Here is a 54,839-nt window from a genome sequence, read left to right on the forward strand (position 1 = left end):
GGCGCTCAAGCAGAAGGGCTCGGGCGAGCTGGTCGTCCAGCTGGTCATCTACGATCTGCCGGGACGTGACTGCGCGGCTCTCGCCTCCAACGGAGAACTGGGCCCCACGGACATCGGCAGGTACAAGACCGAGTACATCGACCCGATCGCGGCGATCCTGGCCGACCCGGCCTACGCCGGTCTGCGGATCAGCACCGTCATCGAGCCCGACTCCCTGCCCAACCTGATCACCAACGCGGGCGGCACCAACACCACCACCGACGCCTGCGTCACCATGAAGAGCAACGGCAACTACGAGAAGGGTGTGAGCTACGCCCTGGACAAACTGGGCGCCATCCCGAACGTCTACAACTACATCGACGCCGCGCACCACGGCTGGCTGGGCTGGGACACCAACCTCGCTCCCTCCGTCCAGCAGTTCTACCGGGTCGCCACGACCAACGGCGCGAGCGTGAGCGACGTGGCCGGCTTCATCGTCAACACCGCCAACTACAGCCCGACCACGGAGCCGAACTACAAGGTCACCGACAGCGTCAACGGGCAGACGGTACGTCAGTCGAAGTGGGTGGACTGGAACCAGTACGTGGACGAGCAGTCCTACGCCCAGGCACTGCGTGACAAGCTCGTCGCGGCCGGTTTCAATTCCGGTATCGGCATGCTGGTCGACACCTCCCGCAACGGCTGGGGCGGCTCCGCCCGGCCCACCGGCGCCGGTCCGCTGACCTCGGTGGACGCCTACGTGAACGGTGGTCGCGTCGACCGCCGCATCCACGCCGGCAACTGGTGCAACCAGAGCGGTGCGGGCCTCGGCGCCCGGCCGACCGCGGCCCCGGCCGCCGGTATCGACGCCTACGTGTGGGTGAAGCCTCCGGGTGAGTCGGACGGCGCCAGCTCCGTCGTCGACAACGACGAGGGCAAGGGCTTCGACCGGATGTGCGACCCGACGTACACCGGCAACGCCCGCAACGGGAACAGCATGTCGGGGGCGCTGGCCAACGCGCCGCTGGCCGGACACTGGTTCTCGGCACAGTTCCAGGAGCTCCTGAAGAACGCGTACCCGGCGCTGTGACGACCGGATGAGCGAGCCCGTCGGGGGCCGGCGGCGCCGGGCGCGCCGCCGGTCCCCGGCGGCGCGCCCGTCCCGGCCCCCTACGGACCTGCCTCCTCGACGCCGACACGTTTTGCCGTTCGCGCAACACGACTGGCTGTTTCCGGGAGTGGCGGAGCACGCTGTCCGCATCCCGAACGAGAGGTCCGGAACCATGGCACACGCTCACGACCACGTCGGCCACGCCCACACGGGCCCCGCCCACGCGGGCCACGACCACACCCACATGGACTTCGCCGAGATGCTCCCCCTGCTGGAGCAGGAGGCCGAGCTGTTCACGCCCCTCTACACGAGCGCGGCGGCCTGGCTGCGGGAGCTGCGGCCCGAACCCGGTCTGATCGTGGACGCGGGCAGCGGCCCCGGCGTCATCTCCTGTCTGCTCGCCGACACCTTCCCGCAGGCGCGTGTCGTGGCCGTCGACGGTGCGGAGCCGCTCCTGGAGCGGGCCCGCGCCCGCGCCGGGAGCCGCGGCGTCGCCGACCGCTTCAGCACCCTGTGCGCCGAACTCGGCGACGGGCTCGACGAGCTGGAGTACCCGGCCGACCTGCTGTGGGCCAGCAGGTCCCTGCACCACGTCGGCGACCAGCGGGCCGCGCTCGCCGGTTTCGCACGGAGCCTCGCGCCCGGCGGTACGCTCGCGCTACTGGAGGGCGGCCTGTCCCCGCGCTTCCTGCCGCGCGACACCGGCATCGGCCGCCCCGGCCTGGAGTCCCGGATCGACGCGGTCCACGAGCACTGGTTCACCGAGATGCGCGCGGGGCTGCCCGGCGCGGTGGCCGAGACGGAGGACTGGCCCGCCCTGCTGACCGCGGCGGGTCTGCGGCACGTCGCCACCCGCACGTTCCTGCTCGACCTGCCCGCCCCGCTGTCCGAGGAGGCCCGCGCCTTCGTCGTCACGATCCTGACCCGGCGCCGCGAGGGCCTCGCGCACAGCCTCGACGCCGACGACCTGGCCGCCCTCGACCGGCTCCTCGACCCGGACGACAAGGCGAGCGTCCACCACCGCCCGGACACGTTCGTCCTGCTGGCCCACACGGTGTACGTCGGGGTGAAGGGGGAGTAGCCGGCCCCGGGCGCGGGCGGGCGCCCCGGCGGTGAAGCTCTGGCCGGGGCGCCCGCCCGAGGTGTCCCGCGGTGGTGCCGCAGGAGAAGCCCGACCTCCGTCGGGGAGGTCAGGGAGGTGCCGTCCCTCAGACCACGTCGAAGGTGGCCGGGTCGGGACCCAGTCGGCGGTTCTCGTCGAGCGCGCTGATCGCCGCCATGTCCTCGGCGTCCAGTTCGAAGTCGAAGACCTCGATGTTCTCCTTGATCCGCGACGGCGTCACGGACTTGGGGATCACGACGTTGCCGAGCTGGATGTGCCAGCGCAGCACGATCTGCGCCGCCGTGCGCTCGTGCTTGCGGGCGATGGCCACGATCGCCGGGACCTCCAGCAGGCCCTTGCCCTGGCCGAGCGGGGACCAGGCCTCCGTGGCGATGGCGTGCTTCGCGTGGTACTCCCGCGCCCCGCCCTGCTGGAGGTGCGGGTGCAGCTCGATCTGGTTGACGGCCGGGACGACCGACGTCGCCCCGAGCAGCTCGTCCAGGTGCTCCGGGAGGAAGTTGGAGACGCCGATGGACTTGGCGCGGCCGTCCGCGTGGATCTTCTCGAAGGCCTTGTACGTGTCGGTGGACGTGCCCCGGGACGGCAGCGGCCAGTGGATCAGGTACAGGTCCACGTAATCCAGGCCGAGCTTCTCCAGCGACGTGTCGAAGGCACGGAGGGTGGAGTCGTACCCCTGGTCGCTGTTCCAGAGCTTGGTGGTGACGAAGAGGTCCGAACGCGGGACGCCGGCGGAGGCGATGGCCTTGCCCGTGCCCTCCTCGTTGCCGTAGATCGCCGCGGTGTCGATGCTGCGGTACCCGGCCTCCAGTGCGGTGGCGACGGCCTGCTCCGCCTCGTCGTCCGGGACCTGCCAGACGCCGAAACCCAGCTGCGGCATCTCGACGCCGTTGTTCAGGATGATCGGGGGGACCTTGCTCACTAGCTCTCGATCCTTCAGTTCGTCGGGTGGTACTCCATCGTCAACGATCACAGCGCGTGATGCATTCCTGAGTGCCCAATTCGCTCGGGGATGGGCGAGGGGAACCGGATATTGGCCGAAAATGGCCCTGGCGCAGGAGGACGGGTGACGGGACGCGCACGGATCTCCGCGACGGCCGCGATGTCTCCCCCGGCCTCCGGGACGAGCCGGAAACCCGCCGGACGATGGGCCGGCCGGACGGTGGGCCGGCCGGACGATGGCCGGCCGACGGCCCTCAGGCGCGGTACAGGGCCTCGACCTCGGCGGCGTACGCCTTCTCGATCGCCTTGCGCTTCAGCTTCAGCGAAGGCGTGAGCAGTCCGTGTTCCTCGGTGAACTGATGGGCCAGGATCCGGAACGTGCGGATCGACTCGGTCTGCGAGACCAGCGTGTTCGCGGCGACCACCGCGCGCCGCACCTCGGCCTCCAGGTCGGCGTCGCGGACCAGCTCGGACGGGGTCATCCGCTGTTTGCCGCGCATCTGGAGCCAGTGGTCGACGGCCTCCGAGTCGAGGGTGACGAGGGCGGCGATGTACGGCCGGTCGTTGCCTACGACGACGCACTGCGCGACCAGCGGATGGTCGCGCACCCGCTCCTCCAGGACGCCCGGCGAGACGCTCTTGCCGCCGGAGGTCACCAGGATCTCCTTCTTGCGGCCGGTGATCGTGAGATAGCCGTCCTCGTCGAGTGAGCCGAGGTCGCCGGTGGCCAGCCAGCCGTCGTGCAGCGCGGCGTCCGTGGCCTTGGTGTCGTTCAGGTAGCCCTGGAAGACGTTGCCGCCGTGCAGCCAGATCTCCCCGTCGTCCGCGATGTGCACGGTGGTGCCCGGAATGGCCTGGCCGACGGTGCCGAACCGGGTGCGCTCGGGCGGGTTCGCGGTCGCCGCGGCCGTGGACTCGGTGAGGCCGTACCCCTCGTAGATGGTGACCCCGGCGCCCGCGAAGAACAGACCGAGCCGGCGGTCCATGCCCGAGCCGCCCGACATCGCGTGCTTCACCCGGCCGCCCATCGCCGCGCGCACCTTGGCGTAGACGAGCTTGTCGAAGACCTGGTGCTGCATGCGCAGGGCGGCCGACGGGCCGGGGCCCACGCCCCAGGCCTTGTCCTCGATCGCGTCGGCGTAGCGCACGGCGACGTCGACGGCCTTCTCGAAGGCCCCGGCTCTGCCTTCCTTCTCCGCCTTGCGGCGGGCCGCGTTGAAGACCTTCTCGAAGATGTACGGCACGGCGAGGAAGAAGGTCGGCCGGAAGGCGGCCAGGTCGGGCAGCAGGGCCGCCGCGTTGAGCTGCGGCTGGTGGCCGAACCGGACCCGGCCTCGGATCGCGGCGACCTGCACCATCCGCCCGAAGACGTGCGCGAGCGGCAGGAAGAGCAGCGTGGCCGCCTCGTCCCCGCGCCGGGAGTGGAAGACCGGCTCCCAGCGCTCGATGACGGCGTCCGTCTCGAACATGAAGTTGGCGTGCGTGAGCACGCAGCCCTTGGGGCGCCCGGTGGTGCCGGAGGTGTAGATGATCGTGGCGACCGAGTCGGGGGTGACCGCGCGCCGGTGCCGGTGCACCACCTCGTCGTCGAGGTGCGCCCCCGCCTCGTACAGCTCCTGCACCGCGCCCGCGTCGAGCTGCCACAGCTTGTGCAGTCGCGGCAGCCGGTCGACGACGGTGGCGATCGTCATCGCGTGGTCCTCGTGCTCGACCATGACGGCCGCGACCTGCGCGTCGTGCAGCATCCAGAAGACCTGCTCGGCGGACGACGTCGGGTAGACGGGCACCACCTGGGCGCCGATCGTCCACAGCGCGTAGTCGAAGAGGGTCCACTCGTACCGGGTGCGGCACATGATCGCGACCCGGTCGCCGAACCGGACGCCTTGGGCGAGGAGCCCCTTGGACAGGGCGAGCACCTCGTCGCGGAACTCGGCGGCGGTCACGTCACGCCACTGCCCCTGGTCGTCCTTGCGGCCGAGGGCGACGCGCAGCGGGTCCTCCAGGGCATGGTCGAACACGACGTCGGCCAGTCCGCCCACCGGCGGCGGCGACGCCGTCGGAGGGTTGGTGAACTCGCGCAAACCCGCTCCTTGTGGCGCTCGGCACAGCGCCGTGAAAGCTACCTCACGGACGGATCGGACGGGAGGGGGCGAAGGCACCGGGCGGCGCGGCGTCCGCCCCGGCCGGTTCGGGGAAATGCGCGCACATGGGGAAGGGCCGGACAGATTACTTACGGTTCGGTAAGTTTCGGTGCCGTAATCTCCACGGAATCTGTACGACCCCCCTCCGGGTGCCGGGCGCCTGGCGTCACCGAGGCGGAATCCCCGGCTCCTGCCCCTCCGAATGCCACGGGTCGGCCGCTGCGCCGGCGCGACCGGCGCGGGCCGCGCCGGCGTTACCCGCGTCCCCGGTGCAGCCGGTCGCCGCCCCCCAGGATCGCCGCCGCCAGTGCGTCCGCCGCGTCCTGGGCCGCGGGGCGGCGCCGTCCGTGGACGACGACGAAGTCGACCGCGCCCAGCTCCGGAAGTCCCGCCCGCTCGGACATCGGGACCAGGCCGGGCGGGACCAGCCCCCGGGAGTGGGCCATCACGCCGAGGCCCGCGCGGGCCGCCGCGATGAGGCCGCTCAGGCTGCCGCTCGTGCAGACGACGCGCCAGGGGCGGCCCTGGCGTTCCAGCGCCTCCAGGGCGAGGGCGCGCGTGATGCCGGGCGGCGGGTACACGATGAGCGGGACCGGCCGGTCGGGTTCCAGCCGCAGCCGCAGCCGCTCCGCGCCGATCCAGACCAGCTCGTCGTGCCAGACCAGCTCGCCGCGTGGGTCCTCGGGCCGGCACTTCGCCAGCACCAGGTCGAGCTTCCCCGCCGCCAGCCGCTCGTGCAGGGTCCCCGACAGCTCCACCGTCAGTTCCAGGTCGACCTCGGGATGGTCGTGCCGGAAGCCCTCGAGGATCTCCGGCAGCCGGGTCAGCACGAAGTCCTCCGAGGCCCCGAACCGCAGCCGCCCGCGCAGCCGCGTCCCCGTGAAGAACGCGGACGCCTGCTCGTGCACCTCCAGGATCCGCCGCGCGAAGCCCAGCATCGCCTCGCCGTCCTCCGTCAGCTCCACCGAGTGGGTGTCCCGCGAGAAGAGACGGCGTCCCGCGGCGTCCTCCAGACGGCGCACGTGCTGGCTCACGGTCGACTGCCGCAGCCCGAGCCGCCGGGCGGCCCGGGTGAAACTCAGCGTCTGCGCCACGGCCAGGAAGGTACGCAGCTGGGAGGGGTCGTACACGGCCCCCACGTTATCGCAGGACGCGATCACAGTCAGAGTGGTATGACGGATTCCCGATCACTTACCGGGGGAGGACGATGGAGAGGGCACGCCCCGACCAGGACGGACGACGCACCGAACGAAGCAGTGGAGCACCGTGAAACGCCTGCAGTGGCCGAGCTGGATGCCGATCGACCCGTACCTCCTCATGCTGCTCGGGACGGTGGGGCTCGCGGCCCTGTTCCCGGCGCGGGGTACGGCGGCCGACGTGGCGTCGGGTGCGTCCACCGCCGCGATCGCCTTCCTCTTCTTCCTCTACGGGGCGCGGCTGTCCACCCGCGAGGCGATGGACGGCCTGCGCCACTGGCGCCTGCACGTCACCGTGCTGGTCTGCACCTTCGTCGTGTTCCCGCTGTTCGGCACGGCCGCCCGCGGCCTCGTCCCGGTGCTGCTGACCGACCCCCTGTACCAGGGCCTCCTCTTCCTCACCCTCGTCCCGTCGACCGTCCAGTCGTCGATCGCCTTCACGTCCATCGCGCGCGGCAACGTGCCCGCCGCCATCTGCGCGGGCTCCTTCTCCTCGCTCGCGGGCATCGTGGTCACCCCGCTGCTCGCGGCGGCGCTGCTCGGCAGTGGCGGCGGCGGGTTCTCCGCGGACTCCCTCGTCGCGATCGTGCTCCAGCTGCTCGTCCCGTTCCTCGCCGGACAGCTGCTGCGCCGCTGGATCGGCGGGTTCGTCACGCGTCACAAGAAGGTTCTCGGGTACGTCGACCGCGCCTCGATCCTCCTCGTCGTCTACACCGCGTTCAGCGAGGGCATGGTCCAGGGCGTCTGGCACCGGGTCAGCGCCGTCCGGCTCGCCGGACTCCTGGTCGTCGAGGCCGTCCTGCTCGCCCTGATGCTGGCGCTCACCTGGTACGGAGCGAGGGCGCTGCGCTTCAGCCGCGAGGACCGGATCGCGATCCAGTTCGCCGGTTCCAAGAAGTCCCTCGCCTCGGGACTGCCCATGGCGAGCGTCCTCTTCGGGGCGCACGCCTCTCTCGCCGTACTGCCGCTGATGCTCTTCCACCAGATGCAGCTCATGGTCTGCGCGGTGATCGCCAAGCGCCGCTCCCGCGACCCCGAGGCGGTCACGGAGGCGGTCCCAGCCGCAGCGTCACGAATCGCGGCCGGTACAGGGACACGTTCCGGCTCAGGTTCGCCTGCGCCGAAGCCCCCGTCGCGTCCAGCCAGTTGACGTCGTAGCTGAGGACCAGCCGGCCGCCGCCGCTCAGTGCCGGATGCGCCTGCGGGTTGTACGCGGCCACGTCGCCCGCGGGCAGCGACGGGCTGAGGCCGCGCAGGGGCCCGTGCCAGGGTCCCGTCGGCGAGCACGCCCAGTACGACGTGAGAGTCGTCAGGCCCCGTGTGCCGGCGGCCATCGTGAACAGGACGTACGTGCCGCCGTCGCGCACCACCGTGAACGCGCTGCCCACGCCCCTGCGCGTCCCGTCCCCGAGCACCGGCGCCGGGCGGGCCCGCGCCGCCCACCGCGAGCCGTCCCAGTACTCCCAGGCCCCCGGTTCGCCCAGCCCGCCGCGCGGTACGCGGGCGACGTACGCCGTCGAGACCCGGCGCCCGGCGGCCTGAGCGTCGTTGCCGCCGAAGACGTACGTCCAGTCACCGGCGTCCAGCGTCGAGGTCCCGAACAGCACGCGCCGGGCGGCGTCCGCGAGGCCGCGCTGGTCCAGGACCGTCCGGACGCCCTCGAGCCGCAGGCCGGGCAGCGAGAGCGTGGCGACCTCGGTGGCGGTGGGCACCCCGTAGATCCACGGGGCCCGGCCCGCCGTACGGGTCCACAGCAGGACCCGCACGACGCGCTCCGCCGAGCCGGGGGAGCGGGGCTCGACCCGGGCCGCCACCGGCCAGCGCCACTGTCCCGCCCCGGGGTCGGGGAACAGCGGGGCGGGCAGCGTGCGCCGCAACCGGCCCGACGCGGCCATCACCACGGCCGAGTTGCGCACCATCGGCGCCGAGGCGTCGCGCCAGCTGGAGGACTCGCCGACGGGATTGGGCGGTCCGTGCACCGGGCCGAGATAGGTGTCCGAGAACAGCCACAGCACCCGGCCGTCCGGCAGCCGCAGCGAATGGGTTCCGTCACCGCCCGTCCAGTCGTCGGTGCGCACCGGGTCGTTCCCGTACCGGGCGAACTCGTCCGTCAGTCCCCGGTCGGCCTGCCAGGACGTGACCGCGCGTGCCGTGCATGCCCCGCCGCCCTCCCGGTCGCGGTCCGGGAGGGCGGTCAGCAGCACGGCCGCGCAGACGAGGGCCAGCAGGACACCGAGGCCGGTTCCCCTGCGCCGTCGTGCTCGTGCGTCGTCGGACACGGACGGGACGTTAGTGGCCGCCGCTCACCCGGTCCATGGGCAGCCGTACGACGGTGTCCCGGGTCACAGCCGGCTTGCCCGCGCGCACGGCGGCCAGCTCCTCGTCGCTCAACGCCCGGTCGTAGACCCTGACCTCGTCGATCGCACCGGTGAAGTGGGCGCGGCCGTCCGTCCGTTGCCCTACGTGGACTCCGAACGGCGAGTTGCGGCTCACCGATCCCGGGACGTCCGCCGTGCCGAGCGACGCGCCGTCCACGGTGAGCGTGAGCCGCCCGCCACCGCGGCGCAGCGCGACGTGGTGCCACCCGCCGTCGTTGTAGGCGTCCGTGGTCCGCACCGAGGCGGAGGCCGGCGGTGCCGCGCCGTTCCGGGCGGTGATCAGGCCGATGATCCGGTGGGACGCCGGTTCGCCGCGCAGCCACACCTGCGGCTGCGAGGTGCCGATCCCGCCCATCCACAGCAGCGGCTGCTCACCGGTCGTGGCCGTGTAACGGAACCAGAGGGACGCCGTGAAGTCCTTCGTCCCGAGGGGCAGCCGGTCCTGGTGGGGCAGGCGTACGGCGTCGTCGGCGCCGTCGAACGCGAGCGCCCCGCCGAACGCGCCGGTCGTCGTCCGCGCGCCGCCGAGGACCAGGGCCCGCCTCGCGTGCGGGGCGCGGTCGGCCGTCGTGGGGTCGGGGCCGCGGCGCGGGGTCAGCCAGTCCGTGGTGAAACGCGCGAAGCGGATCTCGTCGCGGGCGTCGACCGCTCCGCCCTCGTACAGCAGCCCCACGCCGTCGCGGCCGACGCGCACCAGGTCGGAGTACCCGGACCAGTCGGTGGTGACGACCGTGCCGCGGTCCACGCTCTCCCAGGTGCGTCCGCCGTCGTACGAGGAGCGGATCATCATCGTGCGCCGGCGGTCCGGGTCGCCGGGGCAGGCCAGCAGCAGCCGGTCGCCGACGCGCAGCACGGAGCCCTGGACCTGCGGGGTGTAGAGGTCCGGGAGGTCGCGGAAGGGTGTCACGAAGCTGTCGCCGCCGTCCCGGCTGACGGTCTGGGTGCGGTGGCCGAGGTCGGTGCCGTCCTGTTCGCGCCCGCTGACGAGGAGGGATCCGTCGGCCCGCTCGGTGAGCGTCATCTCCGAGGGCTTCTGGCGGAAGGTGCCGTCGCCCGCGACCGGCCACGAGTCCCTCGCGCCGATGTCCCAGTGGTCGCCGCCGTCGTCGCTGGTGATCAGCGCGGCGTGGTTGGCGGTGACCCGGCCGCCGTTCCACGTCTCGGTGTTGACGGTGAACACCAGGCGCCCGGCGTGCCTGCCCCGGGAGAGCTGGATGCCGTGCACGGGTCCGGTGGCGTACCAGGAGTTCCAGTCGGCGGGCAGGATCTCGTCGCTCAGGTCACGCGGCTGCGACCAGGTGAGGCCGTCGTCGTCGCTGTACTGGAGGTGCGGGGTCCGGTCGCAGGGCACGGAACAGCTCCCGCTGTCGGTGCGGCCCGTGTTGTACGTCTCCGCCAGGAGGATGCGTCCGCTCTCGCGGTCCACGACGGGGGCCGGGTTGCCGTGCGTGTCGCCGCCGCCGTCGTTGACCACGCGCAGCGGGCCCCAGGTGCGTCCGCCGTCCGTGGAGCGCTTGACCACGATGTCTATGTCGGCCGCGTCGCCGCAGTTGAGGACCCGCCCCTCGGCGAAGGCCAGCAGGGTGCCCTCGGTCGTCCGCACGACGGCCGGGATGCGGAAGCAGGCGTAGCCGGGATCCTGGGAGGCCCTGAAGAGGACCTGCTGCTCGAACTCATGTGCCGGGGGGAGCGGTTCGGCCCCGGCGGGAGCCGGTAACGCCAGCAGCGCGGCGGCTGTGAGGACGGCTGTCAGGGTGGATCTCAGACGTGCGCGGAGACTTGACGGCATGGTGCGGCCCTGCCCTTCAGGCGTCTGGACAATCTGGACATCCCACGTCCAACGTTCGCGGCATCGACGCTACTTGGGCGCTCGTACGCCCCACAAGGACCGTGCGGCGGGCGATCGGCGCGGCGTGGGGCCGCGCCGCGACCGATTCGCGGCCCCCCGGGGCCGGGCGGCGCACCCGGCACCGCGGAGCGGGAGCGCCGTGGACCACGCCCGGACGGCCGCCGCCGAACGGGATCAGTTCACGCGCCCGTCGATCCCGATTTCCGGTACGGACCGCGGGGGCGGGCTAACGTTCCGTCATGACCGCACCTGAAGCCGAGCCCCGGCTCGCCCTCGACCCCGCACGCACCGCGCTGGTGCTCGTCGACCTGATGGACCGGATCGTCGGCCTGCCCCTGGAGCCCCGCAAGGGCCCCGAAGTCCTCTCCGCGGCCCGGCGGGTGGCCGACGCCTTCCGGGCCGTCGGCGCGCCGGTCGTGCTCGTCCGGGTCGAACGGCCGGGCGTTCCCGAGCACCGCCCGGCAGCGGTCTGGTCACCGGGCTCGCCGTCGACGGAGACATCGAGATCGTGAAGCGGACGATCGGCGGATTCCAGGGCACGGGACTGGACGAGCGGCTGCGCGAGCGCGGCGTCAGCACCGTGGTGTTCGGCGGCGTCGCCACCAACCTCGGGGTCGAGTCCACGGCCCGTGCGGCCGGTGACCTCGGCTACGACCTGGTCTTCGTCGAGGACGCCATGGCCGCTCTCACGGGCCCCGAGCACGCGGCCTCGGTCACCTTGGACTTCCCGCGCCTGGGCACGGTCGTGCACTCCTCCGAGGTGCATTTCACCGCACGCTGAGCCCGCGTTCCCCGCCAGGCCGGCGGGCGGGCGGAGGCGGGCCCCTGCGGCGCGGGGGGCGTTCCCCGCCGGCCGGGGGACCGCCGCCGGGTCGCGGGGGCGCCGGTCAGCCCTGGGCGGCCGCGGCCCGCAGGGCGATACGGTGCTCGCCCGCGTACACGTTCATGGAGGCGCCGCGCAGGAATCCCACCAGCGTCAGTCCCGTCTCGGCGGCGAGGTCCACCGCCAGGGACGAGGGCGCCGAGACCGCCGCCAGTACGGGGATGCCGGCCATCACCGCCTTCTGCGCCAGTTCGAAGGAGGCCCGGCCGGAGACCAGCAGTACGGAGCGGGACAGCGGCAGCGAGCCGTCCTGAAGGGCCCGTCCCACCAGCTTGTCGACGGCGTTGTGCCGGCCCACGTCCTCCCGGACGTCGAGGAGTTCGCCGCTCTCGTCGAACAGCGCCGCCGCGTGCAGGCCCCCGGTCCGGTCGAAGACCCGCTGCGCCTCGCGGAGCCGGTCGGGGAGGCCCGCGAGCAGCTCGGGCGTCAGCCGCACCGGGGGAATGTCGTCGATCGTCCAGCGGGCCGTCGTACGCACCGCGTCCAGGCTCGCCTTGCCGCACAGACCGCACGAGGACGTCGTGTACACGTTGCGTTCCAGTGTGATGTCCGGGATCGCCACGCCGGGAGCGGTCCGCACGTCGACGACGTTGTACGTGTTCGAGCCGTCCACGGTCGCGCCGGCGCAGTAGACGATGCTCTGGAGCTCGTCGGCGGCGCCCAGCACCCCCTCGCTGACGAGGAACCCGGCCGCCAGCGCGAAGTCGTCGCCGGGGGTGCGCATGGTGATGGCGAGCGGCTTGCCGTTGAGCCGGATCTCCAGGGGCTCCTCGGCGACGAGCGTGTCGGGGCGGGTGCTGACGGCCCCGTCCCGGATACGGATCACCTTGCGTCGTTCCGTGACTCGTCCCATGTCCTGATCAGCCCCGGTTCTGTACGTGCTGGCGGCCGGGAACGGCCCTTGCTGCGGAGTAGCCGCGGTCACCGGTCGTCGTACGGACAGGTGACTTCACCGTCTCATTGTCGGGCACGGGCGGACGCCCCGGCGGCCCGCTCGGCCGCGCTCGCGGGGCGCGGGACGATCCGGTGCACTTAGAGTTTTTTATGACGTTATGCCGGATAGGTAACCGGTAACCGCACAGTGAAGTGGAGGGCGGAGATGATCACGCGAGAGCAGATCCCGGCGGTGCTGGATCATCCGGTCCACGACGTCGAGGGCAACAAGATCGGCGACGCCAAGCACATCTTCCTCGACGATGCGACCGGTCGGCCGGAGTGGGTGAGCGTCAAGACGGGCCTGTTCGGCACCAGCGAGTCCTTCGTGCCCGTCCAGGACGCCTCGATGGTCGCGGGGCACCTGGAAGTGCCGTATCCCAAGGACATGGTCAAGGACGCGCCCCATGTCGACGTCGGCGCGGGTGGTCACCTGTCCGTACCGGAGGAACACCAGCTGTACGAGTACTACGGCATTGCCTGGGACGCCGCCTGGCAGCAGACCGGCCCGGCAGGTGAAGGCGGCTGGGCTCGCGCCGGAGCCACGGAGTCTCCCGACACCGCCGCGACCGGCACCCCGGAGAGCCGCTACGAGGACACGACCGCTTCCGGCATCGCCCGGAGCGGCGAGGAGCGCCCGGACCTCGCCACCTCGCAGAGCGATTACGACAACACCACCGCGTCGGGCATCGCCCGCAGCGGCAATGAGCACGAGGAGGGCACCGTCTCCGCCGACTCCGACAGCCGTGGGGAGGCGTCGCCGGGCGTCGACGAGCCGGTGCGCGGCACCGGACGCGGAGAAGCCGGCCGAGCCAGGCTGCGCCAGTACACCGCCCCCGACGAACAGCAGCGCCGTTCCGATACGCCGTGAAGCCACCCACCCGACGGGGGAGCCTCCCGGCTCCGTGACACTCCTGGAGCGCCCGCCCCGCGCCGGCCGGCCGGGCCAGGTCAGGGCACCTCTTCCAGCAGCTGTTCGGTCCAGATGGTCTTGCCCGCGACGGTGTACCGGCTGCCCCAGCGATGGGTCAGTTGCGCCACCAGGAACAGACCACGGCCGCCTTCGTCCGTCCACCGGGCCCGTCGCAGGTGCGGCTGCGTCTGGCTGGGATCGGAGACCTCGCAGATCAGCCGGTGATCCCGGATCAGCCGCAGGCCCACCGGGGCGCCGCCGTAGCGGATGGCGTTGGTGACCAGCTCGCTGACGATCAGCTCCGTGGTGAACACGAGATGTTCCAGCCCCCAGGAAGCCAGCTGGTCGGCGACCCGGCGGCGCACGCCGGCGACCGCGCTGGGGTCCGCGGCCAGCTCCCAGGTGGCGGTGGCGTCTTCGGGGAGCCGGCGCACCCGGGCCACCAGGAGTGCCAGGTCGTCGTCCAGGGGCTCCTGGAGGAGTTCCTCCAGGATGCGGCCCCCGATCTCGGTGACCGGGCGGCCGCCTTCGGTGCCCTCACGCGTGCCCTCCCGCACCAGAGCCAGCCCGCGCCGGGTGTGGAACGGATCGCGCGCCGGCGCGCCGGTGTAGAAGGACAGCACGTCACCGGAGCCCAGTTGCAGCTCGGTGGTCTCGAAGGGCTCCGCCCCCTTGCCCAGGGGCAGCCCCGGACGCAGAGGCACCTGGTCGGCCCCGGCTCCGCCTCGCGCGGCCAGCACCGGCCCCGGATGCCCCGCACTGGCCAGTACGCACTGGCAGGTGACCGGGTCGTACACGGCGTACAGGCACGTCGCGCCGTGCACGCTGCCGACAGGGACGACCTCTCGGTGCTCCTCGTCCTCGGCGAACCGGATCACCAGGTCGTTCAGGTGGGACAGCAATTCGTCGGGACTGAGATCAAGGTCCGTCAGGGTCTGCACCGCCGCCCGCAGCCGGCCCATCGCCGCCGTGGCGTTCATCCCCTGCCCGCCCGCATTGCCCACGACGAAGCCCACCCGGCTCGAGGACAGGGCGATGACGTCGTACCAGCTGCCGCCGACACCCGTCACCGCACGCGCGGGCAGGTGGGCACCGAACGTCTTCGCAGCCTCGACCTCCACCACCGGCCGTGGCAGCAGACCCCGCTGCAGTGCTTCCGCGGTGCGGCGTTCGAGGCTGTAGCGCCGAGCGTTGTCGAGGCTCAGCGAGGCCCGGGTGCCGATCTCGTCCGCGAGAGTCACGTCCGCCGGGTCGAAGGGGCCCCGTTCCCCGGTTCGCCAGAGTCCCACCGCCCCCAGTACCCCTCCCCGGACCAGGAGCGGCAGCACCATGAGCGACGTGGCACCCGGGGGCAGCATCAGCGCCGTTCTTTCCGCGTCGTCCTTGAGCGCCGCCCGGGCCAGGCGCAGATCCGGCAGCACGCCCGGGGTGCCCTTGCGCAGGTGCTCGGCTTCTTCGGGGCCGATCCGGAAATTCGCGCCGACAGCGTGGCTCTCCGGAGGCCAGCGTCCACCGGCCGCCGCCGCCGCGATCCGTCGCATCGGCGTGCCGGCAGGGAAGGACAGGGGCTCCTCGCCGAGCAACACGCTCTCGGTCAGGTCCACCGCCCCCAGGTCGGCGAAGGCCGGGACGAGGACGTCCAGCAACTGCTCGGCATTGCGGGTGATGTCCAGGGAGCCGCCGATGCGGGTCGCCGCGTCATGGAGCAGCTCCAGCCGTTCGAGTGCGCGTGGATCCGTGGCCAGCACCTGTTCCGCGGTGGGCACCGGACGTCGTACCGTCTGCGGCCCGGAGTCCGGGGACTCCGCCCGGATCAGCCGCATGAGGAAACGGCCCTCCGCTCCCTCCGCGAGCACCGACACCGCCGCCACCGCCGCGAAAGGAGCACCGCGGACGGTGTGCAGGCCGGCCCGCGCGCTCAGCATGATCCCGCCCAGAGCGCCGCCGACGAGCTCGGCCCACACGGATGGATCGTCGAAGAGGGCCGAGATCTCCATGCCGCGGATCTCGTCGACGGATCCCTCGAACAGCCGCAGAGCGGGGGGTGTGCAGGTGAGGACCGCTCCCCTGGCATCCAGCACCAGGACGGCCGGTTCCCGGGCCAGGACTTCGGCCACGGAGGGGAGCTCGTCAGGCACGGTGCATCACTCCAGCGGGGTGGACGGCAACCCTTCGCCCCTTCCTCATGGTCACCCACCACCGCACCGAACGCGCGACGGCCCGCCGCCCCGGCACCCCGCCGGGGAAGGCCGGTCGCGACCGCACTTCGACTGTGCGGCCGCCGCTCGCGGCGAGCAGTGCGCCTGACCGCCGGCGGATCGTCGCCCCGGGCCGGGATCCGGGCGTGAGCACCGCTCCGCCACGGTCTCCACGAGCTCGTACCGAGGGCCGGGCGCCGTTCACCGGGTGAGGGCCGGGCCTGCGTGTGTAAGGGGTCCGGCCGTCCGGCGGCCTGACAGAAGCCGACAAGCCTGGCGCCCCATTCCTGTGGCATCACCTGCCGTCGTACCCGTGAGTCACTGATCAGACTGGTGGATCCCGCTACCCAAGGCAACGAGGGGGACCACCCATGAACGGCTCACGGATCACCGCCGTCGGTCACTACCAGCCCGCCCGGGTTCTCACCAACGAGGACCTGGCAGGCCTGGTCGACACGAGCGACGAGTGGATCAGGAGCCGCGTCGGCATCCGCACCCGCCACATCGCCGGGCCCGACGAGCCGGTCGACGAGCTGGCCGGCCACGCCGCCGCCAAGGCGCTCGCCGCGGCGGGTCTCACCCCCGCCGACATCGACCTGGTGCTCGTCGCCACCTCCACGGCCATCGACCGCTCCCCGAACATGGCCGCGCGGGTCGCCGCCCGCCTCGGCATCCCGTCCCCGGCGGTGCTGGACCTCAACGTCGTCTGCGCCGGGTTCACGCACGCCCTGGCCACCGCCGACCACTCGGTGCGGGCCGGGGCGGCCACCCGGGCCCTGGTCATCGGCGCCGACAAGATGTCCGAGGTGACGGACTGGACCGACCGCACGACGTCCGTCCTGGTCGGCGACGGGGCGGGGGCCGTCGTGCTCGAAGCGTCCGACGACCCCGGCGTCGGCCCGGTGCTGTGGGGGTCGGTCCCGGAGATGGGGCACGCCGTCCGCATCGAGGGCACGCCGGCGCGGTTCGCCCAGGAGGGGCAGAGCGTGTACCGGTGGGCGACCACCAAGCTCCCGGCGATCGCCCGCCGGGCCGTCGAACGCGCCGGGCTCACCCCGGAGGACCTCGCCGCGGTCGTCCTGCACCAGGCGAACCTGCGGATCATCGAGCCGCTGGCCGCGAAGATCGGTGCGGTGAACGCGGTGGTCGCCCGTGACGTCGTCCACTCCGGGAACACCTCGGCGGCCAGCATCCCGCTCGCCTTCTCCAAGCTCGTGGAACGCGGGGAGATCTCCACGGGTGACCCCGTGCTGCTGTTCGGCTTCGGCGGGAACCTCTCGTACGCGGGGCAGGTCGTCCGCTGCCCGTGAGGGCCCCGGGGAAGCCTTCGTCGGAGCGGTGTGACGAACGCGCCCCCGTCTCTTCCGGCGACGGTGCGCCGAAGGCCGTAGGTGTGGAAGCGGGCGTTCAGGGCGACGGCGGCGTCCATGTCGTCCGCGGCGACCGCCCGCTCGCCCTCCGCGCACAGCTCCTCGATCGGCGATGCCCGCGGCGCCCGCCGCCGTGGCGGCGAGCCGGGCCGCCTCGGCCTCCAGAAGCCACGGTGACGGAACTCGCCGGCAACACGGTCCTCGCGGAACTCGCCGCGCGGGTCGAGCGGCGCGTCCGCTGGTACTGCACCCCGGTCGCCCGGCAGCGCGGTCACCAGTCCCGGCGGGAGCACCGCGAGCTGATCGCCGCGATCGCGGACCACGACGAACAGCGCGCCGCGACGGTGTCCCGCGCCCACGCGGGACACACGCGCAGGACGTACCACGAGCGCGAGCGGTGGACCGCGGGGTCCGCGCCCCGGTCCAGGTGGGCCCGGGCGGGGTCCGCGCCCCGGTCCAGGTGGGCCCGTCAGGACGAACCGCCGGTCACAGCCGGCCCCCGGTCGACAGGCCCGAGGTAGCCGCCGAACCGCAGCGCCCCGCACATCTTTGTCCTGTGAGTGGCGAAAGTCTGTGGCAATTCGTGCATGACTTCTTCCCACTCCCGGCACCCGCTGCTACGTTCACCTCGAAAGCCCGACGGACAGGGCCGGTTGAGGCGGGGAGGGGCATGTGAGACGCATGACGGCTCGACCCGCGAACGCGCACCAGGCGCGGCTGCTGCGCCTGCTGCGGGACGGCGGCCCCAACTCCCGTGCGCAGCTGGGCGACCAGATCGACCTCTCCCGGTCGAAGCTGGCCGTCGAGGTGGAACGGCTCCTGGAGACCGGGCTCGTGGTCGCCGACGGACTCGCGGCGTCCCGCGGCGGCCGCCGCTCCCACAACATCCGGCTCGCACCCGCACTGCGCTTCCTCGGTGTCGACATCGGGGCGACCTCGATCGACGTGGCCGTCACCAACGCCGAGCTGGAGGTCCTCGGACACATCAACCAGCCCATGGACGTACGCGAGGGCCCCGTCGCGGTCTTCGAGCAAGTCCTCGCCATGGCGGCCAAGTTGAGGACGTCCGGACTCGCGGAGGGCTTCGACGGCGCCGGCATCGGAGTGCCGGGGCCGGTCCGCTTCCCCGAGGGCGTCCCCGTCGCCCCGCCGATCATGCCCGGCTGGGACGGCTTCCCGGTCCGCGAGGCGCTCAGCCAGGACCTCGGCTGCCCGGTCATGGTCGACAACGACGTGAACCTGATGGCCATGGGGGAACAGCACGCGGGCGTCGCACGCTCCGTGGGCGACTTCCTCTGCGTCAAGATCGGTACCGGCATCGGCTGCGGGATCGTCGTCGGCGGCGAGGTGTACCGCGGTACCACGGGCAGCGCGGGGGACATCGGGCACATCCAGGCCGTCCCCGACGGCCGCCCGTGCGCGTGCGGGAACCGCGGCTGCCTGGAGGCCCACTTCAGCGGCGCCGCGCTCGCCCGCGACGCGACGGAGGCGGCGCGGCAGGGACTGTCGCACGAGCTCGCGGCGCGACTGGACGCTGCGGGCGCGCTCAGCGCCGTCGACGTCGCCGCGGCGGCCGCCGCGGGCGACGCGACGTCCCTCGACCTCATCCGTGAGGGCGGCAACCGGACCGGCCAGGTCCTCGCCACCCTGGTCAGCTTCTTCAACCCGGGTCTGGTGGTGATCGGCGGCGGAGTGACCGGCCTCGGCCACACCCTGCTCGCCGCGATCCGCACCCAGGTCTACCGCCAGTCGCTGCCCCTGGCGACCGGCAACCTCCCCATCGTGCTGGGCGAGTTGGGACCCACCGCCGGAGTGATCGGCGCGGCCCGGCTCATCAGCGACCACCTCTTCTCACCCGCGTAGACCCGGGGCCGCGAGGCCCCGGAACACCTCACCCGCACGCCCCGCTGCTTCGCCCTGCCCTGAACACGCCTGCCCCGAAACCGACTTCGGCGCAAGCGCCCTGCCCTGCAACCGGCCCGCACGCCCGCCTAGGGGAACGTCATGGCACCAGAACCACCGCTGCTCACCATGTCCGGCATCACCAAGTCGTTCCCCGGAGTCCGCGCCCTGGACGGCGTCGACCTCGAAGTCCAGGCCGGCGAAGTGCACTGCCTGCTGGGCCAGAACGGGGCCGGCAAGTCCACCCTCATCAAGATCCTGGCCGGCGCGCACCAGCCCGACGGCGGCACGATCGGCTGGCGCGGCGAAAGGGTCGTGCTCCGGTCGCCGATCGCCGCCATGCGTCTGGGCATCGCCACCATCTACCAGGAACTCGATCTGGTGGAAGGCCTGTCGGTGGCCGAGAACGTCCACCTCGGGCACGAACCCACGGCCGCCGGATTCGTCGTACGAGGCAAGGCGGCCCGGGACTCGACCACCGCACTGCTGCGCCGTCTCGGGCATCCGGAGATCGACCCCGCACGGCTGGTCGGTGACCTGTCGGCGGCCCAGCAGCAGATCGTCTCCATGGCCCGGGCACTCTCCCACGACGTACGCCTCATCGTCATGGACGAACCGTCCGCCGCCCTCGACCCCGACGAGGTGGACAACCTCTTCCGCATCGTCGGCGACCTCACCGCTGACGGAGTCGCCGTCGTCCACATCTCCCACCGTCTGGAGGAGATCCGCCGGGTCGGGGACCGCGTGACCGTGCTCAAGGACGGACGCGCGGTCGCGGTCGGACTCCCCGCGAAGTCCACGCCGACGCGCGAGGTGGTGGCGCTGATGACGGGACGCGACGTCGAGTACGTCTTCCCGGACCGGCCCGCGCGGCAACCGTCGGGAGACCCGGTACTGACCGTCCAAGGCCTCGCCAGGGACGGCGAGTTCGCGCCGCTCGACCTGGAGCTGCGCCCCGGCGAGATCGTCGGCCTCGCGGGACTCGTCGGGTCCGGCCGCACCGAGATCCTGGAGACCGTCTACGGAGCGCGGAAGCCGAGCGCCGGCCGCGTCCTCGTGGACGGACGCCCCTTGCGGCCCGGCAGCGTACGCGCCGCCGTCCGCGCCGGACTCGGGCTCGCCCCCGAGGAACGCAAGGCCCAGGCCCTGCTGATGCTGGAGTCCGTCACCCGCAACGTGTCCGTCTCCTCCATGTCCCGCTTCTCCCGCGGAGGCTGGGTCGACCGGCGGGCGGAACTCGGCGCGGCACGCGCCGCCACCCGGGAGTTGTCGCTGCGCCCCGACAACCCCTCCGTGCCGGTGCGTACCCTCTCCGGCGGCAACCAGCAGAAGGCCGTCCTCGCGCGCTGGCTGCTGCACGGCTGCCGGGTGCTGCTGCTCGACGAGCCCACCCGCGGCGTCGACGTCGGAGCGCGCGCCGAGCTGTACGCGGTCGTCCGCCGGCTCGCCGACGAGGGCCTCGCCGTCCTGCTGGTCTCCAGCGAAGTGCCCGAGGTGCTCGGGCTCGCCGACCGTGTACTCGTACTGCGCGAAGGCCGGGTCGTCCACACGGCACCCGCCCGCGAACTCGACGAACACCGTGTCCTGGACCTCGTCATGGAAGGCGGGCCGGTGGCCGGTGAAGGGAGCCCGGTGTCATGACGCAGCCCGTATCCCCGCCCAGGGGGGACACCCGCACAGCGGCGCCGGCCGAGGAACACCCGCCGTGGCGGACGTTCACGGCCAGGGTCGACCTGCGCACCCTCTCGCTCCTCGGGGTCCTCGCCGCGCTGATCGTCATCGGAGGCATCACCAGGCCCGACGAGTTCCTCGACACCCGCAACCTCCAACTCGTCCTCACGCAGGCCTCGGTGATCGGTGTCGTCACGGTCGGCATGACCCTCGTCATCACCTCCGGCGGCATCGACCTGTCGGTCGGCGCGATCGTCGCGCTCGCCTCGGTGTGGGCGACGACGGTCGCCACCCAGGAGTACGGCTTCGCCGGCATCCTCTTCACCGCGGTGATCGTCGGAGCCGGCTGCGGCCTGGTCAACGGCCTCCTCATCGCCTACGGGGCGCTGGTCCCGTTCATCGCCACGCTCGCCATGCTGGCCTCCGCCCGCGGTCTCGCCCTCCAGCTCACCGACGGCAGGACGCAGATCGTCACCGTGGACGGCGTGCTGAGACTCGGCGAACGCGACGCGTACGTGCTGGGCGTTCCACCGCTCGTCCTCGTCTTCGCCGTCGTCACCGTCGTCGGCTGGCTGCTCCTCAACCGCACCACGTTCGGGCGCCGCACGCTCGCCGTCGGCGGCAACGCCGAGGCGGCACGGCTCGCGGGCATCGACGTACGGCGGCAGCGCCTGTACCTGTACCTGCTCTCCGGACTGTGCTGCGGCATCGCCGCGTTCCTGCTGATCGTCCTGTCCGGCTCGGGCCAGAACACCAACGGCAACCTGTACGAACTCGACGCCATCGCAGCCGCGATCATCGGCGGCACGCTGCTCAGCGGCGGCCGCGGCACCATCACCGGCTCGGTGCTCGGCGTCCTGATCTTCACGACGATCACCAACATCTTCGCGCTCAACAACCTGCAGACCGACGTCCAGCAGATCGCCAAGGGCGCGATCATCGTCGCCGCCGTGCTCGTCCAGCGCCGCACCGCGTACACCACCTGAGCCGCACCGTACGGAAGGGCCCACCGCCATGCCAGAACGCACGAGCCGCACGAGCCGCAGAGGACTGCTCTTCGGGACCGCCGCAGTCTCGGCCGGAGCCTTCCTCACCGGCTGCACCAGCAACGAGTCCAAGGACGACAAGCCCGCCGCGAACGACCGGCCGGCCGCCGACGACAAGCCGGGCAAGCAGGTCACCATCGGCTTCGCCGGACCGCAGGCCGACCACGGCTGGCTCAACGCGATCAACGACAACGCGAAGAACCGCGCGAAGAAGTACCAGGACGTCACCCTGGAGATCACCGAGGGCTCCAACGATACGGCCGCGCAGATCGGCCAGATCGAGACGCTGATCAACAAGAAGGTCGACGTCCTGGTGGTGCTGCCGGCCGACGGCAAGGCCCTCACACAGGTCGGCCTGAAGGCCATGCGCGCGGGCATCCCGGTCGTCAACCTGGACCGGATCTTCAACTCCGCGCAGGCGTACCGCTGCTGGATCGGCGGCGACAACTACGGCATGGGCCTCAGCGCCGGCCACTACATCGGCGAGAAGCTCAAGGACACGAAGAACGCCCGCGTCGTCGAACTCGCCGGTCTGGACAACCTGGAACTCACCAAACAGCGCACCGACGGCTTCGACGCCGCCCTCAAGAACTACCCGAACATCCGGAAGGTGGCCCGCCAGGCCGCCGAGTTCACCGTCGAGTCCGGGCAGTCCAAGATGGCCCAACTCCTCCAGGCACAACCCAGGTTCGACGCCCTGTGGAACCACGACGACGACCAGGGCGTGGGCGCGCTGCGAGCCATCGAGCAGGCCGGACGCGACGACTTCCTGATGGTCGGCGGCGCCGGCGCGCTCTCCGCCTTCCAGGCCATCGAGGCCGGCGACAGCGTCCTCAAGGCCACCGTCCTCTACCCGCCGACCATGGCCGCGTCCGCGATCGACCTCGCCCGCGCCCTCGGCCAGAGCAAGGGGGTCAGCGGTCTCGCCGAGTTCGAGATCCCGGCCTCGCTCACGCTCTACTCGGCCGTCGTCGACAAGGAGAACGTCGACCGCTACATGCCCACCGGCTTCAAGTGACGGGACCCCGCCCGGCGCCGGTCCGCCGCGCCGGGCCCGACTCCCACCGCGCCACCAAGAAGAGGAGGACATCGGCATGGGACAGCCGCACCAGCGCGAGGAAGCCGGGGCCGAGGCGGGGAAGCCGCCCCTGGGCGTGGGCCTGATCGGCTACGCGTTCATGGGCGCCGCCCACTCCCAGGGCTGGCGCACCGTCGGCCACGTCTTCGACCTGCCGCTCCGCCCGGTGCTCGCCGCCGTCTGCGGCCGGGACGGGCAGGCCGTGCGGGCGATGGCCGACCGGCACGGCTGGGCGGCGGCCGAGACCGACTGGCGAGCCCTCATCGCCCGCGACGACGTCGACCTCGTCGACATCTGCACACCCGGCGACAGCCACGCCGAGATCGCCCTCGCAGCACTGGCCGCGGGCAAGCACGTGCTGTGCGAGAAACCTCTGGCGAACTCGGTCGCGGAGGCGGAGGCGATGACCCGGGCCGCCGAGGACGCCGCCCGGCGCGGCCAGATGTCGATGGTCGGCTTCAACTACCGGCGGGTGCCCGCCACCTCGCTCGCCCGGTCCATGGTCGCCGAAGGACGTCTCGGAGCCCTGCGGCACGTGCGGGTGACGTACTGTCAGGACTGGTTGGTGGACCGGGAGTTCCCCCTGACCTGGCGACTGCGCAGGGAGCTGGCCGGTTCCGGCGCCCTCGGCGACCTCGGCGCGCACATAGTCGACCTCGCGCAGTTCCTGGCGGGGGAGCCCGTCACGGGGGTGTCCGCCCTCACCGAGACGTTCGTACGGGAGCGGCCGCTGCCCGTCGGCGCGTCCAGCGGTCTGTCGGCGGCCGGAGTGCCGGACGACGGCGCCGACGACCCGCCGGCCGCGCTAGGAACGGTCACCGTCGACGACGCCGCCCTCTTCACCGGACGCTTCGCCTCCGGCGCCCTCGCCTCCTTCGAGGCCACCCGGTTCGCGACCGGCCGCAAGAACGCGCTGCGGATCGAACTCAACGGCGAGCGCGGGTCGCTGGCCTTCGACCTGGAACGCCTCAACGAACTCTCCTACCACGACCACACCGAACCGGGCGCCTACGCGGGCTTCCGCCGCATCCTTGTCACCGAACCCGGCCACCCCTACCTGGACGCCTGGTGGCCGCCCGGTCACGGCCTCGGCTACGAGCACACCTTCACCCACCAGGCCCGCGACCTCGTGCTGGCGATCGCCGCCGACCGGCCGCCCCTGCCGTCCTTCGCCGACGGGCTCCAGGTGCAGCGCGTACTGGCCGCCGTCGAGGAGAGCGCCGCGAAGAACTCCGTCTACACACCCGTCCCGGCCTGAGGCCCCACCCGGCCCGAGGAGGCACCAGAGCATGCCCCGCACCTTCACACTCTTCACCGGTCAGTGGGCCGACCTGCCGCTCGAGGAGGTCTGCGGGCTCGCCCGCGACTTCGGCTACGACGGACTCGAACTCGCCTGCTGGGGGGACCATTTCGAGGTCGACAAGGCGCTCGCCGACCCCGCGTACGTCGAGTCGCGCCACCGGCTTCTCGACAAGTACGGCCTCACCTGCCGGGCGATCTCCAACCACCTGGTCGGCCAGGCCGTCTGCGACGCCATCATCGACGAACGCCACCGGGCCATCCTGCCCGCCCGCATCTGGGGCGACGGTGAAGCCGAGGGCGTACGCCGCCGGGCCGCCGCCGAGATGGCCGACACCGCGCGCGCCGCGGCCGCCCTCGGCGTCGACACCGTCATCGGCTTCACCGGCTCGGCGATCTGGCACCTGGTCGCCATGTTCCCGCCCGCCCCCGAGACGATGATCGAACGCGGCTACGAGGACTTCGCCACCCGCTGGAACCCGGTCCTCGACGTCTTCGACGCCCAGGGCGTGCGGTTCGCGCACGAGGTCCACCCCGGCGAGATCGCCTACGACTACTGGACCACCCGGCGTGCCATGGAAGCCGTCGGCCGCCGTCCCGCCTTCGGTCTCAACTTCGACCCGAGCCACTTCGTGTGGCAGGACCTCGACCCCGTCGGCTTCCTCTACGACTTCCGCGACCGCATCTACCACGTCGACTGCAAGGAAGCCCGCAAACGGCTCGACGGCCGCAACGGCCGCCTCGGCTCGCACCTGCCCTGGGGCGACCCGCGGCGCGGCTGGGACTTCGTCTCCGCGGGCCACGGCGACGTCCCCTGGGAGGACGTCTTCCGGATGCTGCGCTCCATCGGCTACACGGGGCCCGTCTCCGTCGAGTGGGAGGACGCCGGCATGGACCGGCTCCAGGGCGCACCCGAAGCGCTGGCCCGCCTGAAGGCGTACGACTTCGATCCGCCGTCGGCCTCCTTCGACGCGGCGTTCGGCGGCAACGACCGGGGAACCTCCCCGCCTACCGCCTGACGCCGCGGGGTGATGGCGGGCTGATGCCGTGGGGTGACGGCGGGCGCCGCCCGCCGCGCTCGCCGCTATCCGATGCCCTGCCGGTCGGGTGCGAGCGCGAAGGCCCGGTCGGCGGCCTCCGGAACCGCTCGCTCCACGGCCCGCTCCAGCAGCTCGCGGTGCCGCCGCAGGGGCCCGCGCCGCTCCGGGGGCGTGATCCGCAGCAGATCGTCGAGTCCGGCCACCAGCCGCCGCGTCACCTGGGGGGTGCCGACGGCGCACCCCCGGATCTCGGCGAACCCGAGATCCACCAGCTCCGGCCAGCCCGGCACGGGCTGCACCAGCCGCACGTCCCCCTGCCGGTCGCGATGCAGTGCGGCGTCGAGCCGCAGGCCGGACACGGCGGCCAGGAACTGCACGATGCGGTCCAGCGCCTGCACGGCGGTGGTCGGGTCGTTCACGGCGGAGGACAGCGCGCGCAACGCGATGTCGGACAGCTGCCGCAGCCCGAACCCGAGATCCTGGTGGAACGTGCGCTCGACCCCGACGGAGACGGTGTGGCGCAGGAACCCCCGGGCGGGCGCGGGCCCGCCGTGCACGGCCAGTACCGGGGTGCCCGGCACGACGAAATCACCGATCCGCGGGATGAGCCGCAGCACGACGCCATGCTGCCGCGCGGCCCGGACCAGATGGGCGACGTGCACGTCCCGCAGCACCCCGGCGCGCCCCTGGTGGGTGATCAGCGCGGTCTCGGGGCCCAGCTCCGCCTGGTCGTCCGCCGCCGTGCCCTCGCGCCGGCCCGCGAGGACGGTGGTGCGCGCGATCACCCCGAACGACTCCCGGGTGATCCGGTCGATGACATGGCCGACCCGCATGAGCCGCAGCATCGCGTTCACGTACATCACGAAGAGGAGCAGACTCAGCCCGACCATGAGCAGGGTCAGGACGGACTGCACCAGGGGCACGGACACGACGAGCCTAGGATCGCGCTCACCGTCGAAGCCGGTCAGCACGAGGAGCGACAGCACGAACGTCGCGAGGAAGACGGCGAAGGTGGCCTTGGTGATCCGGCTCCGTACGAAGATCCGCACGATCCGGGGGCTGAACTGGCCGCTCGCCATCTGCAACGCGACGAGCGAGATGCTGAACACCACACCGATGAAGGTCATCATCGCCGAGCTGACCGTGGTCACCACGACCCGCGCGTCGTCGGCGATCTTGAGAAGCTCCGCCAGCGCGTCGTAGTCGTGCGAGTCCCGCAGCGACTCGACGATCCTGGAGTCGAGCTCCGACGCCGCCCCCCACACGACGAGGACGAGCAGCATCGCCGCGGTCGGCGCGAACCAGAACGTGTCCCGTACGTGCTCCCGCAGCGGCGACAGCGCCCGAGGGGGGCGCCCCCTCCGCCCGTCCCCGGTAGTCATCCAGTCACCCATGGTGAGACTGTAGGCGCACCCGCGCCCGGCCTCCCGGCACCGCTCCGAGGGCACGGATACGCAGGTGAAACGCACCCTGAAAGCTTGGTATTGTTGTCCATGTCGCCGAGCGGGGAACACCTCCGCTCAGTGGCAGACACCTGGTCCGGGTGGCGGAATGGCAGACGCGCTAGCTTGAGGTGCTAGTGCCCTTTATCGGGCGTGGGGGTTCAAGTCCCCCCTCGGACACCAGCCAAATCCCCATGGTTTCGAACCCTGGGGATTTTGACGTTTTTGTGCGGGTCGAGATGGATCTCGGCCCGCACTGTCGTGTCTCCGGGGCAGTGGGGCGAACGCGCGCGTGACGGGCATGGGTCTCAGCGATTGAACTAGTGGCCGGGGTGGGGGATGTGCAGGCTTCCAGAGCGGGCCTCTGGTCCGGTCCGCCGTGTGCGAACATCAGCCGCATGGTTCTTCCGGTGGGCGTGCACGCCTTGCGTAAGCGGCGCGCGGAGCTGAGGGCGAGCGCGGACGCGGTGTCGGGGCGGGGGGACGGCGCGTCCTGCGGACTGCTCCTGTTCTACGCCGCAGAATGCGGGTTGAAAGAGCGGCTGTTGGTGCGACGCGGGCAGCGGGACACCACCGCGCTCGAGCCCACGCACGACCTCCGGGCGCTGGCCAAGGAACTGAACTTGCCCCGGGCAATCGACGTCGTCCTGAACCGCCTGCAGAGCTGCCGACTGGGCGGCCCCGACGCGGGCACCCTCGCACTCTCCGAGCTCCATCAGGCGTGGCGTTATGGTGCGAGACTCCATGCGGAGGACGAGAAGAAGGCGCAGGAACTGCTGCGTGGTCTCATCGACTGGTGCGAGAACGACGCGCGAAGCTGACCGGCCGCTCATGGGGCAGGAGCCCGCGACGCGACGCGTGGCGCGGACACGGTGGGCGTGCAGGACAGAGAATCGAAGAGGACCGAGAGGACACCGCAGCACGATGGCCGTACCGAACAGCCTGGACGGACTCGACAGCCTCGGCGGACTGACGGCGCCCGAGCATCTTTTCACCTGGGTCGACGTGGACGAGCACCTGACCAGACTCGCCATGCGCGGAGAGTGGCCGGCCTGGCTGATCGCTGCTGACGGCTGGTGGGAGAGTCTGGAGCTGATCACCGAACCGGGTGTTCGACCCGACACAGTACGGGCCTGGCTGAACGAGACGTTCGGAGGCGGATCCGCAGTCGAGATCGACGGCTCCCTGCTGCTGAGGCTCGACGATCCGCGTGCGAGGGAACTGGTCGGTCTGCAGGTCCACATCGAACCTTCGACGGAAGGCGTCACCGGGCGGAGGCTCCCTCTGTTGCGGGAGAAGCACATCACCCGCGGCCTCGCCGACCGACTCCGCCGACCGGACGACGACCGGTTCGCGGGGGACGTACAGCTCATGGCTTTCCACTCCTTCAAGGGAGGGGTCGGCCGCACCGTGCACGCCGTGGCGGCTGCTGATGCCATGGCCCGGGAAGGGCGGAACGTGCTTCTGGTCGACGCTGACCTGGAAGCACCGGGCATCACCTGGATGCATCGTGCGCAGGGCGGTCAGTGCGACTTCGCCTACGAGGACTTCCTGGCACTGCTGCAAGGTTCGCAGGACGACGACTGGACGGCGGCCGTTGACATCGCAGCTCGCTACCTCCCCAATCAGCAGGCGGGCCGCTACCCAGGAGGCGGCCGGCTCACGCTCGTGCCCACCAGTCGCCGGGACACCTTGTGGCCGGCCCGGATCGAACCCGCTGATCTGCTGACGCCCAGCCGTTCCACCTACTTCCTGACCGAGGCGCTCGCGGCGCTGGGCGAGCGCCTCGGTGCCGACGTCGTCGTGATCGATCTGCGGGCCGGCGCGTCCGAACTCGCCGCGCCGGTGCTGCTCGACCCCCGAGTGCAGCGGATCTTCGTCACGACCATCAGCCACCAGTCGCTGGCTGGTACGGAACAGCTGATCCGCCAGCTCGGACAGAAGGCACCCACTGTGCAAGGTGTGGATCCGGCTGGGGCCGTGATCGTTACGCAATACCGGGAGGATTCCCACACTGCTCAGGCAGAGGAGGCCCGGGAGCGGCTCACAGCAGCTCTGACCGCTGCCCTCGGCAGAGCTGCGCACCATGGTGACGGTCGAACCAATGACGGGACGGGCGAGGTCGTCGTCGAAGCAGACATCGACGTGCTGGTCCGGCCCGTGCTCAGTCGGTTCCGGGAGGAGCTGCTCGGGCTGCCCTCGCAGTGGGACAGCGTCCTGGAGGTGATCAACGGTTGCGGCATCAGCGATGTGCTCAGGCCGTTGCTTCCGGTGCGCGGGCCGAGTGGGCACGAGGCTGCGGGGGCGGCGCGCGAGGCGGACATCCACCGACTCCGGGACAGCCTGGCCAGGACGGCCAAGGGCTTGGTGTACGCCGAGGGCGAGGGCCTCGCGTCCGTCGACGGTTTCCTGGTCACCGACCCACTGCGCAAACTTCTCAGTGATCACCGTACGGAGCCGCCGATCGCCCTCGTCGTCGGAGCCAAGGGAGCCGGCAAGACCTTCCTCTTCGCCAAGGCGTGTGCGGCCGGACGGTGGGAGCGATTCGCCGAGACCGCAGGCGTCGACGGCGTCCAGCTGACGCTGCCAGTGGTGCCCGTACTCGAATCGGCGAACCTTGAACCCGGACTGGCCGACCCGCAGACGCTGCGGGACAACTTCGCAGAGGAGCACACCAAGGTCGGCTCCACCATCGCGCCCAGCAGCGGCCAGGCGGTACGCGACCGTCTGCGGAGTGGTCTCGCCGACCTGCGTGGCGACGATGACCTTGCCTGGCGCAGACTCTGGCTGGAATGCCTGGCCCTGGCCGCTGGGATGTGGGACGAGAACAGTGGTCAGAGCGCCGAGGACGCACTCGTGTTCTGGAGTCCCGGGGCCCCCGCGCTCTTTGTGATCGACGGGCTCGAGGACCTGCTGCAGAATCTCGACACCGAGACCAAGAAGACGGCCTTGCGCGTCCTGCTCGTCGACGTCCTGGGATGGCTCCGTGCATTGCGAGGAAGGCCGTACGGGCTGGTCGTCTTCGTCCGCAAGGACTTGGTCACACGGGCCGTACGACAGAACAGCGGCCAACTGCTCGCACGTTACGACCGTTACGCCCTGAGCTGGGACGACGAAGAGGCGCTCCGTCTCGCCCTCTGGGTGTGCGGGCAAGCCGGGGCGTTGCCGGAGCCGGTGCCCGCCCACGCGATCAGGGACATGGGGTACGACGACTTGGTACAGAATCTGATCCAGGTGTGGGGTTGGAAGGTCGGTTCGGAGAAGTCTCGGGAAGCACGCTCGCACCTGTGGGTGCCTGCCGCGCTCGGCGACTACCAGGGTCAGGTCCAGGCTCGCGACGTAGTCGTCTTCCTCGCGGAGGCAGCCAAACTGTCGCTGGGGCAGGATGGCTGGGAGGACCGGGTGCTCGCACCCGTCGCCATGCGCAAAGCGCTCCTGGCCTGCAGCAACAACAAGATCGAAGCTACAGCTGCCGAGAACCAGGAGGTGGGGGAACTGCTGGACAAGCTGGCGCAGGCGAAAGGTGTCTCAGTGCCCTTCAACCTGGACGATGTGGGTCTTGACAGCGAGGAAGCCGACACCCTGATCGCCTTCGGCGTGCTTGGCCGGGGGTCCGACGGGCGCTACTCAGTTCCTGAGATCTACCGGCACGGTCTCGGCTACACGACGGAGCGCAGGGCCAAGGTGCTGGGAAACTGACGGTTCCGCGAGGCCACCGCGCTCCAGCCGGAATTCCCTTTCTGAAGCCGACGCGATGGCCGGGCCCGGCGAGGGCGATTGAAGACGGTCAGCCGTCGGGCAAACCGAGTGCGCCGGGCCCGGCCCCGGCTCACACCCCGCGGCGGATCCGGGCGGCCTTGCGGGCCTCGGCGGTCAGGCGGGCCTCCGTGGCCCGGCGGGACTCGCCGCCGGTGCGGCCGGGACGGGTGCCCATGCCGCGGAACGGGGCGCCACCGCGCTTGGGGCGCTCCGTGACCGGCGTGCTGCCCGCGACGGGCACACCGGACGGAGCCTGGGCGCCGGTGATACGGCTCAACTCGGCTTCGCCGGAACGCACTTGGGTGATCCGGGGCCTGATGCCCGCCACCGACATCAGGCGCGTCATGTCACGGCGCTGGTTGGGCAGGACGAGGGTGACGACACTGCCGGACTCGCCGGCGCGGGCGGTACGGCCCCCGCGGTGCAGGTAGTCCTTGTGGTCGGCCGGCGGGTCGACGTTGACGACGAGGTCGAGGTCGTCGATGTGGATGCCGCGCGCCGCGACGTTGGTCGCCACCAGCACCGAGACACCGCCGGACTTGAACTGGGCGAGCGTGCGGGTGCGTTGGGGCTGCGACTTGCCGCCGTGCAGCGCCGCGGCCTTCACCCCGCTGCTCCGCAGGTGCTTGGTGAACTGGTCGACCGCGTGCTTGGTGTCCAGGAACATCAGCACGCGTCCGTCGCGGGCCGCGATCTCGGTGGCGGCGGCGTACTTGTCGGCGCCGTGCACGTGCAGCACGTGGTGTTCCATGGTGGTGACCGAGCCCGCGGACGGGTCGACGGAGTGGACCACCGGGTCGTGGAGGTAGCGGCGGACGAGCAGGTCGATGTTGCGGTCCAGCGTGGCCGAGAACAGCATGCGCTGGCCGTCCGGGCGTACCTGGTCGAGCAGTTCGGTGACCTGGGGCATGAAGCCCATGTCGGCCATCTGGTCCGCCTCGTCGAGGACGGTGATGTTCACCCGGTCCAGCCGGCAGTCCTTGCGCTCGATGAGGTCCGAGAGGCGGCCGGGGGTCGCGACGACGACCTCGGCCCCGGAGCGCAGCGCGCTCGCCTGCCGCCCGATCGACATGCCGCCGACCACGGTGGCCAGCCGCAGCTTCAGGAGCCGGGCGAACGGGGTGAGTGCGTCGGTGACCTGCTGGGCCAGCTCGCGCGTGGGGACGAGCACCAGGGCGAGCGGTTTGCGCGCCTCGGCGCGCTGTCCGGCGGTGCGTGCGAGGAGCGCCAGCCCGAAGGCGAGCGTCTTGCCGGATCCGGTACGCCCGCGGCCGAGGACGTCACGGCCCGCGAGGGAGTTCGGCAGGGTGGCGGCCTGGATCGGGAACGGCTCGTGCATGCCGAGACCGGTGAGGGTCTCCAGCAGCTCGGCGGGGAGGTCCAGCTCCGCGAAAGCCGTCACGGCGGGGAGGGCCGGGGTGACGGTGACGGGCAGGGTGAACTCACCCTGCGGCGCGGACGGACGTCGCCCGGGGCCGTCCGAACGGGTGACGGCGCGGCCCTGGCCCTGCGAGCGGAAGCGGGCACCCCGGTCGGTAGCGGAACCGTCGTTGCGGTTCCTGGAGTAACGGTCGTTCGTGCGAGCTGAACGGTTCATGGAGAACCTTCCTCGATATGGCACCGATATGGCACGTATCGAGGAATTCCCGGCAACGGTGGGCCGAACGAATTGCAAGAACGAGCCGAATGCAAGACAAAGTCCGGCCGGTCGCCCGGCGCGGTTGTCAGGGGACCCGGGCCGCCGAGGGCCGGAAATCCACTGGAATGGGTGACGGGCCCCGGTCGCCGGCCCCGTCAGGGACCGGAGGGACCCGGCCCGGTCGTCGGCGGGCGTCGGAAGGACCGCCCGCGGAACGCAACAAGCTGGGGCCCCACCGCGAGGTGTGGGCCCCAGCTGTCTCAGGCGCTGTCAGCGTCAGGCGGGAGTGATGTTCTCCGCCTGGGGGCCCTTCTGGCCCTGCGTGACGTCGAAGTTCACCTTCTGGCCTTCCTGGAGCTCGCGGAAGCCCTGGGCGGCGATGTTCGAGTAGTGGGCGAAGACGTCCGGGCCGCCACCCTCCTGCTCGATGAAGCCGAAGCCCTTTTCCGCGTTGAACCACTTAACGGTGCCAGTAGCCATGTCTAATTCTCCTTCGGGGCTGTGCCCTGGGGCCCGCACTGTGTGGACCCCGGCGTCGCCGTGAGGAACCCCGTCCGGAAAACAGCACCGGAAATACAAAAGTGCCCGACGACGATAGGTCGTCCAAGGCACTTGAAGTTTACGGGAACCACAACTGCAACTGAGATTGAGCCTAGCACGGTGTCCGCCGGAAGGCGCGGCAAGTACGATTTCCAGCGCGACGGCGTGTCTCCGTGCCCGCAATTCTCACTTGGCCGGCGCACCTTTTCTGCGACTGGCGGTCAGGACTCCCGGCACCGCCCGGTCACCGGGCGGTGCCATCGCGCGGACGGAGCCCCTGCACGCCGTACGGAAGAGGGCATCCGGAGGCGCTGCGGGGCCGTGGGGTCAGGCGGACGTCCCCGTCGGGACGGTCTCCCCGGCCCGGTTGCGTGCGTGCAGTTCGTACACGCTGAAGGCGCGCCGGATCACGGGCTGCGCCACATTGCGCACCCGGACGCCTCCGCTGGTCATCCCGTGCTCGGTGCCCGCGTGCGCGTGCCCGTGGACGGCGAGGTCCGCGCCGGCCGTGTCGATCGCCTCGGCGAGCAGGTAGCTGCCGAGGAACGGGTAGATCTCCGGCGGCTCACCGGCGAGCGTGTCCGGCACGGGGGAGAAGTGGGTCAGGGCGATCCGCACGTCGCAGTCCTCCCGGGCCAGCTTCTCCAGCGCGGTCCGCAGACCGTCCGCGCAGCGACGGGAGTACCGGACGAACTCCTTCATCAGCGGTTCGCCGAACTCCCCGGCGTTGCGGCCCACGAACCCGCCGCCGAACCCCTTGGTGCCGGCGACACCGACCCGCACCGGGCCGGCCCGCACGACGCACGCGTCCCCCTCCAGGACCTCGACGCCCGCCTCCCGGAGGATCGCGGTGACCTCGTCCGGGCGCTCGTCGTGGTGGTCGTGGTTGCCGAGGACGGCCACGACGGGCACGCCGAGCCCCCTGACCTCGTCGGCGACCACCCGCGCCTCCTCGGGAGTGCCGTGCCGGGTGAGGTCACCGGCGAGCAGCAGGAGGTCCGCGCAGGCGGGAAGGGCGTCGAAGGCAGGCCTGAGCAGGCCCCGACTGTCGGGCCCCATGTGGATGTCTCCGACGGCTGCGACCCGGATCATGCCAGTTCCTCCGTGTGGTCGGGGGCGGTGGCGTCGGCGACCACGATGTCGCAGTGCACCGTCAGCCCCGCCAGCTCGTCCTGCGCGGTCCGCAGGATCTCGTCCCGGCAGTGCGCCGAGGGGACGGTGCCCGTGAGCACGACCGCCCCCGAGCGGACCTCGGCCCGTACGCCCAGCTCGCCCAGGTCCTCGGCCGCCCACCGGTCACGCAGGTGCGCCACCCGGTATTCGACGGGTCGTTCGCCGGCGCCGCCCGCGCCGGCCTCGGTGTGCCCGCTCATCGTCCACCCTCCTGCGGTTCGATGACTTCCATGCGTTCCAGCAGGTAGAGGAAGGCGTTCGGCATGGGCGCGTCCCCGGCGGTCACGCGCACCTGCTCCCAGTCGACCTTCTCGCGCAGTGCCCGCGCGATGGGCAGGACCGCGCCGAAGTCGCAGTGGTGTTCGGAGAACGCGGCCAGCAGACTGCGCATCAGGTCGGTCGGCGCGAGCACCGGCATCTGCACCGAGTCGACGGACAGCATGTCGGACCTGCTCAGCAGGGCGGTGTCGACCGGCTGGTGCGCCAGCTCGAAGATGAGGTCGATGTCCTGTCCGAGGCACTTGGCCTTCAGCAGCCAGTCCTCCGGCGGGGCGTAGACCTCGAGGCCGGCCGAGCGCAGTGTGGACGCGACCCGGTCGGCGTCCTCGGGCTTGATGCAGAAGTCGGCGTCGTGCTGGAGGTTGCCCGTGCCGCCGTGGGCGTACACGGCGACGCTGCCGGCCAGGGCGAAGTCGTACTCGTTCTTCTTCAGGGTCGAGCCGACCTGTTTGGCCGCCTCCAGAATCGCCTGGTTGCGGTCGCGGGGCAGGCTCAGCTCGTGCGGGTCGAGCCGGCCGGCCTCCTGGGGGTGCACCGCCGCCAGGCGCAGCTCAGGAGAGATCTGCCGCTGGTCGAGAGCGGCGTCGTCCGCGTTCTGCGTCATTGCTGCTCCGTTTCCGTGTCCCGGGCCCGTTCTGACCTCTCGGGTACCCCCTCCGGTACCCGGCTCGCCCGTTTCGACACGGTGGCCCGCGGGGCGCCCGCACCGACGGCGGGCGCACGGGCGGGCGGCGCACGCGGGCGTACGGGGTCATGTCCCGGGCGCGGGACCGCCGGGCGGCGGCGCTTGCGCCGTCCTGATCCAGCTGTCGTTGTGCGGGTCGTGCCGTACGAGTCCGAGGCGGGCGAAGTCCTCCAGCCAGCCTTGCATGGGCCAGTGGCCCCAGCGCCGGTTGAACAGGGCGCCGTTGCGCAGGATGTCGTCCAGGTGCTCGACGGGGGGCCGACTCACCTCGTGGTGCTGGTGGTAGGCCGGGGCGCCGCCGAGCCAGGCGATGCCGACGCCCGCCTCCGCGGCCAGCAGCGCGAAGTCGGTGTCCTCGCCCCCGTAGCCGGTGTACGCCTCGTAGAAGCCGCCGATGCGTTCCCAGGCCGCCGCCGTCGTGGCGAAGGACAGCGACCAGAAGAGGGCCGGGTCCGCCGCGTCGACGATCTCGTCCGGTCCGGGCACCGGCCGGGCGGGGTGCGGCTCGGCCAGGGCGGGCAGGTCGTCGAGCCGGTACCCGCCGGGCGGCGGCGGGGGCAGGTAGCCGACGGTGCCGCAGAGAATGCGGGTGTCGTCGGCCAGCGCGGCGTAGCGGGCGACCGTCCGCGGACCCGGCACGCAGTCCACGTCGAGGAAGACGAGGCAGTCGGCCCCCGCCGCGAGGGCGCGCCGGGCTCCGGCGTTGCGGGCCGCCGCCAGGGGCAGTCCGCGCGCACCGGGCGGCCGCTCCACGGCGACGGGGTCACCGGCCGGATCGCCGCGGGTCACCAGCCGCCCCGCCTCCGCGTCGTCCATCGTGACCACCACGTAGTGGTCGGGGCGCAGGGTGCCGGCGGCCAGCGCCCGCTGCTGGAGGGCGAGGTGGTCGTGCCGTCCGGCGACCGGGGTGATCACTGCTACGCGACCCACGACGCCTCCTCGGCCGACGACCCCGCGAGCCGGTCCAGGAAGGAGGCCGCCCGCCGGGCGCCGTCCCCGTACGACCACCGGGCCCAGCCGGCCCCGCCGAGCCGGACGGCGCCGGACAGGATGTCAGGCCACTCCCGGGCGGTGGGCCAGGACGCCCGGACGAGCGCGATGCCGCCCTGTGCCAGGGCCCGGCCGGTGGCGCTCTGCTCACCGAACGGCCGGTCCTGCGGGATCACCACCGCGGGCCGGCGCGCCGCCGCGCACTCGGCCAGGGCGTTCTGGCCGCCGTGGGTGACCACGACGTCCGCGGCGCAGAGCGGCGGCCAGGGGTCGGCGGCCCAGGTCCCGCCGCCGCCCAGGACCGTCCACTCCCAGTCGGGGGTGGCGCGGCGGGCCGGTGCGAGCAGGGTGTCGTCGATGTCACCGCCCCCGGCGCCCAGCATCACCAGGACGCGGCGCCTGCCGCCGGACGGCGCCGTCCCGGCGGTGCGCGGCCGGTCGTCGTGGCGGGAGAAGGCACCCGCGTGCAGCGTCTTGGCGTACCAGTGTTCCGGCCAGCCCGGTTCCGGAAGTTCCGCGGGCCACGGGGCGAGCAGGCCGCGCGCCAGGTCGTAGGCGAAGGTGTGGGCGGGATCCCTGCGGTCACCGCGCATCGCGGCGACGACGACGGGCACGCCGAGCAGCCGGCCGAGCCCGGCGACCTCCACGGACACGTCGCTGACCAGCAGCGAGGGCCGGGCACGCGTGATCCAGTCGGCGACCAGCCGCATGCGCTCGCGGTAGCCGTCGTGGCCCACGGGCGCCCAGTGCAGCCGTCCGTTGGCGGTGACGTCCGTGAGCGGACCGCCGATGTCCAGCGGCAGGCGCACCCAGGGGCCCAGCCAGTCCGCGGGGCGGGGCAGGCTGGACAGTCCGGTGACCGGCCGCCCGGTGTGCCGGGCGATGCACACGGCCCGGTGCAGATGACCGCGCCCGTGGTGATGGACGTAGTAGCCGATCATGAGGCCATCAGCTCCTCGTAGAGCAGCTCGTACTGGTCGGCCATGGCGTCCAGCGAGCAGTGGCGCACCGCGCGCTCCCGGCAGGCGGCCCGGCCGAGCGTCATGGTCTCCCCGATCGCCTCGGCCAGCGCCGTCGTGTCCGGCCAGGGCGCCAGCCGGCCGCAGTCGGGGGTGAGGATCTCCCGCAGCGCGCCCCGGTCGAAGCCGGCGACCGGGGTGCCGCAGGCCAGCGCCTCCGCCACCACCAGTCCGTAGGGCTCGTCCCAGCAGGGCGTGGCCAGGGCCGCCCCTGCCCGGCCGACCAGGGTCACCAGCTCGTCCCGGGTCAGGTGCCCCTCGTAGGAGATGCCGTCGCCCAGCCCGGGGGCGATCCGGCGGTCGAAGTAGTCGCGGTCCGGCGTCGGGCCGGCCAGCCGCAGCGGCAGGCCCGCCTTGCGTGCCGCCTCGATCGCCAGGTGCGGGCCCTTCTCCGGCACGAGCCGGCCGGACCACACCAGCTCCGTGCCGCCGGGTCCCGGACGCCAGCGCCGGGTGTCGACCCCGTTGAGGATGACGCGCGCCGAGGGGATCAGCGGCGACCAGGCCCGCGCCGTGTGATCACTGACCGCGGTGAAGTGTCCGCAGTGCCCCGGGCTGGTCTGGACGGCCGACTCCAGCCACGGCGTGGGCGGCGTGTGGAGCGTGGTCACCACCGGGATCCGCAGCGCCGGTGCCATGGCCACGGGCAGGTAGTGGAGGCTGTTGTTGTGGATGATGTCGTAGGGGCCGTCGTCCTGGGCCAGGTCGACCATCAGCCGCAGGTAGGCGTGGTGCTCGGCGAGCGACGAGGGGTCCGTCATGGACAGGTCCGCCCGCGCCGCCTCACTGAACGCGGCCCGGTGGACCGGTAGTTCGCGCACGCCGAGGGCGGGATCCGAGCCCGCTCCGGCGAACAGCGTGACGTGGTGGCCCCGGCGGCCCAGTTCCCGGGCCAGGGACCACGTGTGGGCCTCGAGTCCGCCCGCGAAGGGCTCTTTGATGGGGTAGCGCGCGGAGGCGATCAGCGCGACCTGCAGGCGCCTGCTCATCGCAGCAGGTCCTCGTAGAGCGCCCGGTGCGCGGCGGCCACGGCACGCCGTTCCGCGGCCCGCCGAGCCGGGTCGGCCCGGGGCGCCGGACGCCCGGCGTGGGCGGCCTCGACCGCGGCACGCAGGGAGGCGGGGTCGGGCCCGTCGTCGCTCATGCGGTAGAGGTGGCAGGGGCGCTGCTCGGCGTAGTGGCCGCAGTCGGGGACGGCCACGGCCGTGCCCAGGTCGTAGCAGGCCTCGAGCCATCCCGAGTGCGTGCCGAAGGCGTACGGCAGCACCGAGAGGTCCAGGGAACGCAGGTAGCGCCACAGCTCCGCGTCGTCGAAGTAGTCGTGGACGCGCAGGTCGATACGGCCGGCGTCGGCCAGGGACCGCAGGGCGGCCAGCGTCTCGGGCGCGTGGGCGTGGGCGCGGGGGTCGGCGGTCTCCGTGTGGATGTCGACACGCAGCCGCGCCCCGGGCAGGTCCGCCACCAGGTCGGTGAGCGCGCGGATCACCGGCAGGGGCCGCATGTTGGGGCGGATGCTCTTGGCGTGTACGCCGATCACGAAACCGGGGTGCGACGGCCGGGGCGCCGACAGTTCGGGTTCCGCGACGACATGGGGGTGGGGCAGCACCCGCGCGGTACGTCCCCACAGCAGTTCGATCCGGTCGGCCGCGCCCCGGGTGAGCGTGATCAGGCGGTCGGCGGCCGGGACGAGGACGTCGAGCGCGGCCCGGTGGGGGCGTGGATCGGGCTGGTGCGGATTGCGCAGGTCGTGCACCGTCTGGACCAGCGGCTTGCCGTGCCGGCGCAGTGCCGCCACCAGGGCGCTCAGCTCGGCCGGTGACTGCGCGTCGAAGCCGAAGTGCAGATGGAAGACGTCGAAGTCCCGATGGTGCGCCTCGACCCAGGCCGGGTCGAGCATCACCGGCGGCCACCAGCGCTGGGAGGTGCTGGGAGCGCCGTTCGGGCGCGGGTCCGGCAGCAGATCCACGGTGCCGTCCCCGTCCGGGGGCTGCAGATGCGCCACGTAGACGTGCCCGGCCGGCACGGACGCGACGCGGATGCGGCGCTGCCGGCGAGCGGCCCGCAGTGTCGTGGGTGTGGGGTCCACGAGGGTCTTCACCGGTTGCCTCCCTGCGGGACGGCCGCTCCGGTCGGTGCGGCCGAGTGATCCCGGAGTACCCACGCCGACAAAAGGGATGTATGCGGCGAGGGGGAAATATCGCAGCCAGTGAGGAATGCGTGACGGACCGGGCGGACGGCTTCACCGGGCGACCACCGGCGCCGAACCGCGGAGACCCCCGGAAGGGAGCGACCCGCCGTCTCGGCACAGATCGCGCACGCCGGGAGGAACGCGGCGCACGGCACGGGGAGGACAGGGACCGCGGCGAGAGGCGTCCAGGCGGGATCCGGGGCCGGGGCTTCGCGACGTCGTGCGGGGCGGTGACTCAGATGTCGGCAGCGGCCGACAGGTCCTTCTTGATCGCGTACGCCGGGAGGAACGCGGCGCACGGCACGGGGAGGATCAGGACCGCGGCAAGAGGCGCCCGGGCCCACCCGGTGGTCGGGTGGTGCGTCTCTCCTCGCCGGCGGTCAGGGCCTCGCCCGCCCGGCACCGCCGACCGCGGCCGGGCGGACGCCCGACGGCACGTCGGGTCCGTATCCCGCCGGCCAGGCCGGCAGCGGCTCCCGGTCGGCCGTCCGCCACAACGACGCGATGTCCCGCCCGAAGGACCAGCTCAGCAGCGCCAGCGCCAGCAGGACCAGCGCGAAGGCCAGCGGCCGGGGCAGCACCCCCGCCCCGGCGACCAGGAGCACGATCCCCTGGAGCGCCGCCACCGTCTTGCGCGCCATGCTCGGCGCCAGCGGCCCGTTCAGCCACGGCAGCGCCCGTGCCGCCGCCACGAACACGTACCGCATCGTGCCGATCAGCAGCACCCACGGTCCCAGCGACATGGCGACGTACACACTCAGCACCAGGATGAGGAACGCGTCGACCTCCATGTCGAAGCGGGCGCCCAGCGCCGACGACGTGCCCGTGCGGCGGGCGACCTTGCCGTCCACGCCGTCCAGGATCAGCGCCACCGCCGTCAGACCGACGAACAGCGTCAGCGGGGGCGAGCTCTCGAACGAGTCCGCGACCAGCGCAGTGACACCGCCGACCAGGATCGCCCGTCCCAGCGTGACACGGTTCGCGGGCCCGAAGGCAAGGGGCTGCGAACGGCGCAGGGCTCGGTTGAGGACGGCCCAGGTGGCGATCCCGAAGGCCAGGCCCGTGAGCCAGCCCGCGGGTCCCATCCCGATCGCCGTCCCCAGGAGGGCGAGGAGCAGCAGCTGCGCACCCGCTCCCACCGCCGTCTCCTGCTGGGCGAGCCTTGCGTCGTACGTGTGGTTCAGGGCCACCGTTCACCCTCCGGCCGAGTGACAGATTCGATCAACGCCGCGTACGTTGTGCGCGACTTCTCATCGCTGCGTACGTGGGGAGTCGGCCGATCGTTCAGGAGGACGCACATGCAACCCACAGCCCGCGCCTTCTGGTTGCGCTCCCCGGGGCACGGTGAGATCAGGGAGTCCGAGCTGCCCGCGCCCGCCGGGGACGAGGTCCTGGTGCGGTCGCTGTACTCCGGAGTGAGCCGCGGCACCGAGACCCTCGTCTTCCGCGGCGGTGTGCCGGAGAGCCAGTACCGCGCGATGCGGGCGCCGTTCCAGGAAGGCGACTTCCCCGGCCCGGTGAAGTACGGCTACCTCAGCGTCGGACAGGTCGAGGAGGGCCCGGCCGATCTGGTCGGCAGGACCGTCTTCTGTCTGGCACCCCACCAGACCCGGTACGTCGTCCCCGTGAGCGCCGTCACCGTCGTCCCGGACGACGTCCCTGCGCGGCGGGCGATCCTCGCCGGGACCGTGGAGACCGCGGTGAACGCACTCTGGGACGCCGCCCCGCTGATCGGCGACCGGATCGCCGTGGTCGGCGGCGGCATGGTCGGCTCGTCCGTCGCGGCACTGCTCGCCCGGTTCCCCGGAGTTCGCCTCCAGTTGGTCGACGCCGACCCCGCACGCGCCGAGGTCGCACGGGCGGTCGGGGCCGCCTTCGCGCTGCCCGGGGAGGCCGCGGGCGACTGCGACCTCGTCGTCCACGCCAGTGCCACCGACGCCGGACTGGCACGCTCACTGGAACTGGCCGCCACGGAGGGAACCGTGCTCGAACTGAGCTGGTACGGGGACCGGAAGGTCGCGGTGCCGCTCGGCGAGGCCTTCCACTCCCGGCGCCTCGTCCTGCGCAGCAGCCAGGTCGGCTCCGTCTCCCCGGCCCGGCGCGGCAGCCGCGACTACGGCGACCGGCTCGCCCTCGCCCTCGAACTCCTCGCCGATCCCGCCTTCGACGCGCTGATCACCGGCGAGTGCGCCTTCGAGGAACTGCCCGACGTCCTGCCCCGGCTCGCCTCCGGTGAGATCCCGGGGCTCTGCCACCGAGTCCGCTACCCAGCCGGCTGAACCCCCGGGCAGCCGCCTGACCTCGCGGGGAACCCCGCAAGGGCCCCCGAAAGAAGGGGAACCGGCGGCTGAACAACGCGTACGGGGCAGCCGTACTACTCGGCATGGCCCCCGGCAAGGGGATCAGACGCACCGCACCTGGAGGGTCGTCCGTTGTTCAGTATCACCGTCCGCGATCACCTCATGATCGCCCACAGCTTCCGCGGCGAGGTCTTCGGACCCGCACAGCGCCTGCACGGAGCGACGTTCCTCGTGGACGCCACCTTCCGCCGCGCCGAGCTGGACGACGACAACATCGTCGTCGACATCGGACTGGCCACACAGGAGCTCGGCGCCGTGGTGAACGACCTGAACTACCGCAACCTCGACAACGAGCCCGACTTCGCCGGCACCAACACCTCGACGGAGTTCCTCGCCAAGGTGATCGCCGACCGCCTCGCCGACCGGGTGCACGCCGGCGCGCTGGGCGAAGGAGCCCGCGGTCTCGCCGGCATCACCGTCACCCTGCACGAGTCCCACATCGCCTGGGCGAGTTACGAGCGTGCCCTGTGACCGACGTGACCCTGGAACAGGTGGCCGCCGGGCCCGCCCTGGACTACGTGCCCGTGCAGCACGCGGCCCTCAAGAACGCCGAGATCATCCCCATGTCCCTCAGCTCCGTGCACTTCGTCATGCCCGGCGGGGTCGACGACTCGACCGCACCGAGCGGCGGCAACGCCTACGACCGGCGGGTCTGCCTCGACCTGCCCGGCTTCGGCTGGCAGGTCCGCCGCCACACCGTCGCCGGTGACTGGCCCCGGCCCGAGCCCGCCGCGCGCGCCGAACTCGCCCGCACACTCGCCGAGTTGCCCGACGGCACCGTCGTCCTGCTGGACGGACTCGTCGCCTGCGGCGTCCCCGAGGTCGTCGTCCCGCAGGCCCGGCGGCTGCGCCTGGCCGTCCTGGTGCACCTGCCCCTCGGCGACGAGCGGGGCCTCGCCCCCGCCGTCGCGGCGGAGCTGGACGCGCTGGAACGCACGACGCTGCGTGCCGTGCCGGCCGTCGTGGCCACCAGCGAATGGGCGGTCCGCCGGCTCGTGGCCCACCACGGACTCGCCCCCGAGCGCGTCCATGTCGCCGTCCCCGGCGCCGACATCGCCCCCCTCGCCCCCGGCACCGACGGCGTCTCGCGACTGCTCTGCGTCGCCGCCGTGACCCCCCGCAAGGGACAGCACCGGCTGGTCGAGGCCCTGGCGACCGTCACCGACCTGCCCTGGAGCTGCACCTTCGTCGGCGGGTTCGCACAGGACCCGGAGTACGTCGCCCGACTCCGCCGTTCCATCGACGAGTTCGGGCTCGGGGACCGGCTGCGTCTGACGGGTCCGCAGGCCGGCGCGGAACTCGACGCGAGCTACGCCGCCGCCGACCTCATGGTCCTCGCCTCGTACGCCGAGACGTACGGCATGGCGGTGACCGAGGCGCTCGCCCGCGGAATCCCCGTACTGGCCACCGACGTCGGCGGCCTGCCCGAGGCGGTGGGGCGCGCGCCGGACGGCGGGGTGCCCGGCATCCTCGTACCGCCGGAGGACCCGGCGGCCCTGGCCAGGGAGCTGCGCGCCTGGTTCGGCGAGGCCGACGTGCGCCGCAGGCTGAAGTCCGCCGCCCGCGGGCGCCGGGCCGCCCTCGGCGGCTGGGCGACGACCGCCCGGAGCCTCGCGGGTGTTCTCGGGCGGCTCCGGCAGGAACCGGGGAGGGCCGCATGAACGCGACGACGACTCCGTCCGGAACACCGGAACACACGACGGCGTCCGGCGAACCCGCGAAGGACGAGGTCGTCGCGGGCGCGGGATCCGTCGAGGTGCCCCGATTCGCGCCCCGCTGGCTCCAGTTGCGCGAAGGCGCGGACGCCGACGCCCGCGCGCACGACCTGCTCGACCCGCTGCGCATCCGGCTCGCCAACCTGTCGCGGCGCGGCAACGGCACGGTCGTCCACGACCTGGGCTGCGGAACCGGATCCATGGGCCGCTGGCTCGCGCCCCTCCTCGACGGCCCCCAGCACTGGGTCCTGCACGACCGCGACCCCTACCTGCTGCACTTCGCCACCGTGGGGGCGCCCCGCGCCTCCGCCGACGGCAGCCGGATCACGGTCACCACGCAGCGCGGCGACATCGGGCGGCTGACCGCGGACGGCCTGGCCGGCGCGTCCCTGGTGACGGCGTCCGCCCTGCTGGACGTACTCACCCGCGACGAGGTGGACGTGCTCGCCGCGGCCTGCGCCGGCGCCGGCTGCCCGGCGCTGCTCACGCTCTCCGTCGCCGGAAGCGTGCGGCTGACCCCGGCCGACCCGCTGGACGACGAGATCGCCGACGCCTTCAACGCACACCAGCGCCGGGGGGAGTTGCTCGGCCCCGACGCGGTCACCGCGGCCCGCGAGGCCTTCACCCGGCTGGGCGCGACCGTACACGTGCGCTCCAGCCCGTGGCGGCTCGGTGCCGCGCATGCCGAGCTGACCGCGGAGTGGCTGCGCGGCTGGGTCGCGGCGGCCGTCGAACAGCGCCCCGGGCTGGCCACCGCCGCCGAAGCGTTTCTGCGCCGCCGGCTCGCCGAGTGCGAGGCGGGCGAACTGCGGGTGGTGGTCGAGCACAGCGACCTGCTGGCACTGCCGGGCCCGGCGGGCGGCTCGTCGTGAACGGGCGGGGAGCGGTGACGGGCGGCCGGGTCACCGGCGCGCGGGCCGCGTGGTGGTCCTCGGCCGCGGCGGCCGAGGCGGAGCCGGGCCCCGGCGCGGACGCCCGCTCCGGGACGCGGCCGGCGCCAGGAGCCGCCCGGAGGCGCGACCGTGCCCGGGCCCTGCTGCTCCGTGCCGGATCCCCGGCGGCGCGGACCCGCGTCGGCTCGGTCGCCGGATCCCTCATCCTCGGCGTGCTGCTGTGGCGGCTGGGCACCGGTGTCTTCCTGGACGGGCTGCGACGCATCGACGGGACGGCCCTGCTCCTGGGGCTCGGCCTGGGCCTGCTCACCACCGTGTTCAGCGCCTGGCGCTGGTGCCTGGTGGCCCGGGGCCTGGGCATCCGGCTGCCGCTCGGCGCGGCCGTCGCGGACTACTACCGCGCCCTGTTCCTGAACGCGGCGCTGCCCGGCGGCGTCCTCGGTGACGTGCACCGGGCGGTGCGGCACGGACAGAGCACGGGTGACATCGGCCGCGGTGTCCGCGCGGTCGTCCTGGAACGGACGGCGGGTCAGGCGGTCCTTCTTGTCGCCGGCGCGGGGGTCCTGCTCACGCAGCCCTCGCCGGTCCTGGCGCAGGCCCGTCACCTCACCGGGCTGCTCGCGCTCGCCGCGCTGGGCGCCCTGGCGGTCGTGACCGCGGTCCGGATGGGCCGGGCGCCGGGCTCCTCGTCCCGCCGTCGCGCCGTGCGCGCCGCTCTCGCCGAGGCACGTCGGGCGCTGCTCGCCCGAGGCAGCTGGCCCGGCGTGCTGGTCTCCTCGACCGCGGTGCTGGCCGGTCATCTCGCGATGTTCCTGCTCGCCGCCCGGGTCGCCGGATCGACCGCGTCCGCCGCCGAGTTGCTGCCTCTGGCCCTGCTGGCCCTGCTGGCCATGGGCCTGCCGCTGAACGTCGGCGGCTGGGGTCCCAGGGAGGGTGTCACGGCCTGGGCCTTCGGCGCGGCGGGGCTCGGTGCCAGTACGGGACTGGGCGTCGCCGTCGTCTACGGCGTGCTCAGCTTCGCGGCGGCGCTGCCGGGTGTCCTCGTGCTGATCGCCCGGTGGTACGGCGGGGCCCGGCGCTCCCGCGCGAACACGGTGCCTGCGGGGGCGGTTTCCTCGGGCACGTCCCCGGCGTCGGACGTTGCGGGGGCGGTTTCCTCGGGCACGTCCCCGGCGTCGGACCTTGCCGGGACGGCTCCCACCGTCACGTCCCCGGCGTCGGACCTTGCCGGGACGGCTCCCACCAGCACGTCCCCCGCGTCCGCCCCCGCCGCTCCGCACCCCCTCGTCGTACCCGCCCGGGCCTCCGGCACGGCACGCCCGCGCCGCGTCGTCGTACCGGCACCGGCCCCCGCGCGTGCCGTCCCGCACGGTGCCGCCCCGGCCCCCGCGCCCGGTGCGGGTCCCCTCCGCGGCCACCACGTCACTCCGGCGCCCTTTCCGCGCTCACCTCCCGCGCGGCCGGCGAGCGCGGCGCGTCACGGCCGGCGACGGCCGGCGGCCGCGTCCCCCGGGAGTTCCGCCGCCGAGGTGAGCAGGGAGAAATACGTGCCGAAGGATTCGACCAGCTCCGCCAGCATGGCTTTCCCTTTCTCCGCGGAAGCCAGTGACGGCCGCCCGACGACCCCGGACTCGGTATAGGCGGACATGCCGACGGTCAGCAGATGCCTGCGGTCGTCGGCGAGGAAATCGGTGGTCTCGTAACCGGGTCGTACCGACTCCGGATGCGTGTGCAGAAGGATGGAGGTCTCTATTTCCCCGGCGTGCATGTCGCTGAGGAGGGAGGTCTGCACACCCGCCCCCACACGCGCCGCCTCCCAGTCCTCCGCCGCGGGGAAAAGCGCCATTCGTGTGCCGCTGCCGACGGATTCCTGAACGACGTTTCCCAGGACGTAATTCCCGCCGTGTCCGTTGACCAGGACCAGGGCGTCGACGCCCGAACGCCGCAGCGATTCGGCGATGTCCCGCACTACCGCGTGCAGGGTCACGGAGGAGATGCTGACGGTCCCCGGCCAGGCGGCGTGCTCGTGGGAGCAGGAAATGGTCACCGGAGGAAGGAGGTGCACGGGATGGGCCTCGGCTATCCCGCGCGCTATGGCGCAGGCCACCAACGTGTCCGTGGCCAGCGGAAGATACGCGCCGTGCTGCTCGAAACTGCCGACCGGCAGAACGGCGACCTGGCGTGCGGCACCGTCCATGCGGTCGCGTACGTCCTGCGACGTGTCCGCCGGAGCGAGGGAGTTGCGCACCATTGCCGGGAACTCGCGCACCTGGGACGGCGGATTTCCGGGGGGCGTCGCGGAAATGTCCGTCGGCGAAATGTCCGTCGGCGCCGTCCCGGCCCCCGTCGGCTCGATGCCCGAAGTGCTCATGTCGTCCCGGCCTTTCGTCTCGTACCGCCAGCGCTGGCGCTTTAGCAGATAGGAACCAGATCATGACAGAGAACGTCGGCGTGCTCGGCGGACAGGCCCGGTCCACGGGTGTCACCCGAGTCGTGACCGCCCCGTTGCCCACCGTGTACGGCGATTTCCAGGCCGTCGGATACCTGGATCACCGCAGCGGGGAGGAACAGATGGTCCTGGTGCACGGGGACATCGGGGAGGAGCAGGTACTCACCCGGCTGCATTCGGAGTGCCTGACGGGTGACGCGTTCGGGTCCACGCACTGCGAGTGCGGCCCCCAACTCGTCAGGGCACTGCGGGAGATCGTCGCCGAGGGGCGCGGTGTTCTCGTCTACCTCCGGGGGCACGAGGGCCGGGGAATAGGCCTGCTGGGCAAGCTGCGGGCGATGAAGCTCCAGTCGGAGGGGCTGGACACGGTCGAGGCGAACCTCGCGCTCGGTCTTCCGGTGGACGCCCGCGACTACCGGGTGGCGGCGGACATGCTGCACGACCTCGGTGTGCGTTCGGTGCGGCTCCTGTCGAACAACCCGCGCAAACGCGAGGCCCTGCTGCGCAACGGCATCAAGGTCGCCGAGCAGGTCCCGCTGCTGATCGAGCCCTGCGAGGAGAACCTCGGCTACCTGCTCACCAAGCGCGAGCGCCTCGATCACGACCTGCCGCACCTGGACAAGGTCCCGGCGGAGGCGGTCTTCTGCGGTTCGGTGAAGAGCGCCGGCACCGAGGAGTGAGACGGGACGACGGAGGCCCGCCGCCGGGCGGGCCCCGGCCGCCCCCGGGCGCGCCTCAGTCCACGACCGCCTCGTGCGCCAGTCGCCGTACGTCGGGGAAGACCGTGTGCGAGCCCGTCGGCCGCAGCTGGGTGAGGAACTGCACGGTCAGGTCCCGGCGCGGGTCGACCCAGAACGTCGTACTGGCCACTCCGCTCCAGCCGTACGAGCCGAGGACGGCCGGAGCCGCGGTCACGGCCGGGTCGATCACGACCGAGACGCCGAGGCCGAAACCGAGCCCCGCGTTGCCCGGTTCGTCGTGCCCGGGGCTGCCGTGGGTGCGGATGTCGACGCCGCCGGGGAGCTGGTTGGAGGCCATCAGGTCCACGGTCTGCGGGGCCAGCAGCCGGACGCCGTCGAGTTCGCCGCGGCGGCGCAGGAACTCCATGAAGCGGTGGTAGTCGTGGGCGGTGGCGACCAGTCCGCCGCTGCCGGACAGCAGCCGCGGACGGCCGTGCAGGGGCAGCCCGGCGATCGGGGTGATGCCGCCCTCGCCGTCCTCGCCGTACAGCTCGGCGAGCCGGCCGGACTGCTCCCGCGTGACGTGGAACCCGGCGTCCGTCATCCCGAGCGGTCCGAAGATCCGCTCGGCGAGGAAGACGTCGAGATCCCGGCCCGACACCACCTCGACGACCCGGCCGAGGACGTTCGTGGCGACCGAGTAGTTCCACCGTGTGCCCGGCTCGAACTGCAGGGGCAGACGCGCGTACACCTCACAGGCCGTGGCGAGGTCGGCGCCCGCCGGCACGGACGACTCCAGACCGGCCTGCCGGTACAGCGCGTCGACGGGATGCCGGTGGTAGAAGCCGAAGGTCAGACCCGCGGTGTGGGTCAACAGGTGCCGGATCAGCAGAGGTCGCGCGGCCGGCCGGGTCCTGACGTCGGCTCCCGAACCCGCCACGTAGACCTGCGGGTCGGCGAAGGCGGGGAGATGGCGGGCGACGGGGTCGTCGAGGCCGATGCGTCCCTCTTCGAGGAGCATCAGGGCGGCGACCGAGGTGACGGGCTTGGTCATCGAGTACATCCGCCACAACGTGTCGGCGGTGACCGGGAGGTGCGCCGCCAGGTCGCGGTGCCCGTACGCCGTCAGGTGGGCGACGCGGCCGTGCCGGGACACGGAGACGAGGTAGCCGGGGAGCCGGCCCGCGTCGACCAGGCGCGCGAAGTGCTCGTCCAGCCGGACGAGCGCCTTGGGATCGAGCCCGGCCTCGCCCGGCTCGACCTCCTGCTCCAGGGTTCCCATGGCTCTCCTCCCGGCGGCGGCCCGAGGGACCGGCTCACCTCCATGGTCTCGTACCCGGCGGCCGGCGCGTCTACGGGGCTTCCCCCTGGTGCGGTAATTCCCCGGACCCGGGCAGGGGACGCGAGGGGGCGACGGCGGCCACGGCGCCGGCGGTCGCGTCCGGCCGTCCCGGCAGGGCACGGCCGAGCAGCATCCCGAGCGCCGAGACACAGGCGAGGACGGCCAGGGCGGGGCCCGTCTCGACGCCCGTGTGCGTGATCATCGTGGTAGCGACCGCCACTCCGACGGTCGGTCCGACGTTCATCGCCGTCTGCTGGAGTCCGCCCGCCACACCGGCCGAGCCTTCGGGCGCTTGGCGGACGACGACAGCCGTCGCGGTCACCATCACCGCCCCGAACCCGGCGCCCAGCAGCAGGAAACCGGCACCGATGTGCGCCGCGGTCGCCCCCTGGCCGAGCCGGGACAGCACGAGGATGCCGAGGGTGAGCAGCGTCATTCCGGTGACCGCCGTCCGCCGGGATCCGAAGCGCCGCATCAGCATCGCGGAGAGGGGCGCGCCGAGGATCATCATCACGGGTCCGGGAAGCGCCCGCAGGCTGCTCTGCAACGGGGTCAGGCCGAGGACGTCCTGAAGGAAGTACGTGCCGACGAACAGGGTTCCCAGCATCGCCGCCGACGCGGTGACCAGCATGCCGACCGCCGCGCCGATGGTCGCCGAGCCGCGGATCGCGGCGGGCAACAGCGGGCTCGCGGTGCGCCGTTCGTGGCGCACGAAGACGGTTCCCAGGACCAGGACGGCCAGCAGCCCCAGGACGGTGCCCTCGGGTCCGTTCGCCGCGGACGTGCCGACGAGCGTGTGCACCAGGCAGGCGAGTGCGGCGGCGAGCAGACAGGCGCCGGGCACGTCGAGCGGAGTGCGTGCCGGGGAGGGGCCGAGGGCCGTGGCCGTCCCCTTCTCGCCCACGGAAGCGCCGACCCCGGCCGCGAAAACGGGTGCCCGGGCGGGGTCGCGGACGACGAGCGCCAGCGCGCCCAGCACCAGCGCGGGTACGACGTTGAGGAAGAACACGGCGCGCCAGCCCAGTTGGGTGACCAGCACCCCGCCGACGACGGGGCCGGCCGCCGCCGCCACTCCGACGGCGCTGGTGCGCAGCGCGACCGGCATGCCGAGGCGGTCGGGCGGGAACGCGGCACGCAGCATCCCGAGGGTGGCCGGCTGGAGCAGCGCCCCGAAGACTCCCTGCGCCACCCGCAGCCCGATCACCCAGCCGATGCCCGAGGACAGGCCGATCCCCGCCGAGGCCGCGCCGAAGCCCAGCACTCCGGTGGCGAAGACCCGCTGGTGGCCGTAGCGGTCGCCGAGCCGGCCCGAGAACACCAGCAGGGAGGCCACCGCGATGAGATAGCCGGTGCTCGTCCACTGGACCTGGGCGAAGGAGGCGTGCAACTCCCGGCGGAGCGTGGGCTGGGCGACGGACAGCACGGTGCCGTCCAGGGCGACGATCGCGGCGCCGGCGACGCTGCTCGTCAGGGTGAGCAGGCGGTGCGGTGTCATCGGCCCGCCGTCCCGAGGTGCGCGTCGACCGCCGTACGCAGCAGGGGTACGACGTCGGCGGTGCCCGTGGCGAGTTGCAGGCTGCCCCAGCTCCACAGCTGGGCGATGCCGTGCAGGTTCGCCCACAGGGCGCCCGCGACGAGCGGCGCGTCGGCCTCCGGGCGCACCCGTCCGACCAGGTCCACCAGGACGCCGAAGAGGGGCAGGCTCGTCTCGCGCAGCCCCAACTCGTCGCTGCGCAGCAAGTCGTGACGGAACATCAGTTCGTACATGCCGGGGTTGGCGAGGGCGAAGTCCAGATAGACGCGGCCCAGTGTCAGGAGGCTGTCGCGCGGGTCGGCCGCTTCGTCGAGCGCCTCCACGGCCCGCGCTCCGAGGTCGGTGAAGCCCCGCCGCGCGATCGCGGACAGCAGGGTGAGGTGCGTCGGGAAATGGCGGCGCGGGGCGCCGTGGGAGACCCCCGCGCGCCGGGCGATCTCGCGCAGGGACAGCGCCTGCGCCCCTTCGGCGGTGACCAGGTCGACGCCGACCTGGATCAGACGGGCGCGCAGCCCTGGTTCCGGCTCATGCATGGACCCTGTCTACCAGGCGTAGTAGACAGTGTCTACGCGGACCGCTCCCGGATCGCGGAAAGGGCCACGCGCGGAATGCCCCCGGCGGGCCGTAGCGTTGACGACGGCATGACTCGCGAGGCGAACGACGGGACCGGCGCGGACGGCGCGCACCAGGCCGAGGAGAGCGGGCGGGCCCGGGAGGCGCAGGACGCACTGCTCACCCTGCTCTCGGAGTGCGACGGGGGAGTGCTGGTCACCCTCAAACGCGACGGCCGCCCCCAGCTGTCGAACGTGAACCACGCCTACTGCCCCGAGGAGCGGACCGTCCGCGTCTCGCTCACGGACGACCGAGCCAAGACCCGCAACCTGCGCCGGGATCCCCGCGCGTCGTACCACGTGACCAGCGACGACCGATGGGCGTACACGGTCGCCGAGGGCACGGCCGATCTCACGCCGGTCGCCCGCGACCCGCACGACGAGACCGTCGAGGAACTGGTCCGGCTCTACCGCGACGTCCGGGGCGAACACCCGGACTGGGACGACTACCGCGCCGCCATGGTCCGCGACCGCCGCCTCGTCCTACGGCTCCGGGTGGAGCGCGCGTACGGCATCCCGCGCGGGCGCTGACCCGTCGGCGAGGGGGCTCGGCCGGCCGTTCGCGGACGTCTCGTGGCCCTCGCCGGTCCTGGCCTCGATGGCGCGCAGGACGGCCACCATGTCCGATCCGCCGTGCCCGAGCGACACCGTCTCCTCGAACAGGGCGTGGCAGACGTCCAGAAGGGGCGACGCGAGGCCCGCCCGCCGCGCGGCTCCGGCGATCAGCCGGTTGTTCTTCAGGACGTCCAGTGCCGCCGCCTGCACCGTGAAGTCCTCGGTCAGCAGCTTGGGCGCCTTCATGCGCGAGACCCCGCTGGCCATCGGTCCCGCGTCCAGCACGTCAAGGAACAGCCGGTGGTCGAGGCCGTGCCGGTCCGCGAAGTGGAAGGCCTCGCCGAGCCCGGTCACGAGCGTGATCAGGAACAGGTTCACCGAGAGCTTCATCAGCAGCGCGTTCGGGACCGGACCGCAGTCGAACGTCTCGTGGCACATCGGGGCGAGGAGGGGGCGTACGGCCGCCGCGACCGCGTCGTCCCCGGCCAGCATCGCCACGAGCCGTCCGTCCTGCGCCGGCCCCCGGGAACCCGACACCGGCGCCTCCGCGTAGCGCCCGCCCGCCGCCCGGACGTCGGCCCCGAGGTCCCGTGAGTACTCGGGCGACGTCGTGCCCATGTGCACGAGGGTGCGCCCCGCGACGCGGACCGCGAAGTCGGGGGTGCCGCGGCCGAGGACCGCGTCGGTGGCCGCCTCGTCGGCCAGCATCAGGAACGTCACCCGGGCGCGGGCGAGGACCTCGGCGGCTGTGGCGGCGACGTCGGCGCCGGCGGCCCGCAGTGGTTCGGTCCGTGCGGCGGTGCGGTTCCAGACGATCAGGGGAGTGCCGGCCCGGGCCAGATTCAGCGCCATCGGCTGCCCCATGACTCCGAGGCCGAGGAAACCCACGTACACGACGCACCGCCGTCCCTGGCCCGCGCACCGGTGGGCCCCGCCGCTCACTGACTATGACGGCTGTCATAGTACTCCGCGCCATGACGGCTGTCATAGTGGAGGGGCGGGCCCTCCCCGCGGCCGCCGCGGCGCGGTCCGCGGCGGGTGCGTGCATGAGCCGCCCGGCCCCTCCGGTCGGGGCGACGCGGGCAGGACGGGAGTCGGACATGGCAGATCCCGAGCGGGCAGCGGATCCCGAGGGGGCAGCGGATTCCGGGCGGAGCGCGAGATCGGGGAGGGGGGCGGCTGCGGGGCGGGGGCCGCGCGAGCGGATGGTCTTCAGCGCCGCGCAGTTGATCCGGCGCCAGGGGGTCGCCGCGACCGGCATGCGCGACGTCGCCGTGCACGCGGGGGCGCCCCGTGGTTCGCTCCAGCACTACTTCCCCGGCGGCAAGGAGCAGTTGGTCAACGAGGCGGTGGACTGGGCCGGCCGTTACGCGGGCAGGCGCGTGGCCCGCTTCCTCGCCGAACTGGACGAGCCGAGGCCGAGCGGACTGTTCACCGCGATGGTGCGGCAGTGGACCGACGAGTACGGCTCGCTCGGGTTCGCGTCGGGCTGCCCGGTCGCCGCCGCGACGGTGGACTGCGCGGAGTCCACCGAGTCCACCCGGGCCGCTGCCGCCGCCGCGTTCGCCTGCTGGAACCGGCCGGTGGCACGGGCGTTGACGGACATGGGCGTCCCGCCCGAACGTGCCGAACCCCTCGCGACGCTCATGATCAGTGCCCTGGAGGGCGCGCTCCTGATCGCCAGGACCGAACGGGACGTACGCGCTCTGACGACCGTGGCCCGTGAACTGGGCCCGCTCCTGGACGCCGCCGCCGACCGCGCCGGCTGACCCGGAAGCCGCACGCGAGGCGGGAGTTCCGGGCGCCGGGACGCCGGCCCGGGCGGGCGCGGCCGAGGACCCCCGGCGGCGCCCGCCCGGGTGCGCGACGGACTTCGCGCACACCGGCCGTCCCTGAACCCGGCCGGTGTGCGTGAAGTCGAACTCTACGGTGCCGGGCGCACGATGTCCGCCCGGCACCGTCGCCCGACCGGCCCGGGGCTCCGCCTCACGGCGCCGACGGAGCGTCCGGGTGACTGGCCGGACCCGTTCCGGCGGATTGGGTCGGCGGCCGGCCGGAAGTGGTCCGCGGTCGTCCGCGGCGCGTACGGGTGCCGACGGCTGAGCGCACGGCAGGACGGCGGCCGACTGCGTACGCCGGAGAGGTTCCGCTCCGCCCGGGCGGGCGGAGCGGAACCTCTTTGGGGGTGCGGCGACTTCTACGGCGACTTCTGCGCGACTTCCGCAGCAGCTTCCGCGGCGATGCGGAAGCTAGTGGACCGGCACAGCGGTTGCCGGGCTGTTCCACTCGGCGATCACCGGACGCTCATGCTCGGTGGAGAGCCGGCCCACCGTTCCGGTCGCGAGCTGGAACAGCCGGCCCTCCGCCGCGGACAGGCCCAGGTAGCGGGCGGTCAGCGCGCGCAGGAAGTGCCCGTGCGCGACCAGGACCACGTCCCCGCCGTCGAGCGCCGGCGCCACCCGGGACAGCACACGGTCGGCGCGCCGTCCCACCTCGTCCGGGGACTCGCCCGGATGGCCGTCCGGTCCGGCGGGCACCCCGTCGTCCCACAGGAACCAGTCGGGCCGGGTCCGGTGGATGTCGACGGTCGTGACGCCCTCGTACGCGCCGTAGTCCCACTCGCGCAGATCGGGCTCCCGTACGGCACCGGCCAGGCCCGCGATCTCCGCGGTGCGGACCGCGCGGGCCAGGGGGCTGGTGAGCACCAGGGCGAAGGTGCGGCCGGCGAGCAGCGGGGCGAGCGACCTGGCCTGCTCCTCACCCCGCCGGGTAAGGGGCAGGTCGGTCCAGCTGGTGTGCTGTCCCGAGGCGCTCCACTCCGTCTCGCCGTGACGGACCAGCAGGAGGTCGCCCATGACGCCTACTTCGCCGATTCGACGGCGTGGCCGCCGAACTGGTTGCGCAGTGCCGCGATCATCTTCATCTGCGGGGAGTCGTCCTGCCGGGACGCGAAGCGGGCGAAGAGCGACGCGGTGATCGCCGGCAGCGGCACCGCGTTGTCGATGGCCGCCTCGACGGTCCAGCGGCCCTCGCCGGAGTCCTCGGCGTAGCCGCGCAGCTTGCCGAGGTGCTCGTCGTCGTCCAGGGCGTTGACGGCGAGGTCGAGCAGCCAGGAACGGATGACCGTGCCCTCCTGCCAGGACCGGAAGACCTCGCGCACGTCGGTGACGGAGTCGACCTTCTCCAGCAGTTCCCAGCCCTCGGCGTAGGCCTGCATCATCGCGTACTCGATGCCGTTGTGGACCATCTTGGAGAAGTGGCCGGCGCCGACCTTGCCCGCGTGCACGAAGCCGAAGTCGCCCTCGGGCTTGAGGGCGTCGAAGACCGGCTGCACCTTCGCCACGTTCTCCGCGTCGCCGCCGACCATCAGGGCGTAGCCGTTCTCCAGGCCCCAGACGCCGCCCGAGACACCCGCGTCGACGAAGCCGATGCCCTTGGCCGCCAGCTCTCCCGCGTGCTTCTCGTCGTCGGTCCAGCGGGAGTTGCCGCCGTCCACGATGGTGTCGCCGGGCTCCAGCAGGTCGCCGAGCTCGTCGATGACGGACTGGGTCGGGCCGCCCGCGGGGACCATCACCCACACCACGCGGGGACCTTCGAGCTTCTCGACGAGTTCGCCGAGGCTGCTCACGTCGGAGACGTCGGGATTGCGGTCGTAGCCGATGACGGTGTGGCCCGCGCGGCGTATCCGCTCGCGCATGTTGCCGCCCATCCTGCCGAGGCCGATGAGACCGAGCTGCATCGTGGTCATGTCAGTTCACTTCTTCCGGAGAGTGCGGTAAGCGGCCACGAGGGCAGCGGTGGAGGGGTCGAGACCGGGCACGTCGGTGCCGTCGGTGAGGGCGGGTTCGACGCGCTTGGCGAGGACCTTGCCGAGCTCGACGCCCCACTGGTCGAAGGAGTCGATGTTCCAGACCGCGCCCTGGACGAACACCTTGTG

The 54,839-nt window shown here is 72.6% G+C and carries 45 protein-coding genes, 1 tRNA gene and 5 pseudogenes (1 of these 51 cut by a window edge); 24 read left to right on the forward strand and 27 right to left on the reverse strand.

From position 1 onward, the window contains the following. Together ACFYP4_RS04005 and ACFYP4_RS04010 are read left to right on the forward strand one after the other, a co-directional pair. Window positions 1-1,069, forward strand: the 3' portion of a protein-coding gene (locus ACFYP4_RS04005; protein WP_358853034.1) for a glycoside hydrolase family 6 protein. The gene continues 668 nt to the left of window position 1, outside the view; the window shows 1,069 of its 1,737 coding nt (coding positions 669-1,737); the start codon falls outside the window, past its left edge; its stop codon occupies window positions 1,067-1,069. A 193-nt stretch (window positions 1,070-1,262) separates the two neighbouring features. Next, window positions 1,263-2,171 carry a class I SAM-dependent methyltransferase gene (locus ACFYP4_RS04010; protein WP_388782557.1) on the forward strand — a complete coding sequence of 303 codons (909 nt, stop codon included), beginning with the start codon at window positions 1,263-1,265 and terminating at the stop codon, window positions 2,169-2,171. A gap of 127 nt (window positions 2,172-2,298) precedes the next feature. On the opposite strand, the gene ACFYP4_RS04015 is transcribed toward ACFYP4_RS04010, so the two are convergent. From ACFYP4_RS04015 to ACFYP4_RS04025, 3 genes are all read right to left on the reverse strand, one after another. After that, a complete protein-coding gene (locus ACFYP4_RS04015; RefSeq protein WP_358853040.1) occupies window positions 2,299-3,090 on the reverse strand; it encodes an aldo/keto reductase in 792 nt (263 codons plus the stop codon). Between the two features lie 316 nt (window positions 3,091-3,406). Next, a complete protein-coding gene (locus ACFYP4_RS04020; protein ID WP_388782560.1) occupies window positions 3,407-5,233 on the reverse strand; it encodes an AMP-dependent synthetase/ligase in 1,827 nt (608 codons plus the stop codon). Between the two features lie 314 nt (window positions 5,234-5,547). Then, complete coding sequence (locus ACFYP4_RS04025) at window positions 5,548-6,423, reverse strand: LysR substrate-binding domain-containing protein (RefSeq protein WP_388782563.1); 876 nt, start codon at window positions 6,421-6,423, stop codon at window positions 5,548-5,550. Between the two features lie 163 nt (window positions 6,424-6,586). On the opposite strand from ACFYP4_RS04025, the gene ACFYP4_RS04030 reads away from it, so the two are divergent. Then, the gene (locus ACFYP4_RS04030) at window positions 6,587-7,639 is read left to right on the forward strand and encodes a bile acid:sodium symporter family protein (RefSeq protein ID WP_388782715.1); all 1,053 of its coding nucleotides are present in this window, start codon (window positions 6,587-6,589) and stop codon (window positions 7,637-7,639) included. On the opposite strand, the gene ACFYP4_RS04035 is transcribed toward ACFYP4_RS04030, so the two are convergent. Both ACFYP4_RS04035 and ACFYP4_RS04040 read right to left on the reverse strand, forming a co-directional pair. Continuing rightward, window positions 7,533-8,768, reverse strand: coding sequence for a hypothetical protein (locus ACFYP4_RS04035; RefSeq protein WP_388782566.1), 1,236 nt, complete (start codon window positions 8,766-8,768; stop codon window positions 7,533-7,535). The two genes, ACFYP4_RS04030 and ACFYP4_RS04035, sit on opposite strands and share 107 nt — an antisense overlap. A 10-nt stretch (window positions 8,769-8,778) precedes the next feature. Continuing rightward, entirely contained in the window at window positions 8,779-10,656 is a 1,878-nt protein-coding gene (locus ACFYP4_RS04040; protein WP_388782569.1) for an exo-alpha-sialidase, read from the reverse strand. 299 nt (window positions 10,657-10,955) lie between these two features. On the opposite strand from ACFYP4_RS04040, the pseudogene ACFYP4_RS04045 reads away from it, so the two are divergent. After that, window positions 10,956-11,497 (forward strand): annotated as a pseudogene (locus ACFYP4_RS04045) (isochorismatase family protein). A gap of 106 nt (window positions 11,498-11,603) precedes the next feature. Here ACFYP4_RS04045 and fdhD read toward each other — a convergent pair. After that, the gene (gene fdhD, locus ACFYP4_RS04050) at window positions 11,604-12,452 is read right to left on the reverse strand and encodes a formate dehydrogenase accessory sulfurtransferase FdhD (RefSeq protein WP_358853027.1); all 849 of its coding nucleotides are present in this window, start codon (window positions 12,450-12,452) and stop codon (window positions 11,604-11,606) included. A 246-nt stretch (window positions 12,453-12,698) separates the two neighbouring features. On the opposite strand from fdhD, the gene ACFYP4_RS04055 reads away from it, so the two are divergent. Then, window positions 12,699-13,403 (forward strand): PRC-barrel domain-containing protein, encoded by a 705-nt coding sequence (locus ACFYP4_RS04055; protein WP_388782572.1) that lies wholly within the window; start codon window positions 12,699-12,701, stop codon window positions 13,401-13,403. Between the two features lie 80 nt (window positions 13,404-13,483). Here the strand turns inward: ACFYP4_RS04055 and ACFYP4_RS04060 are convergent, their stop codons facing one another. Next, window positions 13,484-15,583 carry a SpoIIE family protein phosphatase gene (locus tag ACFYP4_RS04060; protein ID WP_388782575.1) on the reverse strand — a complete coding sequence of 700 codons (2,100 nt, stop codon included), beginning with the start codon at window positions 15,581-15,583 and terminating at the stop codon, window positions 13,484-13,486. Window positions 15,584-16,014: 431 nt separating this feature from the next. On the opposite strand from ACFYP4_RS04060, the gene ACFYP4_RS04065 reads away from it, so the two are divergent. Continuing rightward, window positions 16,015-16,953 carry a beta-ketoacyl-ACP synthase III gene (locus ACFYP4_RS04065; protein WP_358853024.1) on the forward strand — a complete coding sequence of 313 codons (939 nt, stop codon included), beginning with the start codon at window positions 16,015-16,017 and terminating at the stop codon, window positions 16,951-16,953. 83 nt (window positions 16,954-17,036) lie between these two features. On the opposite strand, the pseudogene ACFYP4_RS04070 reads toward ACFYP4_RS04065, so the two are convergent. After that, a pseudogene (locus ACFYP4_RS04070) lies at window positions 17,037-17,181 on the reverse strand (FCD domain-containing protein); the annotation flags it as partial. Here ACFYP4_RS04070 and ACFYP4_RS04075 point away from each other — a divergent pair. From ACFYP4_RS04075 to ACFYP4_RS04105, 7 genes and pseudogenes are all read left to right on the forward strand, one after another. Next, window positions 17,181-17,411: pseudogene (locus tag ACFYP4_RS04075) on the forward strand (FCD domain-containing protein); the annotation flags it as partial. The pseudogenes ACFYP4_RS04070 and ACFYP4_RS04075 sit on opposite strands and share 1 nt — an antisense overlap. A gap of 283 nt (window positions 17,412-17,694) precedes the next feature. Then, on the forward strand, window positions 17,695-18,876 hold the full coding sequence (locus ACFYP4_RS04080) for an ROK family transcriptional regulator (RefSeq protein WP_358853023.1): 1,182 nt from the start codon (window positions 17,695-17,697) through the stop codon (window positions 18,874-18,876). A 141-nt stretch (window positions 18,877-19,017) separates the two neighbouring features. After that, window positions 19,018-20,556, forward strand: a complete 1,539-nt coding sequence (locus ACFYP4_RS04085; RefSeq protein ID WP_388782580.1) for a sugar ABC transporter ATP-binding protein — start codon at window positions 19,018-19,020, stop codon at window positions 20,554-20,556. Beyond that, window positions 20,553-21,572, forward strand: coding sequence for an ABC transporter permease (locus ACFYP4_RS04090; protein WP_388782583.1), 1,020 nt, complete (start codon window positions 20,553-20,555; stop codon window positions 21,570-21,572). Before ACFYP4_RS04085 ends, ACFYP4_RS04090 begins: the two co-directional genes overlap by 4 nt. 28 nt (window positions 21,573-21,600) lie before the next feature. Continuing rightward, window positions 21,601-22,650 (forward strand): substrate-binding domain-containing protein, encoded by a 1,050-nt coding sequence (locus ACFYP4_RS04095; RefSeq protein WP_358853020.1) that lies wholly within the window; start codon window positions 21,601-21,603, stop codon window positions 22,648-22,650. Window positions 22,651-22,726: 76 nt separating this feature from the next. Next, on the forward strand, window positions 22,727-23,968 hold the full coding sequence (locus ACFYP4_RS04100) for a Gfo/Idh/MocA family protein (protein WP_388782586.1): 1,242 nt from the start codon (window positions 22,727-22,729) through the stop codon (window positions 23,966-23,968). A 31-nt stretch (window positions 23,969-23,999) separates the two neighbouring features. Then, window positions 24,000-25,028, forward strand: coding sequence for a sugar phosphate isomerase/epimerase family protein (locus tag ACFYP4_RS04105; protein ID WP_358853018.1), 1,029 nt, complete (start codon window positions 24,000-24,002; stop codon window positions 25,026-25,028). 65 nt (window positions 25,029-25,093) lie between these two features. On the opposite strand, the gene ACFYP4_RS04110 is transcribed toward ACFYP4_RS04105, so the two are convergent. Beyond that, window positions 25,094-26,443, reverse strand: coding sequence for a DUF2254 domain-containing protein (locus ACFYP4_RS04110; RefSeq protein ID WP_358853017.1), 1,350 nt, complete (start codon window positions 26,441-26,443; stop codon window positions 25,094-25,096). A gap of 143 nt (window positions 26,444-26,586) precedes the next feature. On the opposite strand from ACFYP4_RS04110, the gene ACFYP4_RS04115 reads away from it, so the two are divergent. From ACFYP4_RS04115 to ACFYP4_RS04125, 3 genes are all read left to right on the forward strand, one after another. Next, window positions 26,587-26,674, forward strand: a tRNA-Leu gene (locus ACFYP4_RS04115). Between the two features lie 215 nt (window positions 26,675-26,889). Then, entirely contained in the window at window positions 26,890-27,312 is a 423-nt protein-coding gene (locus tag ACFYP4_RS04120) for a hypothetical protein (protein ID WP_358853016.1), read from the forward strand. Between the two features lie 103 nt (window positions 27,313-27,415). Continuing rightward, window positions 27,416-30,190, forward strand: coding sequence for a MinD/ParA family protein (locus ACFYP4_RS04125; RefSeq protein WP_388782590.1), 2,775 nt, complete (start codon window positions 27,416-27,418; stop codon window positions 30,188-30,190). A gap of 130 nt (window positions 30,191-30,320) precedes the next feature. Here the strand turns inward: ACFYP4_RS04125 and ACFYP4_RS04130 are convergent, their stop codons facing one another. From ACFYP4_RS04130 to ACFYP4_RS04175, 10 genes are all read right to left on the reverse strand, one after another. Further along, on the reverse strand, window positions 30,321-31,847 hold the full coding sequence (locus tag ACFYP4_RS04130; RefSeq protein ID WP_388782593.1) for a DEAD/DEAH box helicase: 1,527 nt from the start codon (window positions 31,845-31,847) through the stop codon (window positions 30,321-30,323). 318 nt (window positions 31,848-32,165) lie between these two features. Beyond that, window positions 32,166-32,369 carry a cold-shock protein gene (locus ACFYP4_RS04135; RefSeq protein ID WP_100580096.1) on the reverse strand — a complete coding sequence of 68 codons (204 nt, stop codon included), beginning with the start codon at window positions 32,367-32,369 and terminating at the stop codon, window positions 32,166-32,168. 387 nt (window positions 32,370-32,756) lie between these two features. Next, window positions 32,757-33,521: a metallophosphoesterase gene (locus ACFYP4_RS04140; protein WP_388782597.1), complete on the reverse strand. Its 765-nt coding sequence runs from the start codon at window positions 33,519-33,521 to the stop codon at window positions 32,757-32,759. Beyond that, a complete protein-coding gene (locus tag ACFYP4_RS04145) occupies window positions 33,518-33,802 on the reverse strand; it encodes a BON domain-containing protein (protein WP_358853012.1) in 285 nt (94 codons plus the stop codon). The genes ACFYP4_RS04140 and ACFYP4_RS04145 overlap by 4 nt, the downstream gene beginning before the upstream one ends. After that, complete coding sequence (locus ACFYP4_RS04150) at window positions 33,799-34,485, reverse strand: hypothetical protein (protein WP_388782600.1); 687 nt, start codon at window positions 34,483-34,485, stop codon at window positions 33,799-33,801. Before ACFYP4_RS04150 ends, ACFYP4_RS04145 begins: the two co-directional genes overlap by 4 nt. A 147-nt stretch (window positions 34,486-34,632) precedes the next feature. Then, the gene (locus tag ACFYP4_RS04155) at window positions 34,633-35,496 is read right to left on the reverse strand and encodes a glycosyltransferase family 2 protein (protein ID WP_388782603.1); all 864 of its coding nucleotides are present in this window, start codon (window positions 35,494-35,496) and stop codon (window positions 34,633-34,635) included. Continuing rightward, window positions 35,484-36,497, reverse strand: coding sequence for a glycosyltransferase (locus ACFYP4_RS04160; protein WP_388782605.1), 1,014 nt, complete (start codon window positions 36,495-36,497; stop codon window positions 35,484-35,486). The genes ACFYP4_RS04155 and ACFYP4_RS04160 overlap by 13 nt, the downstream gene beginning before the upstream one ends. After that, window positions 36,494-37,564 (reverse strand): glycosyltransferase family 4 protein, encoded by a 1,071-nt coding sequence (locus ACFYP4_RS04165; RefSeq protein WP_358853008.1) that lies wholly within the window; start codon window positions 37,562-37,564, stop codon window positions 36,494-36,496. Before ACFYP4_RS04165 ends, ACFYP4_RS04160 begins: the two co-directional genes overlap by 4 nt. Beyond that, window positions 37,561-38,673: a glycosyltransferase gene (locus ACFYP4_RS04170; RefSeq protein ID WP_388782609.1), complete on the reverse strand. Its 1,113-nt coding sequence runs from the start codon at window positions 38,671-38,673 to the stop codon at window positions 37,561-37,563. The genes ACFYP4_RS04165 and ACFYP4_RS04170 overlap by 4 nt, the downstream gene beginning before the upstream one ends. A 470-nt stretch (window positions 38,674-39,143) precedes the next feature. Next, entirely contained in the window at window positions 39,144-39,953 is an 810-nt protein-coding gene (locus ACFYP4_RS04175) for a CDP-alcohol phosphatidyltransferase family protein (RefSeq protein ID WP_358853006.1), read from the reverse strand. Window positions 39,954-40,061: 108 nt separating this feature from the next. On the opposite strand from ACFYP4_RS04175, the gene ACFYP4_RS04180 reads away from it, so the two are divergent. The 5 genes and pseudogenes from ACFYP4_RS04180 to ACFYP4_RS04200 all read left to right on the forward strand — a co-directional run. Beyond that, a complete protein-coding gene (locus ACFYP4_RS04180) occupies window positions 40,062-41,042 on the forward strand; it encodes a zinc-binding alcohol dehydrogenase (protein WP_358853005.1) in 981 nt (326 codons plus the stop codon). A gap of 153 nt (window positions 41,043-41,195) precedes the next feature. Beyond that, the gene (locus tag ACFYP4_RS04185) at window positions 41,196-41,594 is read left to right on the forward strand and encodes a 6-pyruvoyl tetrahydropterin synthase family protein (RefSeq protein WP_388782613.1); all 399 of its coding nucleotides are present in this window, start codon (window positions 41,196-41,198) and stop codon (window positions 41,592-41,594) included. Then, window positions 41,591-42,784: a glycosyltransferase family 4 protein gene (locus ACFYP4_RS04190; RefSeq protein ID WP_388782616.1), complete on the forward strand. Its 1,194-nt coding sequence runs from the start codon at window positions 41,591-41,593 to the stop codon at window positions 42,782-42,784. Before ACFYP4_RS04185 ends, ACFYP4_RS04190 begins: the two co-directional genes overlap by 4 nt. Then, a complete protein-coding gene (locus tag ACFYP4_RS04195; protein WP_358853002.1) occupies window positions 42,781-43,710 on the forward strand; it encodes a class I SAM-dependent methyltransferase in 930 nt (309 codons plus the stop codon). Before ACFYP4_RS04190 ends, ACFYP4_RS04195 begins: the two co-directional genes overlap by 4 nt. Before the next feature lie 233 nt (window positions 43,711-43,943). After that, window positions 43,944-44,702: pseudogene (locus ACFYP4_RS04200) on the forward strand (lysylphosphatidylglycerol synthase domain-containing protein); the annotation flags it as partial. 506 nt (window positions 44,703-45,208) lie between these two features. Here the strand turns inward: ACFYP4_RS04200 and ACFYP4_RS04205 are convergent. Continuing rightward, window positions 45,209-45,982 (reverse strand): creatininase family protein, encoded by a 774-nt coding sequence (locus tag ACFYP4_RS04205; protein ID WP_388782717.1) that lies wholly within the window; start codon window positions 45,980-45,982, stop codon window positions 45,209-45,211. A 182-nt stretch (window positions 45,983-46,164) separates the two neighbouring features. Between ACFYP4_RS04205 and ribA the strand changes: the two genes are divergently transcribed. After that, window positions 46,165-46,860, forward strand: coding sequence for a GTP cyclohydrolase II (ribA, locus tag ACFYP4_RS04210; RefSeq protein ID WP_358853001.1), 696 nt, complete (start codon window positions 46,165-46,167; stop codon window positions 46,858-46,860). 55 nt (window positions 46,861-46,915) lie between these two features. Here the strand turns inward: ribA and ACFYP4_RS04215 are convergent, their stop codons facing one another. From ACFYP4_RS04215 to ACFYP4_RS04225, 3 genes are all read right to left on the reverse strand, one after another. Further along, window positions 46,916-48,142, reverse strand: a complete 1,227-nt coding sequence (locus ACFYP4_RS04215; RefSeq protein WP_358853000.1) for a serine hydrolase domain-containing protein — start codon at window positions 48,140-48,142, stop codon at window positions 46,916-46,918. 70 nt (window positions 48,143-48,212) lie between these two features. Next, window positions 48,213-49,697 (reverse strand): MFS transporter, encoded by a 1,485-nt coding sequence (locus ACFYP4_RS04220; protein ID WP_388782621.1) that lies wholly within the window; start codon window positions 49,695-49,697, stop codon window positions 48,213-48,215. After that, window positions 49,694-50,269, reverse strand: a complete 576-nt coding sequence (locus tag ACFYP4_RS04225) for a TetR/AcrR family transcriptional regulator (protein ID WP_358852998.1) — start codon at window positions 50,267-50,269, stop codon at window positions 49,694-49,696. Before ACFYP4_RS04225 ends, ACFYP4_RS04220 begins: the two co-directional genes overlap by 4 nt. Before the next feature lie 108 nt (window positions 50,270-50,377). On the opposite strand from ACFYP4_RS04225, the gene ACFYP4_RS04230 reads away from it, so the two are divergent. Next, the gene (locus ACFYP4_RS04230; RefSeq protein WP_358852997.1) at window positions 50,378-50,878 is read left to right on the forward strand and encodes a TIGR03618 family F420-dependent PPOX class oxidoreductase; all 501 of its coding nucleotides are present in this window, start codon (window positions 50,378-50,380) and stop codon (window positions 50,876-50,878) included. Here the strand turns inward: ACFYP4_RS04230 and ACFYP4_RS04235 are convergent. Continuing rightward, window positions 50,831-51,796, reverse strand: a complete 966-nt coding sequence (locus ACFYP4_RS04235; protein WP_358852996.1) for an NAD(P)-dependent oxidoreductase — start codon at window positions 51,794-51,796, stop codon at window positions 50,831-50,833. The two genes, ACFYP4_RS04230 and ACFYP4_RS04235, sit on opposite strands and share 48 nt — an antisense overlap. 311 nt (window positions 51,797-52,107) lie before the next feature. Here ACFYP4_RS04235 and ACFYP4_RS04240 point away from each other — a divergent pair, with 311 nt between their 5' ends. Next, a complete protein-coding gene (locus ACFYP4_RS04240) occupies window positions 52,108-52,671 on the forward strand; it encodes a TetR/AcrR family transcriptional regulator (protein ID WP_358852995.1) in 564 nt (187 codons plus the stop codon). 480 nt (window positions 52,672-53,151) lie between these two features. Here the strand turns inward: ACFYP4_RS04240 and ACFYP4_RS04245 are convergent, their stop codons facing one another. The 3 genes and pseudogenes from ACFYP4_RS04245 to ACFYP4_RS04255 form a co-directional block, all read right to left on the reverse strand. After that, a complete protein-coding gene (locus ACFYP4_RS04245) occupies window positions 53,152-53,757 on the reverse strand; it encodes a histidine phosphatase family protein (protein WP_358852994.1) in 606 nt (201 codons plus the stop codon). A gap of 5 nt (window positions 53,758-53,762) precedes the next feature. After that, entirely contained in the window at window positions 53,763-54,641 is an 879-nt protein-coding gene (gene gnd, locus ACFYP4_RS04250; RefSeq protein ID WP_358853037.1) for a phosphogluconate dehydrogenase (NAD(+)-dependent, decarboxylating), read from the reverse strand. A 15-nt stretch (window positions 54,642-54,656) separates the two neighbouring features. Beyond that, window positions 54,657-54,839 (reverse strand): annotated as a pseudogene (locus ACFYP4_RS04255) (glucose-6-phosphate isomerase); the annotation flags it as partial.

The sequence above is a fragment of the Streptomyces sp. NPDC005551 genome, assembly GCF_042871785.1.
Classification (GTDB): Bacteria; Actinomycetota; Actinomycetes; order Streptomycetales; family Streptomycetaceae; genus Streptomyces.

Excerpts from the sequence above, each read along its gene's own strand:
- ACFYP4_RS04010 (WP_388782557.1), top strand. The coding sequence starts at position 1,263 with ATGGCACACGCTCACGACCACGTCGGCCACGCCCACACGGGCCCCGCC.
- ACFYP4_RS04015 (WP_358853040.1), bottom strand. The coding sequence starts at position 3,090 with ATGCCGCAGCTGGGTTTCGGCGTCTGGCAGGTCCCGGACGACGAGGCG.
- ACFYP4_RS04030 (WP_388782715.1), top strand. The coding sequence starts at position 6,587 with ATGCCGATCGACCCGTACCTCCTCATGCTGCTCGGGACGGTGGGGCTC.
- ACFYP4_RS04040 (WP_388782569.1), bottom strand. The coding sequence starts at position 10,656 with ATGCCGTCAAGTCTCCGCGCACGTCTGAGATCCACCCTGACAGCCGTC.
- fdhD (WP_358853027.1), bottom strand. The coding sequence starts at position 12,452 with ATGGGACGAGTCACGGAACGACGCAAGGTGATCCGTATCCGGGACGGG.
- ACFYP4_RS04055 (WP_388782572.1), top strand. The coding sequence starts at position 12,699 with ATGATCACGCGAGAGCAGATCCCGGCGGTGCTGGATCATCCGGTCCAC.
- ACFYP4_RS04065 (WP_358853024.1), top strand. The coding sequence starts at position 16,015 with ATGAACGGCTCACGGATCACCGCCGTCGGTCACTACCAGCCCGCCCGG.
- ACFYP4_RS04080 (WP_358853023.1), top strand. The coding sequence starts at position 17,695 with ATGACGGCTCGACCCGCGAACGCGCACCAGGCGCGGCTGCTGCGCCTG.
- ACFYP4_RS04085 (WP_388782580.1), top strand. The coding sequence starts at position 19,018 with ATGGCACCAGAACCACCGCTGCTCACCATGTCCGGCATCACCAAGTCG.
- ACFYP4_RS04090 (WP_388782583.1), top strand. The coding sequence starts at position 20,553 with ATGACGCAGCCCGTATCCCCGCCCAGGGGGGACACCCGCACAGCGGCG.
- ACFYP4_RS04095 (WP_358853020.1), top strand. The coding sequence starts at position 21,601 with ATGCCAGAACGCACGAGCCGCACGAGCCGCAGAGGACTGCTCTTCGGG.
- ACFYP4_RS04100 (WP_388782586.1), top strand. The coding sequence starts at position 22,727 with ATGGGACAGCCGCACCAGCGCGAGGAAGCCGGGGCCGAGGCGGGGAAG.
- ACFYP4_RS04105 (WP_358853018.1), top strand. The coding sequence starts at position 24,000 with ATGCCCCGCACCTTCACACTCTTCACCGGTCAGTGGGCCGACCTGCCG.
- ACFYP4_RS04110 (WP_358853017.1), bottom strand. The coding sequence starts at position 26,443 with ATGGGTGACTGGATGACTACCGGGGACGGGCGGAGGGGGCGCCCCCCT.
- ACFYP4_RS04120 (WP_358853016.1), top strand. The coding sequence starts at position 26,890 with ATGGTTCTTCCGGTGGGCGTGCACGCCTTGCGTAAGCGGCGCGCGGAG.
- ACFYP4_RS04125 (WP_388782590.1), top strand. The coding sequence starts at position 27,416 with ATGGCCGTACCGAACAGCCTGGACGGACTCGACAGCCTCGGCGGACTG.
- ACFYP4_RS04130 (WP_388782593.1), bottom strand. The coding sequence starts at position 31,847 with ATGAACCGTTCAGCTCGCACGAACGACCGTTACTCCAGGAACCGCAAC.
- ACFYP4_RS04135 (WP_100580096.1), bottom strand. The coding sequence starts at position 32,369 with ATGGCTACTGGCACCGTTAAGTGGTTCAACGCGGAAAAGGGCTTCGGC.
- ACFYP4_RS04140 (WP_388782597.1), bottom strand. The coding sequence starts at position 33,521 with ATGATCCGGGTCGCAGCCGTCGGAGACATCCACATGGGGCCCGACAGT.
- ACFYP4_RS04145 (WP_358853012.1), bottom strand. The coding sequence starts at position 33,802 with ATGAGCGGGCACACCGAGGCCGGCGCGGGCGGCGCCGGCGAACGACCC.
- ACFYP4_RS04150 (WP_388782600.1), bottom strand. The coding sequence starts at position 34,485 with ATGACGCAGAACGCGGACGACGCCGCTCTCGACCAGCGGCAGATCTCT.
- ACFYP4_RS04160 (WP_388782605.1), bottom strand. The coding sequence starts at position 36,497 with ATGATCGGCTACTACGTCCATCACCACGGGCGCGGTCATCTGCACCGG.
- ACFYP4_RS04165 (WP_358853008.1), bottom strand. The coding sequence starts at position 37,564 with ATGAGCAGGCGCCTGCAGGTCGCGCTGATCGCCTCCGCGCGCTACCCC.
- ACFYP4_RS04180 (WP_358853005.1), top strand. The coding sequence starts at position 40,062 with ATGCAACCCACAGCCCGCGCCTTCTGGTTGCGCTCCCCGGGGCACGGT.
- ACFYP4_RS04195 (WP_358853002.1), top strand. The coding sequence starts at position 42,781 with ATGAACGCGACGACGACTCCGTCCGGAACACCGGAACACACGACGGCG.
- ACFYP4_RS04205 (WP_388782717.1), bottom strand. The coding sequence starts at position 45,982 with ATGGTGCGCAACTCCCTCGCTCCGGCGGACACGTCGCAGGACGTACGC.
- ribA (WP_358853001.1), top strand. The coding sequence starts at position 46,165 with ATGACAGAGAACGTCGGCGTGCTCGGCGGACAGGCCCGGTCCACGGGT.
- ACFYP4_RS04215 (WP_358853000.1), bottom strand. The coding sequence starts at position 48,142 with ATGGGAACCCTGGAGCAGGAGGTCGAGCCGGGCGAGGCCGGGCTCGAT.
- ACFYP4_RS04220 (WP_388782621.1), bottom strand. The coding sequence starts at position 49,697 with ATGACACCGCACCGCCTGCTCACCCTGACGAGCAGCGTCGCCGGCGCC.
- ACFYP4_RS04225 (WP_358852998.1), bottom strand. The coding sequence starts at position 50,269 with ATGCATGAGCCGGAACCAGGGCTGCGCGCCCGTCTGATCCAGGTCGGC.
- ACFYP4_RS04230 (WP_358852997.1), top strand. The coding sequence starts at position 50,378 with ATGACTCGCGAGGCGAACGACGGGACCGGCGCGGACGGCGCGCACCAG.
- ACFYP4_RS04240 (WP_358852995.1), top strand. The coding sequence starts at position 52,108 with ATGGTCTTCAGCGCCGCGCAGTTGATCCGGCGCCAGGGGGTCGCCGCG.
- ACFYP4_RS04245 (WP_358852994.1), bottom strand. The coding sequence starts at position 53,757 with ATGGGCGACCTCCTGCTGGTCCGTCACGGCGAGACGGAGTGGAGCGCC.
- gnd (WP_358853037.1), bottom strand. The coding sequence starts at position 54,641 with ATGCAGCTCGGTCTCATCGGCCTCGGCAGGATGGGCGGCAACATGCGC.